Source organism: Amycolatopsis sp. MtRt-6 (assembly GCF_017308975.1).
Lineage (GTDB): Bacteria > Actinomycetota > Actinomycetes > Mycobacteriales > Pseudonocardiaceae > Amycolatopsis.
In genome coordinates, this window is the sequence record NZ_JADWPD010000033.1 from 55657 (window position 1) to 110652 (window position 54996).

At 72.3% G+C, this 54996-nt stretch carries 60 protein-coding genes (2 of these 60 cut by a window edge); 31 read left to right on the forward strand and 29 right to left on the reverse strand.

What is annotated here, in order from left to right:
* Positions 1–91, reverse strand: the 5' end (the start) of a protein-coding gene (locus tag I4Q55_RS39395) for a slipin family protein (RefSeq protein ID WP_206795600.1). The gene continues 776 nt to the left of window position 1, outside the view; only the first 91 of its 867 coding nucleotides appear in the window; it begins with the start codon at positions 89–91; its stop codon lies beyond the left edge, outside the window.
* Between the two features lie 92 nt (positions 92–183).
* On the opposite strand from I4Q55_RS39395, the gene I4Q55_RS39400 reads away from it, so the two are divergent.
* Genes I4Q55_RS39400 through I4Q55_RS39415 form a run of 4 tightly spaced genes read left to right on the forward strand, consistent with a single transcriptional unit; the run spans position 184 to position 4032 of the window.
* Complete coding sequence (locus I4Q55_RS39400) at positions 184–1095, forward strand: aminoglycoside phosphotransferase family protein (RefSeq protein WP_206795601.1); 912 nt, start codon at positions 184–186, stop codon at positions 1093–1095.
* 10 nt (positions 1096–1105) lie between these two features.
* Positions 1106–2383, forward strand: coding sequence for a magnesium transporter MgtE N-terminal domain-containing protein (locus I4Q55_RS39405; RefSeq protein WP_206795602.1), 1278 nt, complete (start codon positions 1106–1108; stop codon positions 2381–2383).
* Positions 2376–2876: a DUF1003 domain-containing protein gene (locus I4Q55_RS39410; RefSeq protein WP_206795603.1), complete on the forward strand. Its 501-nt coding sequence runs from the start codon at positions 2376–2378 to the stop codon at positions 2874–2876. The genes I4Q55_RS39405 and I4Q55_RS39410 overlap by 8 nt, the downstream gene beginning before the upstream one ends.
* 10 nt (positions 2877–2886) lie before the next feature.
* Positions 2887–4032, forward strand: a complete 1146-nt coding sequence (locus I4Q55_RS39415; RefSeq protein ID WP_206795604.1) for an Mrp/NBP35 family ATP-binding protein — start codon at positions 2887–2889, stop codon at positions 4030–4032.
* Positions 4033–4052: 20 nt separating this feature from the next.
* Here I4Q55_RS39415 and tatB read toward each other — a convergent pair whose 3' ends face one another.
* From tatB to sigE, 4 genes are all read right to left on the reverse strand, one after another.
* The gene (tatB, locus tag I4Q55_RS39420; protein ID WP_091304382.1) at positions 4053–4475 is read right to left on the reverse strand and encodes a Sec-independent protein translocase protein TatB; all 423 of its coding nucleotides are present in this window, start codon (positions 4473–4475) and stop codon (positions 4053–4055) included.
* 77 nt (positions 4476–4552) lie between these two features.
* Complete coding sequence (locus tag I4Q55_RS39425; protein WP_206795606.1) at positions 4553–6070, reverse strand: S1C family serine protease; 1518 nt, start codon at positions 6068–6070, stop codon at positions 4553–4555.
* A 651-nt stretch (positions 6071–6721) separates the two neighbouring features.
* Positions 6722–7372: an anti-sigma factor gene (locus I4Q55_RS39430; protein WP_206795607.1), complete on the reverse strand. Its 651-nt coding sequence runs from the start codon at positions 7370–7372 to the stop codon at positions 6722–6724.
* Positions 7369–7980 (reverse strand): RNA polymerase sigma factor SigE, encoded by a 612-nt coding sequence (sigE, locus tag I4Q55_RS39435; RefSeq protein WP_091304385.1) that lies wholly within the window; start codon positions 7978–7980, stop codon positions 7369–7371. Before sigE ends, I4Q55_RS39430 begins: the two co-directional genes overlap by 4 nt.
* 190 nt (positions 7981–8170) lie before the next feature.
* On the opposite strand from sigE, the gene I4Q55_RS39440 reads away from it, so the two are divergent.
* Positions 8171–8815 carry an O-methyltransferase gene (locus I4Q55_RS39440; RefSeq protein WP_091304386.1) on the forward strand — a complete coding sequence of 215 codons (645 nt, stop codon included), beginning with the start codon at positions 8171–8173 and terminating at the stop codon, positions 8813–8815.
* On the opposite strand, the gene I4Q55_RS39445 is transcribed toward I4Q55_RS39440, so the two are convergent.
* Positions 8808–9986 (reverse strand): MFS transporter, encoded by a 1179-nt coding sequence (locus I4Q55_RS39445; protein WP_206795608.1) that lies wholly within the window; start codon positions 9984–9986, stop codon positions 8808–8810. The genes I4Q55_RS39440 and I4Q55_RS39445 overlap by 8 nt on opposite strands.
* Positions 9987–10048: 62 nt before the next feature.
* Between I4Q55_RS39445 and I4Q55_RS39450 the strand changes: the two genes are divergently transcribed.
* Positions 10049–11014 carry a LysR family transcriptional regulator gene (locus I4Q55_RS39450; protein WP_206795609.1) on the forward strand — a complete coding sequence of 322 codons (966 nt, stop codon included), beginning with the start codon at positions 10049–10051 and terminating at the stop codon, positions 11012–11014.
* On the opposite strand, the gene I4Q55_RS39455 is transcribed toward I4Q55_RS39450, so the two are convergent.
* Both I4Q55_RS39455 and I4Q55_RS39460 read right to left on the reverse strand, forming a co-directional pair.
* Positions 10939–12390, reverse strand: coding sequence for a M17 family metallopeptidase (locus I4Q55_RS39455; RefSeq protein WP_206795610.1), 1452 nt, complete (start codon positions 12388–12390; stop codon positions 10939–10941). The genes I4Q55_RS39450 and I4Q55_RS39455 overlap by 76 nt on opposite strands.
* Before the next feature lie 90 nt (positions 12391–12480).
* On the reverse strand, positions 12481–12648 hold the full coding sequence (locus tag I4Q55_RS39460) for a DUF3117 domain-containing protein (RefSeq protein ID WP_013222969.1): 168 nt from the start codon (positions 12646–12648) through the stop codon (positions 12481–12483).
* A 198-nt stretch (positions 12649–12846) separates the two neighbouring features.
* On the opposite strand from I4Q55_RS39460, the gene I4Q55_RS39465 reads away from it, so the two are divergent.
* Positions 12847–13641 (forward strand): enoyl-CoA hydratase-related protein, encoded by a 795-nt coding sequence (locus I4Q55_RS39465; protein WP_206795611.1) that lies wholly within the window; start codon positions 12847–12849, stop codon positions 13639–13641.
* 20 nt (positions 13642–13661) lie between these two features.
* Here the strand turns inward: I4Q55_RS39465 and I4Q55_RS39470 are convergent, their stop codons facing one another.
* The 5 genes from I4Q55_RS39470 to I4Q55_RS39490 are packed head-to-tail and all read right to left on the reverse strand — an operon-like array spanning position 13662 to position 15969.
* The gene (locus I4Q55_RS39470; RefSeq protein ID WP_206795612.1) at positions 13662–14225 is read right to left on the reverse strand and encodes a DNA-3-methyladenine glycosylase I; all 564 of its coding nucleotides are present in this window, start codon (positions 14223–14225) and stop codon (positions 13662–13664) included.
* Complete coding sequence (locus tag I4Q55_RS39475) at positions 14218–14676, reverse strand: SRPBCC family protein (RefSeq protein ID WP_206795613.1); 459 nt, start codon at positions 14674–14676, stop codon at positions 14218–14220. Before I4Q55_RS39475 ends, I4Q55_RS39470 begins: the two co-directional genes overlap by 8 nt.
* Complete coding sequence (locus tag I4Q55_RS39480; protein WP_206795614.1) at positions 14673–14990, reverse strand: DivIVA domain-containing protein; 318 nt, start codon at positions 14988–14990, stop codon at positions 14673–14675. The genes I4Q55_RS39475 and I4Q55_RS39480 overlap by 4 nt, the downstream gene beginning before the upstream one ends.
* Positions 14987–15655: a permease prefix domain 1-containing protein gene (locus I4Q55_RS39485; protein ID WP_206795615.1), complete on the reverse strand. Its 669-nt coding sequence runs from the start codon at positions 15653–15655 to the stop codon at positions 14987–14989. Before I4Q55_RS39485 ends, I4Q55_RS39480 begins: the two co-directional genes overlap by 4 nt.
* On the reverse strand, positions 15652–15969 hold the full coding sequence (locus tag I4Q55_RS39490; protein WP_206795617.1) for a helix-turn-helix transcriptional regulator: 318 nt from the start codon (positions 15967–15969) through the stop codon (positions 15652–15654). The genes I4Q55_RS39485 and I4Q55_RS39490 overlap by 4 nt, the downstream gene beginning before the upstream one ends.
* Positions 15970–16029: 60 nt before the next feature.
* Here I4Q55_RS39490 and I4Q55_RS39495 point away from each other — a divergent pair, with 60 nt between their 5' ends.
* From I4Q55_RS39495 to cydC, 4 genes are read left to right on the forward strand one after another with little or no spacing between them, the layout of a single operon-like run.
* Positions 16030–17196 carry a cytochrome ubiquinol oxidase subunit I gene (locus I4Q55_RS39495; protein ID WP_206795619.1) on the forward strand — a complete coding sequence of 389 codons (1167 nt, stop codon included), beginning with the start codon at positions 16030–16032 and terminating at the stop codon, positions 17194–17196.
* Positions 17197–17199: 3 nt separating this feature from the next.
* The gene (locus I4Q55_RS39500; protein ID WP_206795620.1) at positions 17200–18162 is read left to right on the forward strand and encodes a cytochrome d ubiquinol oxidase subunit II; all 963 of its coding nucleotides are present in this window, start codon (positions 17200–17202) and stop codon (positions 18160–18162) included.
* 9 nt (positions 18163–18171) lie between these two features.
* The gene (cydD, locus tag I4Q55_RS39505; RefSeq protein WP_206795621.1) at positions 18172–19725 is read left to right on the forward strand and encodes a thiol reductant ABC exporter subunit CydD; all 1554 of its coding nucleotides are present in this window, start codon (positions 18172–18174) and stop codon (positions 19723–19725) included.
* Positions 19722–21314 carry a thiol reductant ABC exporter subunit CydC gene (gene cydC / locus I4Q55_RS39510; RefSeq protein WP_206795622.1) on the forward strand — a complete coding sequence of 531 codons (1593 nt, stop codon included), beginning with the start codon at positions 19722–19724 and terminating at the stop codon, positions 21312–21314. The genes cydD and cydC overlap by 4 nt, the downstream gene beginning before the upstream one ends.
* Here the strand turns inward: cydC and I4Q55_RS39515 are convergent.
* A complete protein-coding gene (locus I4Q55_RS39515; protein ID WP_206795623.1) occupies positions 21250–22152 on the reverse strand; it encodes a glucosyl-3-phosphoglycerate synthase in 903 nt (300 codons plus the stop codon). The two genes, cydC and I4Q55_RS39515, sit on opposite strands and share 65 nt — an antisense overlap.
* Positions 22153–22203: 51 nt before the next feature.
* On the opposite strand from I4Q55_RS39515, the gene I4Q55_RS39520 reads away from it, so the two are divergent.
* Positions 22204–22878, forward strand: a complete 675-nt coding sequence (locus I4Q55_RS39520; protein WP_206795624.1) for a 1-acyl-sn-glycerol-3-phosphate acyltransferase — start codon at positions 22204–22206, stop codon at positions 22876–22878.
* Here the strand turns inward: I4Q55_RS39520 and I4Q55_RS39525 are convergent.
* The 5 genes from I4Q55_RS39525 to I4Q55_RS39545 form a co-directional block, all read right to left on the reverse strand.
* Positions 22875–23936, reverse strand: coding sequence for a response regulator (locus tag I4Q55_RS39525; RefSeq protein ID WP_206795625.1), 1062 nt, complete (start codon positions 23934–23936; stop codon positions 22875–22877). The two genes, I4Q55_RS39520 and I4Q55_RS39525, sit on opposite strands and share 4 nt — an antisense overlap.
* A 138-nt stretch (positions 23937–24074) precedes the next feature.
* A complete protein-coding gene (locus I4Q55_RS39530) occupies positions 24075–24299 on the reverse strand; it encodes a hypothetical protein (protein ID WP_206795627.1) in 225 nt (74 codons plus the stop codon).
* 174 nt (positions 24300–24473) lie between these two features.
* The gene (locus I4Q55_RS39535) at positions 24474–25052 is read right to left on the reverse strand and encodes a TIGR00730 family Rossman fold protein (RefSeq protein WP_206795713.1); all 579 of its coding nucleotides are present in this window, start codon (positions 25050–25052) and stop codon (positions 24474–24476) included.
* The gene (locus I4Q55_RS39540) at positions 25052–25837 is read right to left on the reverse strand and encodes a TIGR00730 family Rossman fold protein (RefSeq protein ID WP_091304403.1); all 786 of its coding nucleotides are present in this window, start codon (positions 25835–25837) and stop codon (positions 25052–25054) included. The genes I4Q55_RS39535 and I4Q55_RS39540 overlap by 1 nt, the downstream gene beginning before the upstream one ends.
* A gap of 9 nt (positions 25838–25846) precedes the next feature.
* Positions 25847–27679 (reverse strand): glycoside hydrolase family 9 protein, encoded by a 1833-nt coding sequence (locus I4Q55_RS39545; RefSeq protein WP_206795628.1) that lies wholly within the window; start codon positions 27677–27679, stop codon positions 25847–25849.
* Positions 27680–27799: 120 nt separating this feature from the next.
* On the opposite strand from I4Q55_RS39545, the gene I4Q55_RS39550 reads away from it, so the two are divergent.
* The 6 genes from I4Q55_RS39550 (at position 27800) to I4Q55_RS39575 (ending at position 36684) form a co-directional block, all read left to right on the forward strand.
* Positions 27800–29083 (forward strand): helix-turn-helix transcriptional regulator, encoded by a 1284-nt coding sequence (locus I4Q55_RS39550; protein WP_242547566.1) that lies wholly within the window; start codon positions 27800–27802, stop codon positions 29081–29083.
* A gap of 428 nt (positions 29084–29511) precedes the next feature.
* On the forward strand, positions 29512–30000 hold the full coding sequence (locus I4Q55_RS39555; protein WP_242547567.1) for a hypothetical protein: 489 nt from the start codon (positions 29512–29514) through the stop codon (positions 29998–30000).
* Positions 29969–31234: a helix-turn-helix domain-containing protein gene (locus tag I4Q55_RS39560; protein ID WP_206795630.1), complete on the forward strand. Its 1266-nt coding sequence runs from the start codon at positions 29969–29971 to the stop codon at positions 31232–31234. Before I4Q55_RS39555 ends, I4Q55_RS39560 begins: the two co-directional genes overlap by 32 nt.
* A 311-nt stretch (positions 31235–31545) precedes the next feature.
* A complete protein-coding gene (locus I4Q55_RS39565; RefSeq protein ID WP_206795631.1) occupies positions 31546–33807 on the forward strand; it encodes a M4 family metallopeptidase in 2262 nt (753 codons plus the stop codon).
* Positions 33808–33893: 86 nt separating this feature from the next.
* Entirely contained in the window at positions 33894–35498 is a 1605-nt protein-coding gene (locus I4Q55_RS39570; RefSeq protein ID WP_206795632.1) for a M28 family peptidase, read from the forward strand.
* 142 nt (positions 35499–35640) lie between these two features.
* Positions 35641–36684, forward strand: coding sequence for a chitinase (locus I4Q55_RS39575; protein ID WP_206795633.1), 1044 nt, complete (start codon positions 35641–35643; stop codon positions 36682–36684).
* On the opposite strand, the gene I4Q55_RS39580 is transcribed toward I4Q55_RS39575, so the two are convergent.
* Both I4Q55_RS39580 and dapE read right to left on the reverse strand, forming a co-directional pair.
* A complete protein-coding gene (locus I4Q55_RS39580) occupies positions 36681–37478 on the reverse strand; it encodes a DUF3152 domain-containing protein (RefSeq protein WP_206795634.1) in 798 nt (265 codons plus the stop codon). The genes I4Q55_RS39575 and I4Q55_RS39580 overlap by 4 nt on opposite strands.
* A gap of 215 nt (positions 37479–37693) precedes the next feature.
* Entirely contained in the window at positions 37694–38764 is a 1071-nt protein-coding gene (dapE, locus tag I4Q55_RS39585; RefSeq protein WP_206795635.1) for a succinyl-diaminopimelate desuccinylase, read from the reverse strand.
* A gap of 23 nt (positions 38765–38787) precedes the next feature.
* Between dapE and I4Q55_RS39590 the strand changes: the two genes are divergently transcribed.
* The 3 genes from I4Q55_RS39590 to I4Q55_RS39600 are packed head-to-tail and all read left to right on the forward strand — an operon-like array spanning position 38788 to position 41192.
* Complete coding sequence (locus I4Q55_RS39590; protein ID WP_374194524.1) at positions 38788–39219, forward strand: hypothetical protein; 432 nt, start codon at positions 38788–38790, stop codon at positions 39217–39219.
* A gap of 28 nt (positions 39220–39247) precedes the next feature.
* Positions 39248–40231 (forward strand): 2,3,4,5-tetrahydropyridine-2,6-dicarboxylate N-succinyltransferase, encoded by a 984-nt coding sequence (gene dapD, locus I4Q55_RS39595; protein ID WP_206795637.1) that lies wholly within the window; start codon positions 39248–39250, stop codon positions 40229–40231.
* A 28-nt stretch (positions 40232–40259) separates the two neighbouring features.
* On the forward strand, positions 40260–41192 hold the full coding sequence (locus tag I4Q55_RS39600) for a CHAD domain-containing protein (protein ID WP_206795638.1): 933 nt from the start codon (positions 40260–40262) through the stop codon (positions 41190–41192).
* Between the two features lie 44 nt (positions 41193–41236).
* Here I4Q55_RS39600 and I4Q55_RS39605 read toward each other — a convergent pair whose 3' ends face one another.
* Positions 41237–42643 (reverse strand): FAD-dependent monooxygenase, encoded by a 1407-nt coding sequence (locus I4Q55_RS39605; RefSeq protein ID WP_206795640.1) that lies wholly within the window; start codon positions 42641–42643, stop codon positions 41237–41239.
* An 81-nt stretch (positions 42644–42724) separates the two neighbouring features.
* Between I4Q55_RS39605 and I4Q55_RS39610 the strand changes: the two genes are divergently transcribed.
* Complete coding sequence (locus tag I4Q55_RS39610; protein WP_206795641.1) at positions 42725–43342, forward strand: TetR/AcrR family transcriptional regulator; 618 nt, start codon at positions 42725–42727, stop codon at positions 43340–43342.
* Here the strand turns inward: I4Q55_RS39610 and dapC are convergent.
* The 3 genes from dapC to I4Q55_RS39625 form a co-directional block, all read right to left on the reverse strand.
* On the reverse strand, positions 43336–44427 hold the full coding sequence (dapC, locus tag I4Q55_RS39615) for a succinyldiaminopimelate transaminase (protein ID WP_206795642.1): 1092 nt from the start codon (positions 44425–44427) through the stop codon (positions 43336–43338). The two genes, I4Q55_RS39610 and dapC, sit on opposite strands and share 7 nt — an antisense overlap.
* Entirely contained in the window at positions 44424–44744 is a 321-nt protein-coding gene (fdxA, locus tag I4Q55_RS39620) for a ferredoxin (RefSeq protein WP_003083029.1), read from the reverse strand. Before fdxA ends, dapC begins: the two co-directional genes overlap by 4 nt.
* Positions 44745–44868: 124 nt before the next feature.
* Positions 44869–45051 (reverse strand): hypothetical protein, encoded by a 183-nt coding sequence (locus tag I4Q55_RS39625; RefSeq protein WP_206795643.1) that lies wholly within the window; start codon positions 45049–45051, stop codon positions 44869–44871.
* A gap of 59 nt (positions 45052–45110) precedes the next feature.
* On the opposite strand from I4Q55_RS39625, the gene I4Q55_RS39630 reads away from it, so the two are divergent.
* The 7 genes from I4Q55_RS39630 to I4Q55_RS39660 are packed head-to-tail and all read left to right on the forward strand — an operon-like array spanning position 45111 to position 49883.
* Complete coding sequence (locus tag I4Q55_RS39630) at positions 45111–45863, forward strand: N-acetyltransferase (protein ID WP_206795644.1); 753 nt, start codon at positions 45111–45113, stop codon at positions 45861–45863.
* Complete coding sequence (gene cofD / locus I4Q55_RS39635) at positions 45860–46849, forward strand: 2-phospho-L-lactate transferase (protein WP_206795645.1); 990 nt, start codon at positions 45860–45862, stop codon at positions 46847–46849. The genes I4Q55_RS39630 and cofD overlap by 4 nt, the downstream gene beginning before the upstream one ends.
* Entirely contained in the window at positions 46785–48179 is a 1395-nt protein-coding gene (locus I4Q55_RS39640; protein WP_242547568.1) for a coenzyme F420-0:L-glutamate ligase, read from the forward strand. Before cofD ends, I4Q55_RS39640 begins: the two co-directional genes overlap by 65 nt.
* Positions 48176–48721 carry an NUDIX hydrolase gene (locus I4Q55_RS39645; protein ID WP_206795647.1) on the forward strand — a complete coding sequence of 182 codons (546 nt, stop codon included), beginning with the start codon at positions 48176–48178 and terminating at the stop codon, positions 48719–48721. Before I4Q55_RS39640 ends, I4Q55_RS39645 begins: the two co-directional genes overlap by 4 nt.
* A 27-nt stretch (positions 48722–48748) precedes the next feature.
* Entirely contained in the window at positions 48749–49246 is a 498-nt protein-coding gene (locus I4Q55_RS39650) for a hypothetical protein (RefSeq protein WP_206795648.1), read from the forward strand.
* On the forward strand, positions 49243–49608 hold the full coding sequence (locus I4Q55_RS39655; protein WP_206795650.1) for a GntR family transcriptional regulator: 366 nt from the start codon (positions 49243–49245) through the stop codon (positions 49606–49608). Before I4Q55_RS39650 ends, I4Q55_RS39655 begins: the two co-directional genes overlap by 4 nt.
* Positions 49605–49883, forward strand: coding sequence for a hypothetical protein (locus I4Q55_RS39660; protein WP_206795652.1), 279 nt, complete (start codon positions 49605–49607; stop codon positions 49881–49883). The genes I4Q55_RS39655 and I4Q55_RS39660 overlap by 4 nt, the downstream gene beginning before the upstream one ends.
* A 152-nt stretch (positions 49884–50035) precedes the next feature.
* On the opposite strand, the gene I4Q55_RS39665 is transcribed toward I4Q55_RS39660, so the two are convergent.
* Both I4Q55_RS39665 and I4Q55_RS39670 read right to left on the reverse strand, forming a co-directional pair.
* Entirely contained in the window at positions 50036–50932 is an 897-nt protein-coding gene (locus I4Q55_RS39665) for a DNA-3-methyladenine glycosylase (protein WP_206795653.1), read from the reverse strand.
* Between the two features lie 4 nt (positions 50933–50936).
* A complete protein-coding gene (locus tag I4Q55_RS39670) occupies positions 50937–52025 on the reverse strand; it encodes a sugar phosphate nucleotidyltransferase (RefSeq protein ID WP_206795654.1) in 1089 nt (362 codons plus the stop codon).
* Between the two features lie 141 nt (positions 52026–52166).
* Between I4Q55_RS39670 and I4Q55_RS39675 the strand changes: the two genes are divergently transcribed.
* A complete protein-coding gene (locus I4Q55_RS39675) occupies positions 52167–52628 on the forward strand; it encodes a hypothetical protein (RefSeq protein ID WP_206795655.1) in 462 nt (153 codons plus the stop codon).
* On the opposite strand, the gene I4Q55_RS39680 is transcribed toward I4Q55_RS39675, so the two are convergent.
* Complete coding sequence (locus I4Q55_RS39680; protein ID WP_206795656.1) at positions 52625–53482, reverse strand: glycosyltransferase family 2 protein; 858 nt, start codon at positions 53480–53482, stop codon at positions 52625–52627. The genes I4Q55_RS39675 and I4Q55_RS39680 overlap by 4 nt on opposite strands.
* Before the next feature lie 268 nt (positions 53483–53750).
* On the opposite strand from I4Q55_RS39680, the gene I4Q55_RS39685 reads away from it, so the two are divergent.
* The gene (locus tag I4Q55_RS39685) at positions 53751–54068 is read left to right on the forward strand and encodes a hypothetical protein (protein ID WP_206795657.1); all 318 of its coding nucleotides are present in this window, start codon (positions 53751–53753) and stop codon (positions 54066–54068) included.
* Between the two features lie 113 nt (positions 54069–54181).
* Here the strand turns inward: I4Q55_RS39685 and I4Q55_RS39690 are convergent, their stop codons facing one another.
* Positions 54182–54996 carry the 3' portion of a glycosyltransferase family 1 protein gene (locus tag I4Q55_RS39690; RefSeq protein ID WP_206795715.1) on the reverse strand. Its footprint extends 316 nt past the window's final position, so 815 of the gene's 1131 nt are visible here — the last part of the coding sequence; its start codon lies beyond the right edge, outside the window — the gene reads right to left on this strand; the stop codon is at positions 54182–54184.

Sequence of the window (54996 nt, forward strand, 5' to 3'; positions counted from 1 at the left end):
GCCCGCGTTCGTACTGCTTCACGACGCGCACGCTCGACGCGAGCCAGACCCCGCCCGCGAGGACGACGGCGCTGAGAATCTCCACCACCATGGCTGCTCCCGGGGTTATGGTTTCCCCTGAAACCCCAGCGTACGCCGGTGTCGGCGGCGACGAAACGCACTGGACGCGGCCACCAGACTGGGATGGTGAACGATCTCCGCGTACCTCCGCTGTTCGCCGCCCGCGCGCCCCGGGTGCTCGGCGACGAAGCCGTCCCGTGGCTGGCCGCCCTGCCCGAGCTCGCCGCGGCCTACGCCCGGAAGTGGGGCCTGACGTTCGAGGGCGAGGCGATGCACGGCTACGTCGGCGTGGTGCAGCCCGCGCGCCTGGCCGACGGCACGCCGGTGGTGCTCAAGCTCGGCTGGCGGGACGGGGAGTCCGCCGACGAGCCGCTCGCACTGTCCACATGGGCCGGTCGGGGTGCGGTGCTGCTGCTGGAGTCCGCGCCCGGAGACGGCGTCCTGCTGCTCGAACGGCTCGACGCGAGCCGCACCCTCGACGACCTCCCGCTGCGCTCGGCGATCCCGCTCGTCGGCGGGCTGGCGCGGCGCCTGGCCGTCCCCGCACCGGCGTCGATGAGCCGGCACCTGCGCACCGAAGCGGCGCAGCTGACCGAGGAGCTCCCCCGGCGCTGGGCCGAACTCGGCGAGCCGTTCGAGCGGCGGCTGGTCGACGACGCCGTCGCGATCTGCCGCGAACTCGGCCCCGCGGCGGGTGACCTGCTGGTGAACGAGGACCTGCACTTCGAGAACGTCCTCGCCGGCACGCGCGAGCCGTGGCTGGTCATCGACCCGAAGCCGCTGGCCGGCGACCTCGAGTGGGGTGTCATCCCGCTGTTCTGGAACCGCTTCACCGAGTCCACACTGGACGAACGGTTCGCGCTGATCGTCGCTTCGCACGAGCTGGACGCCGCGAAGGCGCGGGCCTGGACGCTCGTGCGCGCGGTGCAGAACTGGATCTGGATGGTCGAGGAGTACGAAGAATCCGGCGAGGACAGCGACGACCCGGCCTTCGTCACAGTGCCGGAAATCGCTGTCTGGGCAGCCAGCCGATAGTGTCAGCGGCATGGCCGCGGTCAACAGGGTTTTCGCAGCTCAGCTGTCCGGGTTGCCGGTTTTCGGCCCCGACGGCGAGTCGATCGGCCGCGTCCGCGACCTGGTCGCCGGGCTGCGCCTGGACGCGCAGCCGCCGCGGATCCTCGGCCTGGTCGTCGAGCTGTCGACGCGGCGGCGCGTCTTCGTCCCGATGCTGCGGGTGACCTCGATCGAGCCGACCGCCGTGACGCTCGCCACCGGCTCGGTCAACATGCGCCAGTTCAACCAGCGCCCCAACGAGGTCCTGGTGCTCGGCCAGCTCCTCGACGCGCACGCCACGCTGGCCGGCTCCGGCACCCGGATCACCGTCGTCGACGCCGGGATGGAGCCGACCCGCACCCGCGACTGGGTGCTGGCGAAGCTGGCCATCCGCGAGCGGCGGGTCGGGCTGGGCCGCCGCCGGTCGGCGATGCAGGTGCTGGGCTGGTCCGAGGTCGCGGGGCTCAGCCTGACCGACCTCACCGGCCAGCCCCAGGGCGCCGGGCAGCTGCTCATGCTGTTCGACACGATGCGGCCGGCCGACATCGCCGCGACGGTCCGCGACCTGCCGCTCAAGCGGCGGCACGAGGTCGCCGACGCGATGGACGACGAGCGCCTCGCCGACGTCATCGAAGAGCTGCCGGACGACGACCAGAAGGAGCTGCTGGCCTACCTGGCCGAGGAGCGCGCGGCCGACGTCCTGGAGGCGATGAACCCCGACGACGCGGCCGACCTGCTGGCCGAGCTCGCGCCGGCCGACCAGAACCGGCTGCTGGAGCTGATGGAGCCGGAGGAGTCGGCGCCGGTCAAGCGGCTGCTGGAGTACTCGTCGGACACCGCGGGCGGCCTGATGACGCCGGAGCCGGTGGTGCTGACCCCGGACACGACGATCGCCGAGGCGCTGGCGCACATCCGCAACGCCGAGCTGCCGCCGGCGCTGGCGAGCATGGTGTTCGTCTGCCGCCCGCCGACCGCGACGCCGACCGGGCGCTACGTCGGCGTCGTCCACTTCCAGCGGCTGCTGCGGGAGCCGCCGGCGGAGCTGGTCGCCAGCGCCGTCGACACCGGGCTGCCGCCGCTCAAGCCGGGCGCGTCGCTGGCCGAGGTCACGCGGTACTTCGCGGCCTACAACCTGACCTGCGGACCGGTCGTCGACACCGAAGACCACCTGATCGGCGCGGTGACCGTCGACGACGTCCTCGACCACCTGCTGCCGGAGGACTGGCGGGAGACCGGGCTGCACGACACCTTGGAGGAAGACCGTGCCTGAGCTGACTTCGGGACGGCGGCTCGACCAGCCCCGCGGCCAGAACCGGTTCAGGCTGAACATCGACCCGGATTCGTTCGGGCGGTTCACCGAGCGGATCGCGCGGTTCCTGGGCACCGGGAAGTACCTGTTCTGGCAGACGCTGATCGTCGTGGTGTGGATCGTGCTGAACATCACGGCGGTGTCGCTGCAGTGGGACCCGTACCCGTTCATCCTGCTCAACCTGGCCTTTTCGACGCAGGCGGCGTACGCGGCGCCGTTGATCCTGCTGGCGCAGAACCGCCAGGACGACCGCGACCGCGTCTCCCTGGAGGAGGACCGCAACCGGGCCGCGCAGACGAAGGCCGACACGGAATACCTGGCCCGGGAGCTGGCGGCGCTGCGGCTGGCGATCGGCGAGGTGGCCACGCGCGACTACCTCCGCAGCGAGCTGGACCGGCTCCGCGAGGACCTGTCCGTCCAGCCCAGGAAGTCCCGCACCCCTACCGGCTCGTAACATGGGGTGGGTGACCAGCACCCAGCAGCTCCCCAGCGTCGACGACGTCCGCAGCGCGCTGAAGAGCGTGCAAGATCCCGAGATCCGGAAACCCATCACGGACCTGGGGATGGTCAAGGACGTCGCGGTCGCCGACGACGGCGTGGTCACGGTCGGGATCTACCTGACGGTGGCGGGCTGCCCCCTGAAGGCGACGCTGACCAACGACACGAAGGCGGCCGTCTCGAAGCTCCTGGGCGTGGTCGACGTCCGCGTCGAGCTGGACGTGATGAGCGACGAGCAGCGCACGGAGCTGCGGAAGTCCCTGCGCGGCGACGCGGCGGAGCCGGTGATCCCGTTCGCGCAGCCGGGCTCGATGACGCGGGTGTACTGCGTGGCCTCGGGCAAGGGCGGCGTGGGAAAGTCGTCGGTGACGGTGAACCTGGCCGCGGCGATGGCCGCCCGCGGGCTGTCGGTGGGTGTGGTGGACGCGGACATCTACGGCCACTCGATCCCCCGCATGCTGGGCGCCCGCGAGAAGCCGACCAAGGTCGACACGATGATCATGCCGCCGCAGTCCCACGGCGTGAAGGTGATCTCGATCGGCATGTTCACCCCGGGCAACACGCCGGTGGTCTGGCGCGGCCCGATGCTGCACCGCGCGTTGCAGCAGTTCCTCGCGGACGTGTTCTGGGGTGACCTGGACATCCTCCTGCTGGACCTGCCGCCGGGCACGGGCGACATCGCGATTTCGGTGGCCCAGCTGATCCCGAACGCGGAGATCCTGGTGGTGACCACTCCCCAGCAGGCGGCGGCCGAGGTGGCGGAGCGGGCCGGGGCGATCGCGCTGCAGACGCGGCAGCGCGTGGCCGGGGTCATCGAGAACATGTCGTGGCTGGAGACGCCGTCCGGCGAGCGCATGGAGATCTTCGGCGCCGGCGGCGGCCGGACGGTGGCCGATTCGCTGACGAAGTCGATCGGCTCCGAGGTGCCGCTGCTCGGCCAGGTCCCGATGGACCCGCGGGTCGTCGCCCAGGGCGACGCGGGCACGCCGATCGTGCTGTCCGAGCCGGAGGCGGCGGCCTCGGTGGTGCTGAGCGACGTGGCGAAGAAGCTCTCGGTCCGGGCTCGTGGCCTGGCGGGGATGATGCTGAACGTGACGCCGGCGGGTCGCTAGGCCCCGAGCCGGGCGGAGCCTCAGGTCGCGTCGGGGTCGATCGGCGGGCGCTCGCCCGGCTTGAGGGGTTCCGGCGCGGACTGGGTCTGGCCGGCCAGGTAGCCGTTCGAGCCGTTGGTACCGTTCGCCGGGGTGCTGCTGCCGTTCGTGATGCCCTTCAGGCCGAGCGGGTCGGCGTCGCCGTCGAACAGGTGCTGCGTCACGACCCGCTTGGGGTCGAAGTTCCGCAGTCCGCGGAGGTCTTCCAGCGGCTTGCGCAGCTGGTCGAACTCCGGGCCCATCTCCTCGCGGAGCTGCTCCTTCGCGCCGGTCGCGAAGTCGCGGACCTTGCGCACGCTCTTCGCGAGCCAGGACGCCGCCTCGGGCAGCCGTTCCGGGCCGAGGATGAACAGACCGGCGATGATGAGGACGAGGATCTCCCCCCATCCGACACTCTCGAACACCCGTCTACCTCCACTCGGAACCTACCCGCCCAGGGTACCCGTCCCCCGCCGCGCTCCGGCAGGCCGAACGCGGGAACTCAGTCGGAAGCCAGGGTTACGTCGACGACGAAACTGGCGCCGTCGCGGGCCAGCTGCACCGGGACGACTTCGCCGACGTCGTGCGCGCGGACCGCGACCGTCAGTTCCGCGGAGTCGCGGACGAGCCGGGTGCCGATCTTCGTGATCACGTCGCCCTCCTTGATGCCCGCGTTCGCGGCCGGGCCGCCGGGCGCGACGTTCTTAACCTGGGCGCCCATCGTGGACGAGCCGGCGACCGTCGACGACGCGTTGATGCCGATGTCGGCGTGGTGCACCTTGCCGTCCTTGATCAGCGCCTTCGCGATCTTGACGGCGTAGTCGCTGGGGATGGCGAAGCCGATGCCGATGCTGCCGCCGTCCGCGCCGGACGAGCGGATCGACGAGTTGATGCCGACCAGCGCGCCGGTGGAGTCGACGAGCGCGCCGCCGGAGTTGCCGTGGTTGATCGCCGCGTCGGTCTGGATGGCCTCGTAGGTGACCGGCGGGGCGCCGTTGTCGCCGCCCGCGGTGATCGGCCGGTTCAGCGCGCTGACGATGCCGGCGGTCACCGAGTTCTGCAGCGCCAGCGGCGAGCCGATCGCCATCACGGTGTCGCCGACCTGCAGGTCGGCGGACTTGCCGATCTGCAGCACGGTCGGGTTGGTGACGTTGACCTTCACGACGGCGAGGTCGGTCTTCTGGTCGGCGCCGACGAGCTTGGCCTCGGTGCGGGTGCCGTCGATGAAGACGGCGGTGACCTTGACGCCCGGGTCCGCGGCGGCGGAGGCGATGACGTGTTCGTTGGTGAGGATGTAGCCCTGGGGGTCGATCATCACGCCGGAGCCCTGCTCCCCGGATTCGGCGCCGGGCTTGAACACCTCGAGCGAGACGACGGCGGGCGCGACGCGCTTGGCGATTTCGGCGACCGAACCGGCGGGGCGCTCCTTGCCGACCTCGGCTTCGGAGATGGTGGCGGCGCCGGTGAGCTCGGTGCCGGTGTCGCCGACCCACCAGCCGACGAAGCCACCGGCGGCACCGATGAGCAGCGCCACGACGCCGAGCAGGACGAGCGCCTTGGGTTGCACGCGCCGTCCGAAGAGCACCTCGGGCAGGCTGAGCAGCGCACCGGGCGGGCGTTGGGCGGGCTTTTCCTCGTCTTCGGCGGGCATGGCGGGCCCGGCGAGCACGGCGGCGGCCCCGGGATCCCGCCACGGATCACGGGTCCCGGTCCACAGCGGCGGTTCGGCGGCCGGCGAGTCACCGGTGGCTTCCCGCGGCCGTTCGAGAAGAACACCTTCGGCCCCGGGTGGCCGCCGGAAGGCCTCGGCGAGCGATTCGGGCGCGGGCGGGGCGAGGTTGACGCCGTTGGCCTGCTGCGGGGAGTAGAGCTTGTCGAACGCCCCGTCGACACCCTGCGGCCTGCCGAAGACGGCGGCCTGCGCCGGATCGACGGCCGGCCGCGCGAGCGGCCGCGGGCCCAGCCGGTCGGCATCACGCGCGCCGGGCTGCTCGGGATTCACGTTCGGCTCGGTCATCATTCCCCGGTGCAGAAGATCAGGTGGCTGGGCGTGACGATACCCAAGCCCAGTGGTCCGAGTCTGCCGGTCCGCGGGTGAAGTGGCTGTTTCTTGAGTCCCTTGTCCACAGGGTGCCGGAGATGGGGACAAAACGGCCGCGCGCGGTCGTGAACGGGGATTTTCGTCCGAGTGGCCCGATACGCTGGACCCGGGGGGCGCCCCCGGGCGGGTGCGGGGTTTCGGCAAGGCCGCCCGCGCTGCCGGCTCGGCCGGGGCAGCAGCGGGTTCGTACGTCGCGAATGACTCATTCGGGACGTCAGAGGTCCCCAATGAGTCATTCGCGGCACCGGCGACAGCTCCTCGACCACTCGGCGAAGGGGCCCAGCGCGACTGCTCGAGCGACTTTGCGGCTCAGCCGGAGGCAGCAGCGGGCCAGAACGTCATTCGCGACACCGGCGAAACTCGACCACCCGGCGAGGATTCCGGCAGAGTCGCCCGGCCGGTCCCGCTGCCAGTACCAGCCGGGTGTGCAGCGGGTTCGACCGGCGACAACGCCGGCAGTTCCGCCGAGGCGGGTCATCCAGGCAGCGGGGATCACCAGCTCAACGCGTCGCGTGGTCCGGACACACCGAAGGCCGCTGCGAACGGATCGCAGCGGCCCTCGAAGTCAGCTCAGCGGATGCCCGCCGGCACCGCCGCCGGGGTCGTGCTCGCCGGTGTCGAAAGCGGGGCCGGTTGCTGGGGGACCGCCATCTGGGCCGGCAGCAGGTTCGCCGGCTGCGGGACTCCGCCGCCCGTCTCCGGGGTTCCGTCGCCGTCCGCCGAGGTTCCCACCAGGGCCAGCGCGCTCAGCACCAGGCCCGACACCACCACGCCCGCGCCCTGCGCCGCGCGGCGCTTGAAGCGGCCGCCGCCGAGAACGTTCGGTGACTGCCCCAGGGGGGCCGATGATCCCAACGGCGCGACACCACCCAAGACGCCCGAATCGCGCAGGCCCGCGACGCGGTCGGGGCGCTGGACCGCGACCAGCTGGCCGTCCGCCGTGATCGCCAGGTTGTCCGGGGTGCTCGGCAGCTCCGTGTGCTGCGGGATCGACTGCAGGCTCGCGAGGAACCCGGCCGACATCGACGGCGCGCCCGCGCGGCGGATCGCCTCGACCGCCTGGCGCTGCGCGCGCACCTCGGCCGCGCAGGCCGCGCAGCGGGTGATGTGTGACGCCGCGCGGTCGCGCGCGCTGTGGGACAGCTCGCCGTCGACGAACGCCACCACGACGTCCGGCAGCAGGTGCGACTCGGGAAGTGCCCAGCCTCGCGGTGCGGTCATACCGTCACCTTCGCAGACTGCGGTGCGTAAGCGCGCCGGCGCTCGAGCGACGCGCGCAGCGCCTGACGCCCGCGGTGGATGCGGCTGCGGACAGTACCCAGCTTGACACCCAGCGTCGCGCCGATCTCCTCGTACGACAGCCCTTCGACGTCGCACAGCACCACGGCGGCGCGGAACTCCGGGGGCAGCTCGTCGAGCGCCGCCTGCAGGTCGGGGTCCAGGTGGGTGTCCGAATAGACCTGCTCGGGGCTCGGGTCGTCGCCCACGATGCGGTCGGTGTCCTCGGGCAGGCCCTCCATCCGCACGCGCGAGCGGCGGCGGGCCATGTCCAGGAAGAGGTTGGTGGTGATCCGGTGCAGCCAGCCTTCGAACGTGCCGGGCTTGTAGGACGCCAGCGAGCGGAAGACCCGGATGAAGGTCTCCTGCGTGAGGTCCTCGGCGTCGTGGGTGTTGCCGGTCAGGCGGTAGGCGAGCCGGTAGACGCGGTCACCGTGTTCGCGCACGACCTCGTCCCAGGACGGTGGCGTCCAGGCCGCCTCGTCCAGGGTCACCGGCTGGGCCCCGGCGTCGGCAACGGCGTTCTGCATAGCGGGAGCAGGCACCTCCATCTGCGTATCTCCTGTCTGCTCCACCCAACGCGGGCTGTGGCCACGGTGTTCCCGTGCGTTCGGATTTCAGTCTCTCCGGGCTCCTTATGGTTCTAGTGAGACTGGACTGAGAGCAGGCTGAGAACTTCTTCCCGGGTGCTTACCAGGGAGCCTGCGCGGATTTATCGACAACCAACGCTAACCTCCGTGCGTGAACACGCCCACCCCTGCGGCCGCACCGGCCGATTCCGGGTTCGTCGACGGGTACCTGCCCGACGACGAGGTGCTGTCTTCGGCGCGGGCACGGGCCGAGGACCTGGGCTGCACCCCGCTCAGCGCGGGTGCGGGCGCGACGCTGCGCTTCCTGGCCGCGACGCTGTGCGCCAAGGCCGTCGTCGAGGTCGGCACGGGCGCGGGGGTGAGCGGGCTGAGCCTGCTGCGCGGCATGGCCCCCGACGGCGTGCTGACGTCGATCGACGTCGAGCCGGAGTACCAGCGGGCGGCGCGCACGACGTTCCGCGAGGCCGGCTTCGCGCCGGGCCGCACCCGGTTGATCATCGGGCGCGCGCTGGACGTGCTGCAGCGCCTCACGCCGGGTGGCTACGACCTGGTGTTCGTCGATTCCGCGCACATCGAGTACCCGGGCTGCTACGAGCTGGGCGTGTCGCTGCTGCGGCGCGGCGGGATCATCGCGTTCCACAACGTGCTGGCCGGCGGCCGGGTGATCGACCCGGCCCACCGCGATCCGGAGACGCTGGCCCTGCGCGAGGTGGCGCGGGCGTTCCGGGAGGACGAGCGGCTGGTCCCGGCGCTGCTGCCGGTGGGCGGCGGGCTGCTGGTCGGCGCGGCTACCTGACCTCCACCAGCGCCAGCCGCTCCGCCCGGACCCGCGTCCCGGCCGCCACCGCGGCCACCGCCAGCAGCAGCCACACCGCCACCACCGCGATCAGCCACGACCACCCGGCGTGCCCGTACACCCACGCCCCGGCCGCGCCGCCCACGCTGCTGCCCAGGTAGTACGCCGCCGTGTACGTGCCGCCCACCTGGCCGCGGGCGGTCTCCGGCGCGTCGGCCGCCGCCCAGCCGTTCGCCACCGCGTGCGCCGCGAAGAACGCGCACGTCAGCACCAGGAACCCGGTGATCACCAGCGGCAACGAGTCCGGCAGCGTCAGCGCCGCGCCGAGAGCCGTCAGCAGGAGCGCCCCCACCAACGCGCGGCGACGCCCCACCCGGGCCACCAGCCGCCCGGCCGCCGCCGAGGACACCGAGCCCGTCGCGTACGCCAGGAAGACCAGCGACGCGACCGCCGGCGACAGCTCCAACGGCGCACCGGTCAGCCGGAAGCCGGCCGCGTTGTAGAGCGCCACGAACGAGCCCATCGCCAGCAGCGCCACCGCGTACTGGGCCAGCAGCACCGGCTTGCGCAACGCCGTGAGCAGCCCCCGCCCGACGCCGTGGGCGCGCCCCGGGCGGGTGCCCGGTGGCAGCGTCACGACCGTCACCGCCGAACACACCGCCCCCACGCCCGCCACCACCAGCAGCGCGCCGCGCCAGCCGAGCGGGCCCGCGGTGAACCCGCTGGCCAGCCTGCCGAGCATGCCGCCGACCGTGTTGCCCGCGATCATCGCGCCGACCGCCGCCGCGACGCCCGCCCGGCCCAGCCGTTCGGCCAGGTAGGCCGCCGCCACCCCGGGGAAGCCCGCGATCGCGACGCCCTGCAGCGCGCGCAGGACCAGCACGGCCGGGTACGTCGGCATCAGCGGCACCAGCAGGCCGAGCACGACCGACGCCACGACCGACGTCAGGATCACCGGCCGCCGGCCGACCACTTCGGACAGCGCCGCGATGGGCAGGACCGCGATGGCGAGCGCGCCGGTCGCGACGCTGACCGCGAGCGCCGCGCCGCCCGGGTCGAGGTGGTACTGCGCGGCGAGCTGCGGCAGCACCGGCTGCGGCGCGTAGAGCAGGGCGAACGAGGAGATCCCGGCCGCGGCGACAGCGGTCTTCACTCGGCGGGTGGAAGTCACGTCCTGAAAGTAAGCAGACCTAATCAATACGTCCAATGCGCAAAGCTGGCACAATCGATGCGGTGCCGTATGATTCGCTATCCGCGCAGGTCGCGCCGCACCTGCCGCTGCTCGCGGCCCTCCGCGAGACGAGGAACGTCACACGCGCGGCCGAACTGCTGGGCGTCCCCCAGCCCACGGTGAGCCGGCGGCTCGCGGCGCTGGCGGACGCGCTGGGCGCGCCGCTGACCGTCCCGGACGGCCGCGGCATCCGGCTGACGCGCGCGGCGGAACTCCTCGCCGAGGCGGCCGAGCGCGGGCTGGCGGCGCTCGACACCGGCGTCCGGCTGGCCCGCGAGGAGGTGTCGCCCGAGTCGGGGCACGTCGTGCTCGGGTTCCTGCACCTGCTCGGGCGGTCGCTGGTGCCGTCGCTGCTGCGCGGCCACCGGGCGCGGCACCCGGGCGTGCGGTTCACGCTGGTCCAGGGCTCGCGCCAGGACATGGTCGACCGGTTGACGGGCGGCGAGCTGGACCTGGCCCTGCTGGCGCCACTGCCGGACATGCCGTCGCTGGCCTGCGCGGGCCTGGTGGACGAGGAGATCCTGCTGTCGGTCCCGGCGGGCCACCGGCTGGCGGGCCGCCGCGAAGTGCGCGTGGCGGAGCTGGCTTCGGAAGAGTTCGTGCTGCTGGAGCAGGGGTACGGGGTCCGGACGCTGACGGACGAGCTCTGCGCGGCGGCGGGCTTCACGCCGCGGATCGCGTTCGAGGGCCAGGAGTCGGACACCGTGCGCGGCCTGGTGGCGGCGGGCCTGGGGGTGGCGCTGCTGCCGCGGTTCGGGCCGGGTACGCCCGCGGGGGTGGCGGAGGTGCCGCTGGCACCGCCGCCACACCGGACGATCGGGCTGGTGTGGCGGGCCGGGGAGCCGATGACACCGGCGGTGACGGGCTTTCGGGACCACGTCCTCGCGAGCCGTCAGGCCAGCGAAGCCGCCAGCTCCACCAGCGTCCGCGCCGCGAAGCCCGTCGCGCCCGGGACCACCTCGTCGTAGTTCTTCTCCGACCGCGCCGGGCCCGCGATGTCCAGGTGGGCCCACGGCAGTCCCGACGTGAACTCGCGCAGGAACAGCGCCGCCGCGATGCCGCCCGGGCCGCCCGGCATCTGGCGGACGTCGCCGAACTCGCCGCGGACGCTCTCCGCGTAGTCCTCCACCAGTGGCATCCGCCACCACGCCTCGCCCACCCGGGCGCCCGCGCCGGACACCAGGGAGGCCAGCGTGTCGTCCGAGGCGAACAGGCCGCCGGTGCGCAGGCCCAGTGAGACCTTCATCGCACCCGTCAACGTCGCCGCGTCGACCACGTAGTCCGGGGTGAACCGCTTGATCCCGTAGACCAGCGCGTCCGCCAGGACCATGCGGCCCTCCGCGTCCGTGTTGTCCACCTCGGTCGTCTTGCCGCCGTAGTGCCGGACGATGTCGCCCGGGCGGTACGACGAGCCCGAGACGTGGTTCTCCGCGCACGGCACCAGCGCCGTCACGCGGACGCCGAGCCCGAGGGCCGCGATGCCGCGGATCGCCGCGATCACCGCCGCGCCGCCCGCCATGTCCGTGCGCATCAGGTGCATCCCGTCGGCCGGCTTGATCGACAGGCCGCCCGTGTCGAACGTGATGCCCTTGCCGACCAGCAGCAGGTGCCGGGACGCCCCCGACGGCTTGTACGCCATCTCGAGCAGCCGCGGCGGCCGCGCCGACCCGCCGCCGACCGCCAGGACGCCGCCGAAGCCCTCCGCTTCCAGCCACTTCTCGTCCCGCACCGTCACCTCGACGCGCGGGCCGGCCACGCGGGCCGCCGTGTCCGCCAGCCAGGCCGGCGTCTTCACATTGGACGGCGTGTTCGCGAGGTCGCGCGTCAGCGCCGTCGCGGCCGCCAGCACCGAGGCGCGGTTGACCAGCGAAGGCAACTCGGGGTCTTCGCCCACGAGCCGGATCGTCCGCACGGACGGCTTCGGGTCCTCGCCGGTCACCTTGTACCGGTAGCCGCCGAGCAGGAGCCCCAGCGTGAGCTCGGTGACGTGCTCGCCGGACGCCTCCTCCGGCAGCTCCAGCTGCACCGCGCGGAACGCCTTGCCGCCGTGGTCGACGTCGTCCGCGAGCGCCGCGTTGATCGCGCGGACCAGCGCCGCGCCGGTCTTGCGGTACTCCTTCGGCTCGCCGCCGCCCAGTCCCGCGATCCACCGCGGCCCGGTGCCGGGCACCGTCTGCACGTCGCCCGCCTTGCCGGTGATCCGGACGCCCTCGATCTCCAGGGGCTCGACGTCATCGTTGTCGGGCGCGGCCACCAGCCGGGCCGTCGGGACGCCGCGGCGGAGTTCGCCCGCGACCTCGATGTCGAGCAGCGTAGCCGGAACGGGCGGTAGTGGATTACGCACAGTGAGCAACCTTCGGGCGCAGAGGAACCGCGACCCCGGCCTCCGAGGGGAGACCGGGGTGCGACGGAAGGACGGTGGGAGGGGGCTGGGTCAGCCGGTGACCTCCGCCAAAGCGGCGCCGAGGTCCTTCGCTTCTTCCGCGGAGAGCTCGACGACGAGTCGCCCACCACCCTCGAGCGGTACGCGCATCACGAGGCCCCGCCCCTCCTTAGTCACTTCGAGGGGACCATCTCCGGTCCGGGGCTTCATGGCCGCCATAGCGTGCTCCCTCCGTCTCAACCGGCGCGCCCGGGTCGCGCTCGCGTGAAAGCCAGCCGGGTCTGCTGTCCATTGTCCCTCATCAGCGGCCGGGCGCATCAGCGGACCGATCTTTTGCCGCCGTATCGGTGCTGGTATGCGGCCCGCGCGAGGTGAAAGACTCTCGGCCAACCGAAGTTTTCCGCGCAAGGAGAAGACGTGACCACATCCGACGTCCTGTTGACCGCCGACGCCGACGGGGTGCGCACCCTCACCCTGAACCGGCCGCAGGCGTACAACTCGCTGACCGTCGAGCTGAAGGAAGCACTGCTCGCGGCGCTGCGCGAGGCGGCGGACGACGAGGGAGTCCGCGCGGTCGTGCTGACCGGTTCGGGCAAGGCGTTCTGCGCCGGCCAGGATCTGAAGGAGCACGTGGGACTGCTGCAAGCGGGTGACCCCGCCCCGCTACACACCGTCAAGGAGCACTACAACCCGATCGTCAAGACGATCGTGGCCATGCCGAAGCCGGTGATCGCGGCCGTCAACGGCACCGCGGCCGGTGCCGGCGCCGCCTTCGCCTACGCCAGCGACCTGCGGATCGCCGCCGAGTCGTCGTCGTTCCTGATGGCCTTCGCCAACGTCGGGCTGGGCCCGGACTCGGGCGCGTCCTGGACGCTGCAGCGGCTGGTCGGCTACGGCCGCGCCGCCGAGCTGATGCTGCTGGCCCGGACCGTCGACGCGGCCGAGGCGCTGCGGCTCGGCCTGGTCGGCGAGGTCGTGCCGGACACCGAGCTCGCCGCCCGCGCGCAGCAGGTGGCGGCGAAGCTCGCGGCCGGCCCGACCGTCGCCTACGCGAAGATCAAGGGCGTGCTGAACCTGGCCGCGCAGTCGACGTTCGAGGAGGCGCTCGACGCCGAGGACGCCGTCCAGACGGCGCTCGGCGCTACGGCCGACCACACCGAGGCCGTCGAGGCCTTCGTCGGCAAGCGCAAGCCCGCCTTCCAGGGCAAGTGACGCCGCGGCTGCTTCCGGGCTCAGGCCGCCCGGAAGCAGCCCGCGACGTGGTCGTCGACCATGCCGGTGGCCTGCATCAGCGCGTAGCACGTCGTCGGGCCGAGGAAGACGAAGCCGCGCTTCTTCAGCTCCTTCGCCATCGCCTTGGACTCGTCGGTGATCGCCGGGACGTCGGCCATCGTCGCGGGCCGCTCGTGCGACGAAGGCGCGAACGACCACAGCAGGTCGTCCAAGGGCGTGTCCAGCGCGGCGATCGCCCGCGCGTTCTTGATCGCGGCCAGGATCTTCGCCCGGTTCCGCACGATCGACGCGTCCTGCATCAGCCGTTCGACGTCGGCGTCGCCGAACTTCGCCACCTTCGCCGGCTTGAACTGCTTGAACGCCTTCCGGAAGCCCTCGCGCTTGCGCAGGATCGTGATCCACGACAGGCCCGACTGGAACGACTCGAGACACAGCCGCTCGTACAGCTCGTCCTGCCCGTGGAGCGGCACGCCCCACTCCTCGTCGTGGTAGGCCGCGTAGTCCGGCGTCGAATTGCCCCAGCTGCACCGCGCGACGCCGTCGGCGCCGACCAGCTCACTCATGCCCACCCACCGAATAGTTCTCCGCGAACCGCGCGAACCGCCGCAGCGACTGGCGCACCCCCAGCGCGAACGCCGGCCGCACCACCGGCCAGCCGAGCCGGCCCAGCGGGCCGAACGGCAGCCGCAGGTGCTCGGCCCAGACGAACGTCGAGCGCGTCGCGCCCTTCGGCACCACCTGGAACACGCCGGTGCCCTGCACGATGCTGCCGAGGTGCCGGACGCCACACCGCACCGGCGGCTCCCAGCTGGTGATCTCCATGGTGTCGGTGAAGCCGACGCCGGCCACGCCGGTGAACGCCGACAGCCGCGACCCGACGCTGCGGCCGTTGCCCTCGACCACCTCGACCTCGGTGCCGAGCATCCACTCGCCCTGGCGCGCCCAGTCCGTGAGCGCGAGCCAGGTCGTCCCCGCGGGGGCGCGGACGTCGACCGAGAGGATCAGGTCCGTCACGGGGACGCCTCGGGCGAACGCTCGCGTTCGCGCGCCTCCAGCTCGGCGATCCGGGCCCGCAGCTCGTCGAGCTCGACGCCGAGCCGGCGCATCACCCAGTCCACTTCGGACATCTTGTAACCACGCAGCACCATCTGGAAGCGGACCTCGGCCAGGTCCTCGCCGGTGATGTCCTCGGCGGGCAGCCGCGTGGGCGAGCTGCCCGGCGGCAGCGGGGCGAGCTCCTCACCCCGGCCGAACACGACGGCGGCGAGCAGGAACACCACGGCCGCCACCAGCAGCATGACTACGAGGTAGATCAGCGCGGTCGTCACGCGACGATCGTGGCATACCCACCCCAGGATCGTCTCGCGAGCACGACGAGCCGGACGGAAAGCGCCAGCCAGGCGACCATCAGCAGGGCGCACGGGACGCTGAGGAACAGCCTCGACGCGTCGACGACGCCGGTCGCCGCGATCAGCAGGCCCATCGAGGCGAGGTTGACGCCGACCGCGAGCGCGATCAGGACGCCGCAGAACCGGGCGAGCCCGGCGCCGTCGAGGCGGCGGCTCAGCCAGCGGATACCGAGCAGGGCGAGCGCCCCGATCACCGGTACGACGAACACCGCGCCGTGCGAGGCGTGCGCGACGACCTTGTACCAGTCGGGGGTCGGCGTCGACAGCTTCGTCCACTCGCCGAAGGTGAGGATCCGCGCGTAGTCCCACGCGATCTGCATCGCCGGGACGCCGATGATGAGCTTCCACAGCGTGCGGACGCCGCTGAGCATGCCGAGCTCGGCCTGGTAGTCGCGGGCGACCACCTCCGCCGGCCCGAAGTCGGCGACCGCCCGGCGCTGCGCGTCCTCGTCGCTCCAGCCGCCCGCGCGGTAGGCCTCGGCGGCGTCGTCGAGGCCGTCGCGGGCCTCTTTCAGGAGATCGGCCTTGAAGCGGCCGCAGCCGTGCAGCCTGCGGTCCAGTTCTCCGAGGTATGCGTCGATCATGTCCCCAGTACTCCCCCGATGACCGTGGTGAACTCCCGCCACTCGGCGCGTTCCGCCGCCAGGGCCTGCTCGCCGGAGCGGGTGAGGCGGTAGGTGCGCCGCTTGCGGCCGGACACGACGTCCCATTCGCTGGCCAGCCAGCCGGCCCGCTCGAGCCGGCGCAGCGCCGGGTACACGGTGCCGGTCGGCAGGTCGAGCGCGCCGCCGCTGCGCAGCTGGAGCGCCTCGATGATCGCGTAGCCGTGCAGTTTCCGGCCGTCGAGCACGGCCAGCAGCAACGCGTCGAGGTGGCCGCGCAGGGTGTCCGCCTTCATGGGTAAGCAGTCTACACGTCGGCTCGCTACATGTAGACAGGCTATGTGTAGCCTGTCTACATGAACGCTCTTCCGATCGCGAGACTCCAGTTCGCGACGACGACTTCGTTCCACTTCCTGTTCGTGCTGCTCACGCTGGGGTTGGTCACGCTGGTGGCCGTGATGCAGACGCGCTGGACGCTCGGCGGCAAGCCCGAGCTCCTGCGGATGACCCGCTTCTGGGGTCGCCTGTACGTGATCAACTACGCGCTCGGGATCGCCACCGGGATCGTGATGGAGTTCCAGTTCGGGCTGACCTGGACCGGGCTCTCCGCCTTCGCCGGCGACGTCTTCGGGGCGCCGCTGGCCATCGAGACGCTGGTCGCGTTCTTCCTCGAGTCGACCTTCCTCGGCCTGTGGATCTTCGGCTTCGGGCGGATGCACAAGTGGCTGCACCTGACGCTGCTCTGGCTGGTCACGCTGACCGCGTACGCGTCGGCGCTGTTCATCATGCTGGCCAACTCGTTCCTGCAGAACCCGGTCGGCAGCCGCCTCGAAAACGGCACGCTGCGCCTCGACGACTTCGGCGCGCTGTTCACCAACCCGGCGCTGACCGCGTCGCTGCCGCACGTCGCCGGCGCGGCGATCGTGACCGGCGGCTTCTTCGTCGTCGGCGTCAGCGCCTGGCACTTCCTCAGGCGCACCAGCGAGGTCGAGTTCTTCCGCCGGTCGATGCGGCTCGGCGTGGTGGCGGCGCTGCTCGGGTCGATCCTGGTCGTGAACCAGGGGTTCGCGCAGTTCGGCGAGCTCGCGAAGTACCAGCCGGACAAGCTGGAGGACGCCGGCGTCGGTGTCGGCCTGCCGCTCGGCCTGATGATCCTGATCGGGTTCGCGATGCTGTTGTGCGCGTTGCTCGGCGCCCTGCTGCTGATCCGGAACTGGCTCACCAAGGCGCGGTTCCTGCACTACCTGATGGTCGCGGCCATCCCGCTGCCGTTCGTCGCGGCGATCCTGGGCTGGCTGGTGCGCGAAATCGGCCGCCAGCCGTGGCTGGTCTGGGGGAAGCTGCGGACCGCCGACGCGATCGCCGACGTCCCGGCCGGCCAGATCCTGTTCTCCTTCATCGCTTTCTCACTGCTGTTCGCCGCGCTCGCGGTGGCCGACTGGGTGCTCATGGCGCGCGTCGCCAAACGCGGCCCGGACCCGGTCGAAGCGCCCACCGGACAGCCCGTCCTGAGCGGAGTCTGACCGATGGCGACCTTCTGGTGGTGCGTGCTGGGCCTGCTGACCTGCGGTTACTTCGCGCTGGCCGGCTACGACTACGGCGTCGGGATGCTCCTGCCCGCGTTCGAGGCCGGCGAACGGAAGCGGCGGCAGACGCTCGGCGCGCTCGGGCCGTTCTTCCTGGCCAACGAGGTGTGGCTGGTGGCCGCCGTCGGCCTGCTGTTCGGGGCGTTCCCGCACCTGGAGGGCAAGGTGTTCGCCGGGGCGTACGTCCTGGTCGTGACGCTGCTGCTCGGCCTGGTGACGTTCACGGCGTCGATGCAGCTGCGCAGCCGCCGCCCGGACGCCCGGCGCGGCGCCTGGACGGCGGGCATCGTCGGCGGCGCGCTGGTGACGGCGCTGTCGTGGGGCCTGTTCCTCGGCAACCTGGTCATCGGGCTGCCGCCCGTCACCGACGTGCTCGGCCTGTTCACCCCGTATGCGGTGCTGTGGGGCCTCGGGTTCGTCGCGCTGTTCTGCCTGCAGGGCGCGGCGTTCCTGGCCGTGCGGGCGCCGGTCGAGCTGACCGCCCGCGCGGTGCGGCTGGCCCGGGCGTTCTCGGCGCCGGTGCTGGCCTTCCTGGCGATCGCCTCGGTGTGGGGATACTTCGCGCTCGACGGCGTTTCCGCGCTCGGCGTGGGGGCGGTCGTCCTGGCCTTCGCGGCTTTCGCCGTCATGCGCGTCGGGCTGTCGGTACGGCGGTACCGGCTCGCACTCGTCGGGTCGATGACGCTTTCGGCTTGTCCGGCACTGCTCGCCGGGACGCTGCGGTTCCCCACCGTGCTGGCTTCCCCGGCGCTGACGCTCGACGAAGCGGCGACGGCGCCGGAGACGTTCGCGGTACTGGCCTGGTTCGCGCCGCCCGCGGTGCTGGTTTTGCTGGTGGTGCAGTGGCTGACCTGGCGCGCGCACCGCCGTCCCGTCGACGAGCGCTCGCTGCTGCACTTCTAGGGGGACGCCGTGCCCGCACTGCCCGGACTCCGGCGGTACCTGCTCTTCTTGTGCCTGCTCGGCCTGCTCACCGCCGTTGCGGTGCTGCTCCAGGCCGAAGGGCTCGCCACGCTCCTCACCGGCGGCGGGATTTCGCGGTTCCTCGTCGTGGCCATCGGCGCGCGCGTGGCGCTGTCGTGGGGTCATTCCGTCCTCAGTGGACGCTTCGCGGCGTCGGTGCGCGGCGCGCTGCGGCTTCGCCTGCTCGGGTCCGCGTCGGATCGGGCGGGTGTCGTCGCGACGCAGATCACGCGCGGCGTGGACGCCACGGACAGCTACCTGACCGGGTACCTGCCGTCGCTCGTGGTTTCGGTCGTGGTCCCGGTCGCGGTGATCGTGCGGCTGTGCACGACGGACCTGACGTCGGCGGTCGTCGTGGTGGTCACGCTGCCGCTGATCCCCGTTTTCGCGATCCTGGTCGGGAAGCAGGCCAAGGCGTCGGCCCAGTGGGAGTTACTGACGAAGCTGGGCGGGCACTTCCTGGACGTCGTCCGCGGGCTGGGGACGCTGAAGGTGTTCGGCCGGGCGTCGGCGCAGGCGGCGACGGTGCGTTCGATGGCCGCCGCGCACGCCGACGCGACCATGAAGACACTGCGGGTGGCGTTCCTGTCGGCGCTGGTGCTGGAGCTGGTCGCGACGCTGTCGGTCGCGCTGGTCGCGGTGCCGATCGGGTTCCGGCTGCTGTCGGGCGGGCTGGACGCGCGGACGGGGCTGCTGATCCTGTTGCTGACGCCCGAGGCGTACCTGCCGCTGCGGGCGGCGGGCGCGAAGTTCCACGCGGCGGCGGAGGGGCTGACGGCGTTGCGGGAGGCACTGGCGGTGCCGGTGCCCGTTCCCCGGTCGGGCGCCTTCACCCGTCGCCGGGGCGCGCCTTCTCTGGTCTTTTCGCGCGTTTCGGTTTCCTATGACGGAGTTCCGGCGTTGTCCGATGTGGACTTCTCGGTGCCCGCCGGTGCGCGGGTGACCCTGGTGGGGCCGAGCGGGTCGGGGAAGAGCACGGTGCTGGCGGTGCTGCTGGGGTTCGTGACGCCGTCGTCGGGACGGGTCCTGGTGGACGGTGTGGACCTGCGTTCGCTGTCGTCGCCGGACTGGCTGGCCGAGGTGGCGTGGGTCCCGCAGCGGCCGACGCTGTTCCAGGGGTCGCTGGCCGCGAACATCGCCTTGGGGTCCCCGGCCGACGTGCCCGCGGCGGCCCGGGCGGCGGCGTTGGATTCGGTGGCGGCGGGACTGCCTTCGGGCTACGCGACGCAGGTGGGCGAGCTGGGCTCGGGCTTGTCGGCGGGACAGCGGCAGCGGGTGGGCCTGGCCCGGGCGCTGGCGCGGACGTCGGCGGGGCTGGTGTTGCTGGACGAGCCGACGGCCCGGCTGGATTCCCGGACGGAGGAGGCGGTGTTGTCGGCGACCCGACGGCTGCTGCCCGGGCGGACGGCGGTCATGGTGGCCCACCGCCCGGCCATGGTCGCGCTGGCCGACCGGGTCATCGAGCTCCGCGACGGCCGGGTCCGGACGGAGGTGGCGGTGTGACCATCTGGGCCGTGTCCACAAAGGACCTTCGCCGCCTCCTCCGCGCCGCCCTCCTCGGAGCGGCCGCCGAACTCGCCGCCCTGGCGCTCATGGCCACCGCCGCCTGGCTCCTGCTCCGCGCCGCCGAGCGGCCGCCGCTGGCCGCGCTCACCGTCGCCATCGTCGCCGTCCGGACGCTCGCCCTGCTCCGCGGCGGCCTCCGGTACGCCGAACGGCTCGCCGGGCACGACGTCGTCCTCCGGTGGCTCGGCTCGCTGCGGACCCGCGTCTACCAGGCCCTCATCCCCGGGACCCGGTACTCCGGCGGCGACCTCGTCACCCGCCTGGTGTCCGATGTGGACGCTCTGCAGGACGCCGTCCTGCGGTGGCTCCTGCCCGCCTGCGTTGCCGGCCTCGTGGGCACCGCCGCCGTCGGCGTCACCGCCACCGCGTCGCTACCGGCTGCCGGGGCCCTCGCCGCCGGGCTGCTCGTCGCCGGGATGCTTCTTCCGTGGCTGGTCATCCGGGTCACCACCGCGACCTCGCGAAAAAGCGCCCCGATGCGGGCCGAACTCGCCGACCGGGCCGTCGAACTCGTCACCGGGCGCCGGGAGCTCGTCGCCGCCGGGGCGCTCGGCGAGCACCGGCGGCGAGCCGCGGACGTCGTCCACGACATCGCCGCCGGCGAGCAGGCGGCGGCGCGGAAACAAGCCCTGCTCGGCGCCGCCGGGGTGCTCGCCCAGCTGGTCACCGCCGTCGCCGTCGGGCTGCTCGCCCACGCCTCCGTGCCCTGGACCGCCGCCCTCACCCTCGCCGCCGTGACCGCCTTCGAGGTCGTCCTCCCGCTCATCGGCGCCGCCCGGCGCGTTCCGGAGATCCGGGCCTCCGCCGCCCGGGTGCGCGCCGTGCTGGATGAACCCGCCGCCCCACAAGGGCACCGCACCGCCGCGACCGGGCATTTCCGGCTCGAGAACGCCGGCGTCCGCCACCCCGGCCGGGCCCCGGCGCTGCGGGGCGTCGACCTCGACCTGCCGCCCGGCAAACGCGTCGGGATCCTCGGCCCCAGCGGTGCCGGGAAGACGACCCTCCTCCGGCTCCTGCTCGGCAGCCAGGCCCCGACCGAAGGCCGGGTCACCCTCGACGGTCACCCGCTCGCCGAGTACGCCGACCTGCCGGCCGTCATCTCGGGCGCCGAAGCCGACGCCCACGTCTTCCACACGACCGTCCGGGACAACCTGCTGCTCGCCAAGCCGGACGCGACCGACGACGAACTGAGAGACGCCTGCGAAACCGCCGGCTTCGACCTGGACCTCGACCGCGAAACCGGCCCCGACGGCGACGCGCTCTCCGGCGGTCAGCGGCAGCGGCTGGTGCTCGCCAGGGCCGTCCTGGCCGCCCCGAAGGTCCTCGTGCTCGACGAGCCCGTCGAGGGCCTCGACCCCGCCCACGGCGACGCCGTCCTGAAGAACGTCCTCGCGCGGGCGAGGGGCAGCGTGGTCCTCGTCACCCACCGCCCCGAGCACCTCGAGGGCTTCGACGAGGTGCTCACCCTCGAAGCCGGGCGAGCACTTCCCGCATCGGCGGCCTGCCGTCCACCCGGACGTTCGTGACGTCCGGCACCCACTCCTCGTCCACCTGCACGAACTGCGTGAACGGCGCGTCCGCGGCCGGGACACCGCAGCGGTCCAGCGCCGTGCCGAGGATCTGGCGGGACATCACGCCGAGCTGGCTCAGCGACCGGTTGCGGTGCTTGCGGACCCCCAGGTTGACCTGCGCCAGCCCGTCGAGACCGTACCGCGCCTCGGCGTCGAGCAGCAGCCCGATCTCGACGCCGTACCCCGCGGCGAACGGCACCGACTCGAGGAACTCGCGCGTGCCCGCGTACTCGCCACCGAGGGGCTGGATCAGGCCGCCGAGCGCCGGCCGCAGGGCCGAGAGCACCGGCCGCGCCAGCAGCTCGGTGACGCGCCCGCCACCACTGCTCTCCAGCCGCAGCGGACGGCGGTAGAAGCCCTTGACCAGGTGGACGCCGCTTTCCGCGACCAGCGGCCCGAGCAGCGAGGGCACGAACGCCGGGTCCGGGTCGACCAGGTCGGAGTCGAGGAAGACGACGAAGTCGCCGCTGGTCGCGGCCAGCGAGCGCCACAGCACCTCACCCTTGCCGGGCACCGGCGGCAGGTCCGGCAGGACGTCTTCGCGGCGGACCACCCGCGCGCCCGCGGCCTCGGCCGTTTCGGCGGTCGCGTCCGTGGAACCCGAATCCACGACGACCAGCTCGTCGACGACGGAGCCGACCAGTGGCCGCACCGACGCGACGACGTCGCCCACGGTCCGCTCTTCGTCGAGGGCAGGTAGCACGACCGAAACCGTCCGGTCACCCTTCGCGGCCACGATGTCCGCGGGGGTCCAACCGGGCTCCTGCCACGTACGCCGCTCGAACCAACTCACGAGTAACGATCGTGCCATGCTGATGGCACCGCTACCGAGGAGGAGGACCACTTGATCGCGCAGCTTGTCCGGTTCGTGCTGGGACCGCTGGTCAGGGCGGTGTACCGGCCCGAAGTGCACGGCGTGGAGAACGTGCCCACCACCGGCCCGGTGCTGCTGGCGGCCAACCACCGCGCCGCCCTCGACACCGGCGTGATCACCTTCGCGACCCCGCGGCAGGTCAAGTTCCTCGGCAAGGCGGAGTACTTCGCGGGCAAGGGCCTCAAGGGCAGGGCGCTGGCCGGGTTCCTCGGCGGCCTCGGCTACGTCCCGGTCGAGCGCGGCAACGCCCAGGCGGGGCTCGCCGCGCTGGAGGCGGCCCGCAAGGTGCTCGACGCGGGCGGCGTCTTCGCGATCTACCCGGAGGGCACCCGCTCCCTGGACGGCCGCCTGCACCGCGGCCACACCGGCGTCGCGGCGCTGGCACTGGCGACCGGCGCGAAGGTGGTCCCGGTCGCGCTGACCGGCACCGAGAAGCTGCAGCCCGGCGGTGCGAAGATTCCCCGCCTGGCGAAGATCGGCATCACGTTCGGCAAGCCCCTGGACTTTTCGCGCTACGAGGGCCAGGACTACGCGCCCGCGATCCGGCGGTCGGTGACCGACGAGGTGATGTACGCCATCCTGGAGATTTCGGGCCAGGAGTACGTCGACACGTACCACAAGCGGCCGAGCGAAGGCGTGGCCTAGTTCACGAGGTTCGCCGCGTGGCTGTAGCCGATCGTCCGGCCCTGCGGCCGGTAGTAGTAACCGATCCCGTTCGCGGCGACGATCACGTCGCGGCCGAGCCCTTCGGCACCGAGCTTCTGACGCACGCGGTTGACGAGGACCGCCAGGTACCGCTTCGACTCGGCCCCGCCACCCACGTACGCGCTGATCGCCTCGGCGGGACGAGCCGTGCCCGGCTTCCTGACCAGGAACTCCAGCAACCGGTACTCGCGCGGCGACAGCACCAGGTCGCTCCCGGCGGCCCGGACCTGCTTCAGCGCGAAGTCCACCCGGAGCACTCCGTCGTCGTAGACGTCGTCCGACCGGGGTGCGCGGTGCCGCAGGACCGTGCGCATGCGGGCGAGGAGCTCTTCGATCTGGAACGGCTTGACGAGGTAGTCGTCGGCGCCGCTGTCCAGACCGCGGATCTTGTCGTCGTCTTCGCCGCGCGCGGTCGTGATGATCACCGGGACGTCGCTCGCCTCGCGCAGCTTGCCCAGCACAGCGAGCCCGTCCATGTCGGGCAGGCCGAGATCGAGCAGGACCAGGTCGGGCGGCTGCACGATCGCCTCGCGCAAGCCGGTCCCACCGCGGGAGGCCACCCTGACTTCGTAACCCTCGCGGCGCAGCACGGCGCTCAGTACCGGGGCCACCCGGTCGTCGTCCTCGATGAGCAGCACGGTCCCGCACTCGGTGGGCCGCGGCGGGGGCGCGTTGTCCGGGCCGGCGATGCGCCGGGTTTCGATCGCGGTCGCGGACGCGCCCTGGCCGACGAGGAACCTCAGCGCCAGCTCGCGGCAGCCCGGGCAGACCTTCAGCTCGCGCCCGTCCACCGCCAGCACGAACACCGCGCCCCGCGCGCACCGGCTCCCGGCCACCTCGATCTCGCACCGGCGGGCCAGCCGGGCCCGATCGCGCTCAGCTTCGCGTTCGCGGTCGCGGTGGGCCTTCGACCGGCACTTGTCGGAACAGAACTTGCGGGGGCGGCCCGTTTCGGTCGCCTCGGGCAGCGGGTCGCCGCACACCGTGCAGGTGGTCATCGGGCCGTCCCCTCCCCGATCCGCCGCAACGAAACCACTTTCGTGTCGCTCCCAGGATATCGGCGCTTGGCTCACGTCCACCGGTGTTGTTGCATCGTGGGGGAAGGCCCGGCCGCCTCGCGGACGGCCGGACCGACGTCACGATCGCCCGTGCTTGCCGGCGTCGGCGATCGTGTCACCCACCACGATGAGCGCCCTCGCCGTGACGGCGAGGGCCTCGTCCTTTCTCAGGGGTGCCACGACGGCCTCCAGGAGCACGAGGACCACGCGCACCGCCCGCCAGGCCGGGCGAGCCCGGCGATGGCACCACTTCGCGACCCGGCGAAGCTTCGACCGGGCCGTCCGGCTCGGGGGAACGACCACTTCGCGACCTCCTCTCGACAGCGGCGCGACCATCGCGGGCTGTCGCGACGAGCCCCGCGGCAACGGAAGCTGCGGGAGGAGGTCTTCTGTTGTTCCTTCGGGACCGGGTGGTGGAGCCACCGTGCCGCGCCCGGGCGGGCGCGCACAAGATCAGCGAAACAAGATAACGAGCGCCTACGGTCCCGGCGGCGCCCACTTCGGCGGTGCCGGCGGCTCGTACGTCTCGAACCTGTCCAGTAGCGCGGCCGGATCGGGATCGGTCAGCAGGAGCTGCCGGTAGCCGTCCTTGAGGAAGCCCTCGGTCACCATGTGGTCGGCGAAGGTCATCAGCGGGGCGTAGTACCCGTCGACGTCGACCAGGCCGATCGGCTTTCCGTGCAGCCCCAGCTGGGCCCACGTCCAGACCTCGAACAGCTCTTCCAGGGTGCCCGCCCCGCCCGGCAGGGCGAGGAAGCCGTCGGACAGGGCCGCCATCTTGGCCTTGCGCTCGTGCATGTCCGCCACGACGTGCAGCTCGGTCAGCCCGGCGTGCGCGATCTCGACCGACGACAGCGCCTCCGGGATCACGCCGATCACCTCGCCGCCCGCCGCGAGGGCGGCGTCGGCGACCACGCCCATCGTGCCGACGCTCGCGCCGCCGTAGACCAGGCCGATGCCGCGCTGGGCCAGCAGCTTGCCGAGGGCCGCCGCCTGCTCGGCGTAGCGCGGCGAAAAGCCCATCGACGAGCCGCAGAAGACGCAGATCCGCCGCATCAGTGCGTGTCCTCCCACGCCTGGTAGGACTCCTGCACCACGCGGACGGCGTCGTCGATGTCGTCGGTGACGTGCAGCAGGTCGAGGTCGTGCGGGCTGATCTTGCCCTCGGCCATGACCGAGTTCTTGATCCAGTCGTAGAGCCCGCCCCAGTAGTCGCTGCCGAACAGCACCACCGGGAACTTCGTGACCTTCTTCGTCTGCACCAGCGTCAGCGCCTCGAACAGCTCGTCGAGCGTGCCGAAGCCGCCGGGCAGGCAGATGAAGGCCTGCGAATACTTGATGAACATCGTCTTGCGGGCGAAGAAGTAGCGGAAGTTGACGCCGAGGTCGACCCACGGGTTCAGGCCCTGCTCGAACGGCAGCTCGATGCCGAGCCCCACGGAGAAGCCGCCGGCCTCGGCCGCGCCGCGGTTGACGGCCTCCATCGCGCCTGGTCCGCCGCCCGTCATCACCGCGAAGCCGGCGTTGGCCAGCGCCCCGCCGATCTTGCGGCCCAGCTCGTACTCCGGGTTGTCGCGCTTGGTGCGGGCCGAGCCGAACACGGTGACCGCGCGCGGAACCTCGGCGAGCGCGCCGAAGCCCTCGACGAACTCGGCCTGGATGCGCAGCACGCGCCACGGGTCGGTGTGCACCCAGTCGCTCGGGCCACGCGAGTCCAGGAGCCGCTGGTCGGTCGTGCTGCCCTGGTCGCGGCGGTCGCGACGCAGCACGACCGGGCCCTTGTGCCGCTCCACCGGGCGTTCGGGGTACTGGCCGTCCGGCCATTCAGACTGTTCGCTCACTACGCCATGCTACGGCCTCGCCGCCAGCGAGAACGCGAGAAGCGCGGTGGAGGTGAAGTCGATGGCGGGCTCGTTACTGGGCCATGAACTCAGGTCGTCGGCGTAGCGGCTTCCCTGCCCGTCGAAGGATTCATACGGACGGGTGCATTCCTTGGCGCCCGCCGGGAACGGCAGATCGGCGAAGTTGCCGGCGCCGTTGGGGCCGTTGACGACCGCGCCGTAGAGCACTTTCGAAGGTCCGGCGAGGTTCGCGGCCTGGTGGTGCGGGCACTGCGGGGACGTCGTGCCGACGCCGACGACGAGCGAGACGCCCCAGGCGTTGGCCCCGAGGGTGAAGTTCCGTTGCTGCGCGCCGAACGCGGCGTACCGGGTGTCACCGGTGACGCGCTGGTAAAGCCGGGCCGTCGCGGCGAAACCGAAGCTCTTGCTGGCGGCGTCGAAGTCGGTGACCGCCACGGCCGTCCGGAATGGACTCGTCTTCGCCGACGCGACACCTTCGTCCAGTTGACGCCGCAGGTCCGCGGCCAAGTCGCGGACGCCGAGCGCCGCACCGGGGACGCCGGTGCGCAGCAGGACGGCCAGGTCGGCGTGGGCGAGCGCGCTGGTGTCGTAGAGGTTCAACGTGCTCGTGTCGCCGCTGCCGATGTAGGCCTTCGCCCACTTCGCCGCGTCGCGGGCCCAGCCGTCGGCGCGCGGGTCCTTCAGCGCCCGCGCGGCCAGGGCGAGCTGGGTCGCGCCCAGCTCCAGGTCGTCCGCCCACGACGACTCCGGGTAGTACGCGTGCGGGAACGCGGTGACGAGCTCGCCGACGTCCGCCGTCTTGGCCTGCGCGAACACGGCCGCCGCCTCGGCGAGGTAGTGCCGGGCGAGCCGGGGGTCGCGGTGGGCGTACAGCTGGGCGCCCAGCGCGAAGGCGGCGGCGACCCGGCCGGCGAGGTTCGGCGACAGCGGCGCGCCCGCCGGGGCCGCGGGGAACACCGGCCGGTGCTTGACGAAGTAGGCGGGGTCGCCGGGCTTGACGTCGAGTGCGTCGTCGTCCTGCGGGTTGCGCCAGACGTCGTGGTCGCCGAGGAAACCGAACTCCTCGCTGCCCGTGCCGATGCCGACCTGGGCGTAGAGCGTTTTGGTCCGGCCGTCCCAGACCTTGTCGAGCCAGCCGAGGCCGAACCGGACCTCCGTCGCCAGCACCGGATCGGGGTCTTCGCGCAGCACGTAACCCAGCTCGGCCAGCGAGTACGCGGTGTTGGAGGTGAACTTGACGAAGTCGCCGGCGTCGACCCAGCCGCCTTCGACGTCGACCGGGCCGCCCTGCGGCTTCAGGGGTTCGACGATCTCGTCGCCGCCTTCGCCGGCGAACTTCGGCTGCGCGTAGACGGTCGCCGTCCGGTCGGCCAGGTGCGACGGCTCGCGGTCGAGGCGGCCGGGGATGACGTCGTGGCCGTCGCGCTGGGCCTGGAAGAACTCGGTGGTCGCGCGCACGAGCGGGCGGAACAGGCGGCGCGCGGTGTCGATCCGGAACGGCGGCGACGTCGCGCCCGCCGCCCTGATCCGGTAGGTGCCCGGTCTCTCCAAAGTGGACAAATCGAGGTCGAACACCGCCGGGTAGCGCGCGTTCCAGGCGCCGAGGCTCGCGCTCGTGCGGCCTTCGCGGACCGTGCGGCCGCGCTCGTCGACGACGGTGAACTTCCCGGGCGCGCCGCCGAGCAGGTACGCGTGCTTCGCCTCGCCCAGCGCGTACCCGACTTGGTCGACGCGCACCTCGGCCGGGGTCGCGGCCTCGGCCGGGGACGCGGCGAGCGGGACGGCGAGCGCGGCCGCCGTCACGACGGGAAGCAGGCGCATGATCGGCCTCCACTTTGTTAGGAAAGTTTCCTATTTAGCGGAGAACGCTAGCCCGGCGCGGCCGGAGGCGTCAATATGTCCGTTTCCGCGAGGGCCGCGCGGATGACCTACCGTGGGGAGATGACCAGCGCCCCCGCCGAACCGCTCGGCGCGCGGATCCGGCGGCTGCGCACCGGCCGCGGCTGGACCCAGCGCGAGCTGGCCGAGCCAGGCTACGACCGGGGCTTCCTGGCGAAGGTCGAAACCGGCAGCCGCCCGCCGTCAGAGGAGATGCTGGCCTACCTGGCGCAGCGGCTCGGGCTGACCGTCGACGAGCTGCGGTTCGGCAGGCCACCCGGCGTCGCCGACGAGCTGCGCGCGGCGCTGGACGAGGGCTACCGCGACCTGGAGCAGGGCCGGATCGCCGCGGCGGAGGAGCGGTTCGCCGCCGTGGCCGAGCGGGCCGCGGGCTACCACCTCGACGACGTCGAGTGCTACGCGCGGTTCTGCCGGGCCGAGGTGAAGTGGCAGCTCTTCGACGTCTCGGGGGCGCAGGCGGCACTGGAGCACGCGGAGGAGCTGGCCGGCGCGGCGCCGCCGTGGCTGCGGGCGATGATCGTGCACCGGTGGTCGGGTTGCCGGTTCCAGCGCGGCGACGCGGGCACGGCGATCGCCCGGGTCGAAGCCGAGCTGGCGGCGCGGCCGTCCGACCCGGACGCCGAGTTGTGCCTGCTCACAGCGTTGATCCACCCCCTGGTCGAGATGGGCGGCCTGCACCGCGCCCGCCGCGCGGCCGAGGACGGACGCCGGCTGGCCCGGGCGGCGACGCGGCCGGACTTCGTCGCGCGGTTCCACCGGCAGGCGGCGCAGGCGTGGCAGGCGACCGGCCGCGCGGACCGGGCGGACGAGGACCTGACGGAGGCGTGCCGGCTGTTCGCGTCGGCGGGCTTCGACCGCGACGCGGCCCGCTGCCGCTGGGCCCGCGGCTACCTGCTGCGCCGGCTGGGCCGCCTCGACGAGGCCCGCGCCGAGCTGACGGCGGCCCGCGACCAGCTGCGGGCGATCGGCGCGGAGGAAGGCGTCGCCGGGGCGACGCTCGAACTGGCCGAGGTCCGGCTCCGGCAGGGCGCGGCTCCGGAGGCGGCGGCGCTGGTCGCGGAGGTCCGGGAGCTGCTGTCCCGCGACGTCGAGTCGCTCGGCGAGGCAACGAGCCTGCTGGGCCAGGTCGCCCGGTCCCTCGGCGATCCGGACACGGCGACCCGGCTGCTGCGCGAGGCCTTCGAGATCCAGACGGCCGCGTCCCTGCACGGCGCGGCGGTGTCAACGGCCCTCCGCCTCGGCGACACCCTCCGGCAGCGTGGTCACCTCGACGAAGCCGTCGAGGCCTACCGCCGCGGCCTGGACTCCGCGGCCACCGACACCTGACCGTGATGCCCCTCCAGTCACGCGAGATACCCCTCCAGTCACGCGAGATGCCCTTCCAATCACCCGAGTCCCGCTTCCAATCACCCGAGTTCCGGGTGACGGGAGGGGTATCACGCGTGATCAGAGGGGCATCTCGCGTGATTGGGGAGGCATCTCGCGTGATTGAGGGGGCGACACGGCGGACCAGCGGGGTCGGTGGTCCGGGTCGAAGCAACTTTCCTACGAAAGTCTGTGAATTGGTTCAGACCAGTACGCCACCTCGCCGCCACCTGGGGTTTTGTCCCGCAACGGGCGATCATCGCGCTGCCGCGCTGCTCCGTTCGGCCCATTGACCCGTCCGCGGACGGAACCTTTACTCGGATGCGTCCGGCGCAATAACAGCTGTTATTCAACTGGTCACGCAGCTCCCGGTCCCGGAAAGGTTCCCCATGAGATCCCCACGTGGGCCGGCGGCGATCCCGGCCGCCGCCGCTTCCGCACCTCCCGCCGCCACCCCGCCCGAGGCGCTCGCCGCCCGCGCTGCCGACCAGGCCGCCCTCAGCGGCGCCGACCGGCTCGCGAAGGGCGCCGGGGAGGCCTTCGTCCGCACCGGAGTCACCCCGGGTGGCGGCGGGCTCCACTTCGCGTCCTACGAGCGCACCTACCACGGCCTGCCGGTGATCGCCGTCGGCACGCAGGCCGCGCTGGACGCCGGGCAGGCCGCAAAGAACACGACGAGCGAAGTCTCCACAGTGGACACCGTGGCAGCACCGAAGCTGGTCTTGCCGGCCGGGGACGCCGACCACACCGCGCAGTTCTCGCTCACCGCCGGCACCGGTACCCCGCCAACCGGCTGCGGCGCGTGCGGAGGCCTACCCTGGACGTCCACGGCGGAAAGGCACCCGGGTGAGCGAGAGCGTCGGCGAACGTCTGCGTGAGCTGCGCACCGAACGCGGGCTCACGCAGCGCGAACTCGCCGGACCGCAGTACTCCGCGGCGTACGTGTCGTCGGTCGAGACAGGCGCGCGTACGCCGTCGGGGGACGCGCTGCGGTTCTTCGCCCAGCAGCTGGGCATCGATCCCGACGAGCTGCTCGGCGGCCGGTCCCCGCGGGAACTGATCGAGCTCGACCTCGAGCTGATCGAGACGGCGGAACGGTTCCTGGCCGGCGACGCCCGCCGCGCGACCCCGCGGATGCAGCGGATCCGGCGCCGGGCCGAGCGCCTGGAGCGGCCGCGGCAGGCCGGGATCGCGCTGCTGTGGCTGGCCGGGTACTCGACCGGCGACGTCCGCACGAAGTACGTCTCGGACGCCGAAACGGCTCTTTCGGGCGAACCGCCGCCGGTGCGGGCGATGGTCGTGCCGCTGCGGGCGGCGGTGCTGACCGGCTGGGGCGAGGTGCGGTATTCGGTGCACCTGCTGGAAACCTGCCACGCCGAGCTGCTGCGCGACGGCTACCCGCAGCCGTCGATGCTGCTGACGCTGCGGGCCTGCCTGGCCGAGCGGCACCTGCGCCAGGGCGACCTCGAGCGGGCGGCCGAGTACGCCGAATCGGCGCTGCGGCTCGCCCGGGGCAGCCCGGCGGTGCTCGCGGAGCTCACCCGCAGCCACGTCGAGGTCTGCCGCAGCCACCTGGCGGCCGACCGGTTCGCCGACGCCGCCGCGTCGGTCGCCGCGGCCTACGACCTGATGCAGGAGCGGGCCCTGCACCCGGCGATGGCGTACTGCCTGCTGGCCAGGGCCCGGGTCCGCGGCCGAGCCGGTGACGCCGAGGGCGCGCTGGCCGACCTCGCCGCCGCGCGCGAGACGGCGTGGCCGGACGACGTCCCGGCGATCACCGTCGAGCTCGCCGGGGAGTACCTCGCGGCGGGCCGGCTGGAGACGGCGGCGGCGCTGCTCGACCAGATCCGCCCGGCGATCGTGGCGGGCACGCCGCTGGCCGCGGAGCTGCGGCTGCAGCTGGGATCGCTGGCCAGGGCCCGCGGCGACGCCCGCCGCGCGGCCGAAGACCTGCGGGCCGCCGTCGAGCTCGCCACCGGCCTGGGCGCGCGCGGGGTGCTCGTCCGCGCGCTGCGGCCGTTGAGCGAGCTGCTCGGCGAGACCGGAAAGCAGGCGGAGGCCGCGGACGTGCTGCGGAACGGGCTTCTCGCGCTGGGCGCGGAAGACAGCTGAAGCGATTCTGAGCAGTACTAACGAATCTCGATGATCGAGACCGTCCGGCGTTCGGATGGTGTCGCCGACAATCCCTACGAAAGTCGTTCCGACGCGGAACGCGCCGAGAATCCCCTGCTGTAGCGGGGTTTGTACGAATTGATCCGAGAATCCCGAACGCGCTGTTGGTCCGTTCGGCGCATTGACGCCCAGATCGGCTGATCCTTTACTCGGATGCGTCCGGACGCATACCTCCTGTTAGCACCCCGGACACGTCTCCCCTCTTCCCCTGTACCGGACCTCGATTCTGCCTTCATGGAAGGAAGACCTCGATGACCCATCGTGGGTTAAGCACGGGCTTGGCGGCCGCCGCCGGGCTCGCCATGACGCTCGCGTTGCCGGTGACCCCGGCGAGCGCGGCGCCTCAAGCACAGCCCGCCGCTCCCGAAGCGGCCGCCGCCCGCGCCGCCGACCAGGCGGCCGCCAGCGGTCTCGACGCCCTGCGCCGCGGCCCGGCCGAGTCGTTCCAGCGCATCGGCCTCACCCCTGGTGGCGCCGGCCTCTTCTACGGCGCCTACCAGCGCACCTACCAGGGCCTGCGGGTCGTGGGCGGGGACGCGGTCGTCGTCGCCGACGGCGCCGGGCGCGTCCGCGGCACCAGCGCCGCGGAGACCGCGCCGATCACCGTCGGCACCCAGGCACTGGTCGACGCGGCCAAGGCCGCCGCCACCGCGCGCGCTCAACTGCCCACTGTGGACAGTGTGAGCACGCCGGAGAAGGTCGTGCTGGCCGGGGCGAACCCGAAGCTGGCCTACGAGGTCGTCGTCGCCGGCCGCACCGCCACCGCGCCGAGCAACCTGCACGTGTTCGTCGACGCGGCCACCGGGGCGATCCTCGACAAGCGGGACGACGTCCGCACGTTCGACTCGGGCGTGAAGCGGCAGGCCCAGCCCGCCACCGTGAACGCGGAAGGGGCCGGCAACAGCTACTACGCCGGCAACGTCACCATCGACACGACGCAGTCCGGCAGCACGTACACCATGCGCGACCCGGCCCGCACGAACCTCAGCTGCGGCCGCGAAGGCGGTTCCGTCTACAGCGGCCCGGACAACAACTGGGGCAACGGCTCCGGCACCGACCTGGAAACCGCCTGCGTCGACACGCTGTTCGGTGCCCAGACCGAGTGGAAGATGCTCGCCGAGTGGCTGGGCCGCAACGGCATGAACGGCAACGGCGGCGGCTTCCCGGCTTCGGTCGGCCTCAACGACGTCAACGCCTACTGGAACGGTTCGTCGACGCACTTCGGCCACTCGCAGGACAACCAGCGCCAGGCCACGCCGATGGACGTCGTCGCCCACGAGTACGGGCACGCCATCTTCCAGACCACCCCGGGTGGCGCGGGCTCGGGCAACGAGAGCGGCGGCCTCAACGAGTCGACCGGTGACATCTTCGGCGCGCTGACCGAGGCGTACGCCAACAACCCCAAGGACGTCCCGGACTACGAGGTCGGCGAAGGCGTCAACCTGGTCGGCCAGGGCCCGATCCGCTACATGTACCAGCCCTCGAAGGCCGGCGACCCGAACTGCTACTCGTCGTCGATCCCGAGCACCGAGGTGCACGCCGCGGCCGGCCCGCAGAACCACTGGTTCTACCTGCTCGCCGAGGGCTCGAACCCGGGTGGCGGCAAGCCGGCCAGCCCGACCTGCAACAGCTCGAGCGTGACCGGCATCGGCATCCAGAAGGCCGGTAAGATCTTCTACAACGGCCTGCTGAAGAAGACCTCGTCGTGGAACCACAAGGCCGCCCGCAAGGCGACCCTCGAAGCCGCGATCGCGCTCTTCCCGGGCAGCTGCACCGAGTACAACACCACCAAGGCCGCGTGGGACGCCGTCTCCGTCACCGCGGCCACCGGTGAGCCGGCCTCCTGCAGCGGCGGCGGGCCGGACTTCTCGGTGGCGCTGAACCCGGCTTCGGGTTCGGTGCAGCCGGGCGCCTCGGCGACCACCACGATCAGCACCGCGATCACCTCGGGCTCGGCGCAGTCGATCACGCTGTCCGCCTCGGGCCTGCCCGCCGGCGCGACCGCGACGTTCAACCCGGCGACCATCCAGTCGGGTGGCTCCTCGACGCTGACGATCGCGACGTCCGCGTCGACCCCGACCGGGAGCTTCCCGATCACCATCACCGCCGACGGGGCCAGCACCGACCACACGGCGACGTTCTCGCTCGGCGTCGGCACTTCCTCGTGTGCCCCGGTGACCAACTCGACCCGCCTGAACATCCCCGACTACCCGGCCAGCGCGGTCAGCAGCACGGTGAACGTGGCGGGCTGCGCCCGCAACGCCTCCGGCACCACCAAGGTCGAGGTGCACATCACCCACACCTACCGCGGTGACCTCGTCCTCGACCTCATCGCCCCCGACGGCACCGCCTACCGCATGAAGAACTCCAACAGCGACTCCGCCGACAACATCGACACCACCTACACCGTCAACGCCTCCACCGAAGCCGCCAACGGCAACTGGCAGCTCCGCATCCGCGACGTCGGCCCCGCCGACACCGGTTACCTGTCCTCCTGGACGTTGACCGTGTAGCACCCCTCACCCCGTGAAGGCCGCACCTGCCCCGGTGCGGCCTTCACGGCCGTTCTCCCCAACCCCCACCTAAGGAATTCACCGCCATGAAGTGGAAGACACGACTCGGCGCCGGGGTCACCGCCCTGGCCGCCGCGCTGGGCATCGTATCCGCGCCAGCGGCCACCGCCGCGCCCGCCACGGTGCTCGCCGCGCCGGACATCTCGCTCGCCAACGTCAAGGCCCACCTCAACCAGCTGCAGGCCATCGCCGACAACAACGGCGGCACGCGCTCGCCGCGCGGCGGCGGGTACGCGGCCTCGGTGTCCTATGTGGAAAACCTGCTGAAGAACGCCGGCTACACGACGACCCGGCAGACCTGCACCGGGTGCATCGGCCAGACGCAGAACCTGATCGCCGAGTGGCCGCAGGGCGACGCGAGCCAGGTCATCATGCTCGGCGCGCACCTCGACAGCGTGAGCGCCGGCCCCGGCATCAACGACAACGGCTCGGGCAGCGCGTCGATCCTCGAGGTCGCGCTGACGCTCGCCCGGACCAACCCGGCGATGGCCAAGCGGGTCCGGTTCGGCTGGTGGGCCGACGAGGAGTCCGGCCTGGTCGGGTCGAAGTACTACGTCAACAACCTGCCGAGCACCGAACGCACGAAGATCAAGACCTACCTCAACTTCGACATGATCGGCTCGAAGAACTGGGGCTACTTCGTCTACGACGACGTCGCTTCGATCAAGGCCGTCTTCGACGAGTACTTCACCTCCATCGGCATCCCGACCGAGGGCGACACCGAAGGCGACGGCCGCTCCGACCACGCGTCCTTCAAGAGCGCGGGCATCCCGGTCGGCGGCCTGGCCACCGGCGCCGGCTACATCAAGAGCTCGGCGCAGGCGCAGAAGTGGGGCGGCACCGCGGGTTCGGCGTTCGACAACTGCTACCACCGCGCGTGCGACACGATCGCCAACATCCCGGACGTGCCGCTGGAGAAGAACAGCGACGCCATCGCCTACGCGCTTTGGAAGCTGGCCGTCGGCACGCCGCAGGGCAACGACTTCTCCGTGACGCTGAACCCGGCGTCCGGGACCGTCCAACCGGGACAGTCGCTCCAGGTCGCGGTCAGCACCGCGACGACGTCCGGCTCGGCGCAGTCGATCGCGCTGTCCGCGTCGGGCCTGCCCGCGGGCGCGACGGCTTCGTTCAGCCCGGCCACCGTGCAGTCGGGTGGCAGCTCGACGCTGACCATCACGACGTCCGCGTCCACCCCGACCGGGAGCTTCCCGATCACCGTGACCGCGGACGGTGCGAACGCCGACCACACGGCGACGTTCTCCCTCGGCGTCGGCAGCTCCTCGTGCGCGCCGGTGACCAACTCGACCCGCCTGAACATCCCCGACTACCCCGCGAGCGCGGTCAGCAGCACGGTGAACGTGGCGGGCTGCGCGCGCAACGCGTCCGGCACCACCAAGGTCGAGGTCCACATCACCCACACCTACCGCGGTGACCTCGTCCTCGACCTGGTCGCTCCGGACGGCACGGCGTACCGGATGAAGAACTCCAACAGCGACTCCGCCGACAACATCGACACCACCTACACCGTCAACGCCTCCACCGAGGCAGCCAACGGCAACTGGCAGCTGCGGCTGCGGGACGTCGGCCCGGCCGACACCGGTTACCTGTCCTCCTGGACGCTGACCGTCTGACCGAACGCTGTGGGGCGCCCGTCTCCGGGGCGCCCCACTGTTGTCTAGACCACCACCCGTTCGTAGGTAGTCACCGGTTCCCCGTGGCGCTTATGTTGGGCGGACACGCCGCGTCCGCCCTTCAACGACGATGGGAGCCGGTATGTCCGGTCGCTTGTTCGGAACTCTGCTGGCCACGGTGCTGGCCGTCCCGCTGTTCGTCTCGGCGCCCGCGCAGGGGGCGGCGCAGGCCGACACGTGCGCGGTGAAGTCGCGGCCCGCGGGCAAGGTCCTGCAGGGCTACTGGGAAAACTGGGACGGCGCCGCGAACGGCGTCCACCCCGGCATGGGCTGGATCCCGATCACCGACAGCCGGATGGCCCAGCACGGCTACAACGTCGTCAACGCCGCCTTCCCGGTGATCCGGTCCGACGGGACCGTGTTGTGGGAGAACGGGATGGACGCCGGGGTCAAGGTGTCCACACCCGCCGAGATGTGCGCGGCGAAGGCCGCGGGCGCGACGATCCTGCTGTCCATCGGCGGCGCGGCCGCCGGGATCGACCTCTCGTCGTCCGCGGTGGCCGACCGGTTCGTCGCCACGGTCGTCCCGATCCTCAAGCAGTACAACTTCGACGGGATCGACATCGACATCGAGACCGGGCTGACGAACAGCGGCAACATCAAGACGCTTTCGGCGTCACAGGCCAACCTGATCCGGATCATCGACGGCGTGCTCGCGCGGATGCCGTCGAACTTCGGGCTCACGATGGCACCGGAGACCGCGTACGTGACCGGCGGCAGCGTCGCCTACGGCTCGATCTGGGGCGCGTACCTGCCGATCATCAAGAAGTACGCGGACAACGGCCGGCTGTGGTGGCTGAACATGCAGTACTACAACGGCTCGATGTACGGCTGCTCCGGCGATTCGTACCAGGCCGGGACCGTGCAGGGCTTCACCGTGCAGACGCAGTGCCTGAACAACGGCCTGGTCGTGCAGGGCACCACGATCCGGGTGCCGTACGACAAGCAGGTCCCCGGCCTGCCCGCCCAGCCGGGCGCGGGTGGCGGGTACATGTCGCCGAGCCTGGTTTCCCAGGCGTGGCGGTCGGTTCCGGGCCTCAAGGGCCTGATGGACTGGTCGATCAACTGGGACGGCTCGAAGGGCTGGACCTTCGGCGACAACGTCAAGTCGCTGCAGGGCCGTTAGGAGGCGCCGGCCGGGATCGGGTCGTCGTACTCGCCCGGTGGGCCGGTGTATTCGCGCTTGCCGTCCGGGAACGGCCACGGGTTCGGGACGCAGCCGTGCAGCCCGAGCGTCTGCTGCTCCATCACCGGCGCCGGCTTGCCCGGCCCCGGGCACAGCTCGTGGCCCTGGCCCAGCCGGTGCCCGGTTTCGTGGGTCACCATGTACTGCCGGTAGACCTCGAGCGGCGCCCCGTAGTTCGGCACGGCGTTGGCCCAGCGGGCGACGTTGAGCACGACGTTGCTGCCGTTGCGGCAGGAGGTGTAGCCGTCGGGCGTGCCGCCGCACAGCTTGTCGCGGCTGGACGGCGTCGCGAGGTAGAGGGTGAAGTCGGCGCCGTCGGCCGGGCCGACGTGCTGCAGCCGCCACTGCCCGCCGGCGGTCCAGCCACGCGCGTCGCCGAGGATGGCGCGGATGTCCTCGGCGAACTCGGCGGGCCCGACGCCGTCGATGTCGGTCTCGATGGCGATCCGGTAGCGCATCAGCCGGCCCGACTTCCCGGCGACCTCGGCGCTGCCCGGGGTGAACATCCACTGACCGGACCCGGTCCGCGGGAAGGTGATGGCGGCTTCGACGGGCGCGCTCTGCGTCACCGGCTCACGCTCGGCGGGCGGCGGCGGGATCGAGGTGGCCTCCCCGATCGCGGTGATGACCGGCCCGGCCGCCGGCGCGGCCACGGGCTGTCTTTCCCCACCACATCCGCTCACCGCCAGGGCGAGCACGGCCACGGCCGCGGCCCGTCTCGCGGTTTTCGGCATGGGTCCTCCCGGGTGCGCGGCTTCAGAAGGACATACGGGCCGCGACCGGGAAAAGTTGCGGTGACCTGTGGTGGCGGAGCGTCACCGCAGGTCGGGACCGTGGAGTGTGACGACGGCCACAGCGCCCCAATGTGGCCTTGGTGGCGTTCAACGCACCCATTGTGGCCTTCGGTGCGTCCAACGCACCGAAGGCCACATTGGGGCGCTTGGGGCGCTCAGGCCAGGAACTTGCGCAGCACCTCGGTGACCTGGCGGATCTCCGCCGTCCGGACGTTCTCCTGCTTCGTGTGCGCCAAGGTCGGGTTGCCCGGGCCGAAGTTCACCGCCGGCATGCCCCGGGCCGCGAACCGCGCCACGTCCGTCCAGCCCAGCTTCGCCGCCGCGCGGCCGCCCGCCGCCGCCACCAGCTCCGCCGCCGCCGGGGCCGACAAGCCCGGCAGCGCGCCGGGAGACCGGTCCACAACGGACAGGTCGAAACCGTCGAAAACCTCCCGCAGGTGCTGCTCGGCCGCCGCCGGGTCACGGTCCGGCGCGAAGCGGTGGTTGACCGTCAGCACCGCTTCGTCCGGGACGACGTTGCCCGCGACGCCGCCGCCGATCGAAATCGCCTGGAGGCCTTCGCGGTAGGTCAGCCCGTCGATGTCGACGATCCGCGGCGTGTACTCGACCAGCCGCCGCAGCGGCTCGGCCAGCGCGTGGATCGCGTTCTCGCCCATCCACGCCCGCGCGGTGTGCGCGCGCTTGCCGGTGAGCCGCAGCTCGACGCGCATGGTGCCCTGGCAGCCGGCCTCGATCACGCCGTTCGACGGCTCGCCGACGATCGCCAGGTCGCCGGCCAGCCACTCCGGCAGCTCGCGCTCGATCCGGCCGAGGCCGTTCTTGACCGCTTCGACCTCTTCGTTGTCGTAGAAGACGAACGTGACGTCGTGCTTGGGCGACGGCAGCGTGGCCGCCAGGTGCAGGAAGACCGCGTCGCCGCCCTTCATGTCGACCGTGCCGAGACCGTGGAGGACCTCTTCGTCACCGGTGCCTTCGCGCCGCGAAGGGAAGTTGCCGTTCTCCGGCACGGTGTCCAGGTGCCCGGCGAGCACCACCCGCGACGCGCGGCCGAGGTTCGTCCGCGCGAGGACGGCGTCGCCGTTGCGGACGACCTCCAGGTGCGGAGCCTGCTTGCCCAGCGCCTCCTGCACCGCGGTGGCGATCTCCGCCTCGGCGCCGGACACGCTGAAGATGTCCACCAGCGCTGCGGTCAGGTCCACGGGATCGGCGTGCAGGTCGAGGCTCATGACCCGCACGCTACCGTGGCGGTGTGCGTAGGTTCGGAGTCGCCGTGGGCGGCGCGTTGCTGGTCCTGGTCCTGTCGGGCTGCGGGAACGAGGCCGGGCCCACACCGCCGCGCACCGGCCGCGAGCCCAGCCCGGACGCGCTGCCGACGAAGCTGGCCGCGCTGACCGTCGACCAGTGCTACGCCAGCCCGCGCACCCAGTTGCCGAAGGGCTGCGAGAAGTACGTCACGGAGGTCGCCAACGTGCCGGGCGCGGCCCGCAAGCGCGCCGACGACCGCGACCCGCAGCTGGTCGCCGAGGCCGGCAAGCTCGACCAGGCCGTCGGGTCCTTCCGGAGCGCGGGCTGCACGACCGTCCCGGCCGCGGGCGGCCCCTGCTCGCAGGCGCTCGTCGACATCGCCGCGGCGCTTTCCGGCCTGAAGAAGCAGGTAGACGCGCGGCCCACGAGTGGTTGATCCGCGTCACTCGACTACGGTGAGGGCCGTGAGCGAGCAGAGCCCGAATCCCGAAACGACCGGCGCCAGCGGCGTCGGGCTGGCCACCGTCACGACTGACGGGACGGTCCTCGACACCTGGTACCCGCACCCCAAGCTCGTCGAGGGTGGCACCCCCGGCACCGAGCGCCTGAGCGCGGACGAGGCGAAGGAGCTGCTCGGCGAGGCCGCCGCGGCGCTGCTCGGCCCGGACACCGACCGCGGGGTCGAGGTCGTCGCCGTGCGCACCACGATCGGCAAGCTGGCCGACGCGCCTGCGGACACCCACGACATCTACCTCCGCCTGCACCTGCTCTCGCACCGCCTGGTCCGCCCGCACGGCCAGAACCTCGACGGCCTCTTCGGCCTGCTGGCCAACGTCGTGTGGACCAACCACGGCCCGTGCCCGGTCGAGGGCTTCGAGACGACCCGGCTGCGGCTGCGGGCGCGCGGCCCGGTGACCGTCTACAGCGTCGACAAGTTCCCGCGGATGGTCGACTACGTCATGCCGTCCGGCGTCCGGATCGGCGACGCCGACCGCGTCCGGCTCGGCGCGCACCTGGCGTCCGGCACGACCGTGATGCACGAGGGCTTCGTCAACTTCAACGCCGGCACGCTCGGCGCGTCGATGGTCGAGGGCCGGATCTCGGCCGGCGTGGTCGTCGGCGACGGCTCGGACGTCGGCGGCGGCGCGTCGATCATGGGCACGCTTTCCGGCGGCGGCAAGGAAACGATCTCCCTGGGCGAGCGCTGCCTGATCGGCGCGAACGGCGGCGTCGGCATCTCGCTGGGCGACGACACGGTCGTCGAGGCGGGTCTGTACGTGACGGCGGGCACGAAGGTCGTCGTCGAGGGCAAGGTCGTCAAGGCCCGCGAGCTCAACGGCATTTCGGGCGCGGTGTTCCGCCGCAACTCGGCGACGGGTGCGGTCGAAGTCGTGCCGCGCACGGGCTCCGGCGTCGAACTGAACGCGGCACTGCACGCCAACGACTGAGCGCGGTTGTTCACCTACTATTCATGAGGTGACCACCGAATCGTTGCGTCGCACGCCGGCCGAGCTGGGGCTGCCGGACGCGCCCGTGGAAGCGCGTCCGGCCGACCCGGCGGTCCACCACGTGCGGGCCAAGCTCGACCGCGAGATCCGCGCGCTGCTGGCGTACGAACCCGGCACGCGCTCGGGCGCCGATCCGGAGGACCTGCACCAGATGCGCGTCGCGCTCCGGCGCATGCGCAGTGTGCTGAAGCTGTCCGGGAAGCTGGTCGGCGACGGCGCCGAGCCGGTGCGCGCGGAGCTGGGCTGGCTCGGCCAGTCCCTCGGCGAGGTCCGCGACTACGACGTCCTGATCGGGCACCTGCGCGAGGTCATCGCCGACTTCGAGGTCCGCGACCAGGCCGCCGGCCGCCGCCTGGTGTCGAAGTTCGTCAGCGAGCGAGCCACCGCGAAGCGGCGCCTGACGCGGGCGCTGTCGAGTGCCCGGTACTCGACGTTGCTGCGTGAGGTGAGCCTGCTGACGCGGGCGGAGTTCGTCCCGCCGGCCGACCGGCCGCACGACCTGATCGCGAGCCTGGCGAAACCGCACCGGAAGCTGGCGAAGGCGGTGCACGCGCTGCCCGCGGACCCACCGGACGACGACCTGCACGACCTGCGCATTCACGGCAAGAAGCTGCGGTACGCGGCCGAGCTGGCCCAGACGTCGGCGAAGAAGAAGCAGGCGGCGAGGATCAAGACGCTGCTGAAGGCGACGAAGGACTTCCAGACGGTGCTGGGCGACCACCAGGACGCGGTGAACGCCGCCGAGCGGATGCGTTCGGTGCTGGAGTCCGCGGACGGCCCGATGGGGTTCGTGGCGGGCCGCGTCGCCGAGCGCGAGCTGGCCCGCCGGGCGGAGGCCCGCGCGGTCTGGCGGGATTCCTGGGCCGCCGTCGACGCCGCCGCCAAGGCCCTCCACGCCTGACCCGCTCCGCCCGCCCCCCAAGGTCGCGACCGGGCCCCCTCCCCTCAGGACATCGACCACACGTACCCGTCCGGGCGGATCAGCACCCGCCGCCCGCCGTCCGCCTCGTAGGCCGCGTACGCGTGGCCGCCCTCGTCCACCAGGTCCGCTCCCGTCGCCACGCTCCCTGCCGGGAGGATCCGGTATCCCGACGTCGCGCCCTCCCCGAACACCAGCTCCGTCGCGTGCGGACCGCGGAACAGCTCGAACAGGCGCACCCGCTTGCCGTTCGCGTCCACCAGCGGCGCGTCCGGCGCCCGGTCGCCCGGCCGCAGCTCGCCCGTCCCCGCCGGCGCCAGCGGCCCACCGCGGTACGTGATGTCCAGCTGCTGGGTGTCCTCGCCGCGCCGGTGGGCGTCCTCGTCGCCGTCGACGTACTTCCGCAGCAAGCCCGTCGAGACGCCGAGCACCCGCGCCGCGACCGCGCGCCGCTCGATCTCGTAGCTGTCGAGCAGCTCCGGTGCCCCGTCCGCGAGCTTCCAGCCCAGGTTGTAGCCGTCCTGGACGCCGGTGTTGAGCCCCTGCCCGCCCGTCGGCGGGTGGACGTGCGCGGCGTCGCCGGCCAGGAACACGCGGCCCTCGCGGAACTTCGCCGCCAGCCGGACGTTCGGCCGCCACACCGTCGACCAGGCCAGGTCGGACAGCTCGACCGTGCCGCCGCTGAGCACGTCGAGCCGGGCCTGGACCGCGGGCAACGCCGTCTCGACGTCGGTCTCGCCGTCGCCGAGTGCCGCGCCGAACTGGAAGTGCGGTGTCCCCGGCAGCGGGCTGAACATCATGCCGCTCATCGGCTCGTCCGGCGTCGCGAACCAGTGGCCGTAGTTCCGGTCGAGCCCTGCGGCCACCACGTCGCCGAGCAGCATCCGGATCGACTCGTCGGTCGTGCCCTCGAACGCGATCCCCAGCGTCTTGCGCACGAAGCTCTTGCCGCCGTCGGCGCCGATCAGGTACTCCGCGCGGACCGTCTCGCCCGTGCCCAGGGTCGCCGTGACGCCGTCGGCGTCCTGCTCGAAGCCGGTCAGCGCGGTGTTCAGCTCGACGCGCACGCCGAACTCGGCCAGCCGGTCGCGCAGGATGCCCTCGGTCTGGGACTGGCCGAGGAACCAGCCGGTCGGGTACGGCTTCGACGGCGTCGGCTCGACCGGGTCGAACATCATCCGCTCGCCGACCACCTCGCCGCCGAGGTGGATCTTCATCGGCACCGGGGCCATGCCCGCGGCGAGCACCGCGTCCAGCACGCCCAGGTCCTCGAACACCTCCAGCGTGCGCGGCTGCATCCCGTCGCCGCGCGAGCCCACGAAGTACTCCGAAGCCTTGTCGATGATCCGCACGGCGACGTCGCGCCGCGCCAGCTCGATGGCCAGCGTCAGTCCCGTCGGTCCCGCTCCCGCGATCAGCACCCGTGTGTCCATGTCGCCCTCCCAGTGAATTGAGATTCAGTGAATCTGGATTCAGAATGGCGCTGCTAGCGTCCCCTGTCAAGGGAGGTGGCGATGACGGCGACGAGCCGCAAGGAGAAGGCCGCGGAGACCGAGGCCGCGCTCAAGGCCGCAGCCAAGCGCGTGTTCGCCCGGAAGGGCTACCTCAACACGAAGATCACCGACATCACCGCCGAGGCGGGCCGGGCCGCGGGGTCGTTCTACAACCACTTCGCGGGCAAGGAAGAGCTGCTAGAAGCGCTCATGGCCGACATCGCGGCGTCCGGCGACGAGAGCGCCGGCAGCGAGGACCACTTGGCCGACTTCAGCGATCCGGCGGCCGTGCGCTGGCACGTCAAGCAGTACTGGGACTTCTACCGCGACAACGCCGCCACCATGCTGGCCCTGCGCCAGGCGGCGATGGTCAGCGAGTCGTTCGCGCGGACGGTGGCGCGCTTCGGCGCGTCCCAGGCGGCCGACCTCGACGGCCACCTCGCGTACATCACGCGCGCCGGGATGCGGCTGCCGGCGGCCCCGGACCGCTGCGGCATGCTGATCTACCACCTGGTCGACGCCTTCGCGGCGACGTGGCTGCACGGCTCGGCCCCCGACGGCACCCCGCCGACCGACGAAGAAGCGATCGAAATGCTCACGCGGTTCGTCTACCGGGGCCTCACCGGCCGCGATTACTGAGTCAGCCGCTCCACAGCGGCGTCGACGCGCTCGTCCGTCGCGGTCAGCGCGACGCGGACGTGCTGGCCGCCCTTCGGGCCGTAGAACGTGCCGGGCGCGACCAGGATGCCGCGCTCGGCCAGCCACCGGACCGTCACCGCGGCGTCCTCGTCCCTGGTGGCCCAGAGGTAGAGCCCCGCTTCGGAGTGGTCGATACGGAAACCGTTGTCCAGCAACGCCTTCCGCAGGACGAGCCGGCGGCGGGCGTAGCGCTCGCGTTGCGCGCGCAGGGCTTCGTCGTCGGTCAGGGCGGCGACCATGGCCTCCTGGACCGGGCGCGGCACGATCATGCCCGCGTGCTTGCGGATCTCCAGCAGCTGCCGGATCAGGCGCGGGTCACCGGTCAGGAACCCGGCGCGGTAGCTGGCCAGGTTCGCCGACTTCGACAGCGAGTGCACCGCGATCAGGCCGTCGGTCCGGCCGTCGCAGACGTCCGGGTGCAGGATCGACAACGGGTCGGACTCCCAGCCGAGCGCCAGGTAGCACTCGTCGGAGACCACGACGACGTCACGCTCGCGCGCCCACTCGACGACCTTGCGCAGGTGCTCGACCGGCAGCACCTGGCCGGTCGGGTTGGACGGCGAGTTGATCCAGATCATCGCCGGCTTCTGCGGGCCGAGCGCGGTCAGGCCGTCGGACCGCAGGATCGACGCGCCGGCCAGCAGCACGCCGACCTCGTACGTCGGGTACGCCAGCTCCGGGATGACGACGACGTCGCCGGGGCCGAAGCCGAGCAGCCGCGGCAGCCAGGCCACGGCCTCCTTGGACCCGATCGTCGGCAGCACGGCGTCCGGCTCGACGCCGTCGACGCCGTGACGCCGCGAAAGCGCGCCGCGCGCGGCTTCCCGCAGGGCCGGGATGCCGTGGGTGGTCGGGTACCCGGGGATCTCCGAGACCGACGCGAGCGCGTCGCGGATGCCGGCCGGGACCGGGTCGACCGGGGTGCCGATGGAGAGGTCCACGACCCCGCCGGGATGCGCCTGCGCCGTGGCCTTGACCTCGGCCAGCGAATCCCAGGGGAAGTCGGGCAGCGCGATCCGGTTCATTCGCCCTGCGGGGGCAGCGCCTTGATGAAGGCCGGGTCGTGGGCCGTCTTGCCGACCTTGGACGCACCGCCGGGCGAGCCGAGCTCGTCGAAGAAGTCGACGTTCGCCTTCGTGTAGTCCGACCAGTTGTCCGGGACGTCGTCCTCGTAGTAGATCGCCTCGACCGGGCAGACCGGCTCGCAGGCGCCGCAGTCGACGCACTCGTCCGGGTGGATGTACAGCATCCGCTCGCCCTCGTAGATGCAGTCCACGGGGCACTCGTCGATACACGCCTTGTCGAGCACGTCGACGCAGGGCTCGGCGATCACGTAGGTCACTGCGCACTCCTGCTTATCTCTGCAAAGACAGTCTTTGCAAACAGCCAGTCGGTGCCGACATTACGCGGCGTCGGCACCCGTTCGGTTGGTGAGGCAAGCCTTAGCCATACCCCGGGTATGGCGCTCACCTCTCCCGGCGGCGCGGGGGCGGGGTGGCCCGGGCGTCACCGGTGATGACGAAGCGCGGCTTCGGCGCTTCGCCTGTGTCACTTTCGGGCTTCTTCTCCCCCACGGCTCGGTTGAACCCTTCGGCGATCTCGTCGACGAGCTTCTCGTTGTGCCGCTCGTCCTTGCGCTGGATACCCACGGTCACCTCCTGCGGAAATCCGCTCCCGCGACTTTCACCGTCTCCGTCACAATCTAGCGGTGAACGCCCGCGAGACGCTCGAAATCACGTGCAGCAAAGCATGGCAACCCCTGGTCGAGGATCCCCTGGGTGAGTGGCGCTTGCGCTGGGCCGACGGGTTCACCGGGCGCGCCAACAGCGCGCTCGCCGTCGGCGACGCCGGCCGCCCCCTCCCCCGGGCTCTGCGCGCGGTGTGTGATTTCGCCCACGATCGAGGGATCACCCCGATGGTGCAGGTCGTCCGCGACAGCCCGAACGAGCACGCCATCCGGGAATCCGGGTGGCTCCCGGCCGCCGGGCACGGCGCCGGACACGAGGTCGTGGTGCTGACCGCGCCGCTGCGCCCCGCGCCCGCCGTCCCGGGCGTCACGGTGGGCGACGAGCCCGCGCCCGGCTGGTGGGAGCTGGCGCTGCGCCCGGGCGAGGACTCGCCCGCCGCCCGGCAGGTGCTGGGCGGCGGGAAGATCGGCTACGGCGTCGCGACGGTCGGCGGCGGCCTCGCCGGGGTGGTCCGCGGTGCCCTGGTCGACGACTGGCTGCACATCGGCCGCCTCGAGGTCGCCCCGGCCTTCCGCCGCCGCGGGCTGGCGTCGGCGCTGACGAACGCGGTGCAGACGTGGGGGCTGGAACACGGGGCGGACCACGCGGTGTTGCAGGTCGCGGAGGGGAATTCGGGCGCGCTCGCGCTCTACGCGGGGCTCGGCTACGCCCCGCACCACAGATACCGGTACTGGGTGCCCGCACCCGGCTCGTGCGAGGATTCGACGTCGTGAAGATCGTGGTAGTGGTCGGCGGAGTGGGCGGGGCCCGCTTCCTGCTGGGTGTCAAGGCGGCTCTGGGCATGGCACCGGAAGGTGCGTCCGAGTCCGAGCACGAGGTGACGGCGCTGGTCAACACCGGCGACGACGTCTGGATGCACGGGCTGCGGATCTGTCCCGACCTGGACACCTGCATGTACACCCTGGGCGGCGGGATCGACTCCGAACGCGGCTGGGGGCACTCGGGCGAGACCTGGGTCGTCAAGGAGGAGCTGGCCGCCTACGGCGCCGAGCCGACCTGGTTCGGTCTCGGCGACAAGGACATCGCCACCCACCTGATCCGGTCGCGGATGCTGCGCGCGGGCTACCCGCTCTCGGCGGTCACCGAGGCCCTGTGCGACCGCTGGCAGCCCGGCGTCCGGCTGCTGCCGATGTCCGACGACCGCGTCGAGACGCACGTCGTGATCGACGACCCGGAGCAGGACGGGCAGCAGAAGGCCGTGCACTTCCAGGAGTGGTGGGTGCGCTACCGCGCCGAGCCGAAGGCGCACTCGATCGTCGCGGTCGGCAACGACGAGGCCAAGCCCGCGCCGGGCGTCCTGGAGGCGCTGAAGGAGGCCGACGCGGTGCTGTTCGCGCCGTCGAACCCGGTCGTGTCGGTGGGCACCGTGCTGGGCGTGCCGGGGGTGCGGGACGCGCTGCGCAAGACGCCGGCCGGCGTGGTCGGGGTGTCGCCGATCATCGGCGGCAAGGCGCTGCGCGGGATGGCCGACGCGTGCCTGACCGCGATCGGCGTCGAGACGTCGGCCGAGGCCGTCGGCCGGCACTACGGCTCGCGCCAGGACGGCGGTGTCATCGACGGCTGGCTGATCGCCGAGGGCGAGACGGCCGACGTGCCGGGCGTGACCGTGCGCGACGTCCCGCTGCTGATGTCCGATGTGGACGCGACCGCGGCGATGGCCCGCGCCGCCCTCGAACTGGCTGGAGCCCCTGTTGAGTGACCACGCTTCCCCCAAGCTGGAGATCCTGCCCGTCACCGGGCTGCCGGAGTTCCGGCCGGGCGACGACCTGACCGGCGCGATCGCCGCCGCCGCGCCGTGGCTGCGCTCCGGCGACGTCCTGGTCGTGACCAGCAAGATCGTCTCGAAGGCCGAAGGCATGCTCGTGCGCGTGCCGTCGGACCCGGAAGCCCGGGACGCCGAACGCCGGAAGCTCGTCGAGCAGGAGGCCGTGCGGATCGTCGCGCGGATCGCGCGCACGGTGATCACCCAGAACCGGCTGGGGATCGTGCAGGCGGCGTCCGGGATCGACGCGTCCAATGTGGCCGGTGACGAGGTCGCGCTGCTGCCTTCCGACCCGGACGCCTCGGCGCTGGCGCTGCGCAACGGGCTGCGGGAGCGGCTCGGCGTCGAGGTCGCCGTCGTCGTCACCGACACCATGGGCCGCGCCTGGCGGGTCGGGCAGACCGACGCCGCGATCGGCGCGTCCGGGCTGCGCGTGCTGCACGCCTACCGCGGGCAGGTCGACGGGCAGGGCAACGAGCTGGCCGTCACCGAGGTCGCCGTCGCCGACGAGCTCGCCGCGGCCGCCGACCTGGTCAAGGGCAAGCTGGGCGGGACGCCGGTCGCGGTCGTGCGCGGGCTCGACATCTTCGACGACGGCTCGACCGCGCGCGATCTGATCCGCCCGCTGGAGGAGGACCTCTTCCGGCTGGGCGCCAACGAAGCCGTCGCGCAGGGCCGGCGCGAGGCCGTCCCGGCCCGCCGGTCGGTGCGGCAGTTCGCGGACGAGCCGGTCTCCCCCACGTCGATCCGGCGGGCGGTGGGTTCGGCGCTGACCGCGCCCGCGCCGCACCACACGCACCCGGTCCGGTTCGTCTGGCTGCGCGACTCCGGCGTCCGGAAGAAGCTGCTGGACGCCATGCGCGAGTCGTGGCAGGCCGACCTCGAGTCCGACGGTTTTACGCCGGAGCAGATCGCGAAGCGGCTCAGCCGGGGCGACATCCTGTACCGGGCCCCGGAAGTCGTCATCCCGTTCCTGGTGCCGGACGGCGCGCACACCTACCGCGACGACCGCCGCAACGACTGCGAGAAGACGATGTTCACCGTGGCCGGCGGCGCCGCGGTGCAGGGCCTGCTGGTCGCGCTGGCGGCCGAGGGCCTGGGGTCGTGCTGGATCGGGTCGACGATCTTCGCCGCGGACGTCGTCCGCGACGTCCTCGGCCTCGACGAGCGCTGGCAGCCGCTCGGCTCGGTCGCCATCGGCGTCCCGCTCACCGAGCCGGCCCCGCGGGCGCCGGCCCTGGCCGGGGAAGGACTGCTGGAGCTGTGAGCCTGCACGCGGACGCCGTCGCGACGCTGTCGGCGTGGCAGCCCGCTCATGCCGCCCAGGAATCACTGCGGCAGGCGTTCCTCGGCTTCCTGGCCGCGCGCGACGATTCGTGTCAGCGCTCCTGCGAAGCCGGGCACCTGACGGCGTCGGCGGTGGTCCTGGACCACACGGGCACGCGGGTCCTGCTGACACTGCACCCGCGGGTCGGCCGCTGGCTGCAGCTCGGCGGCCACTGCGAGCCGTCGGACACGTCACTGGCCGGGGCGGCGCTGCGGGAGGCGACGGAGGAGTCGGGGATGTCCGGCCTGCGGCTGTCCCCGGAGCCGGTGCACCTGGACGTCCACCCGATCACGTGCTCGCTCGGGGTGCCGACCCGCCACTTCGACGTCCGGTTCGCGGTGCACGCCCCGCCGGGTGCTTCGCCGGTGCGCAGCGAAGAGTCCGACGACCTGCGGTGGTGGCCGGCGGACGCGCTGCCGGCGGGGTCGGAAGATCTCGCCGATCTGGTGAAAGCGGCCGTTCCTGTCGGTGCCGGGCGATAACCTGGTCCGCGGACAGGGAGGGACCACATGGCTACACAGTTCCCGGAGCGGGTGCACTACCACTCCGGCGGCGGTGGCGACACCGGCGTGTTCGGGTACATCGTGCTCGGGCTGATTGTCTTGGGCATCATCGTGTTCGTCATCGCGGTGATCGTCCGGGTGTCGAAGATGCGCCGCGAAGAGGCGATGAAGCAGAGCGGGCAGTTCCCGCCGAACCCGGGTTTCCCGCCGCAGCAAGGTTTTGCGGCGCCTTCGCAGGGGTTCGCGCCGGTCGGTGCTCCGCCTTCGCAGGGGTTCGCGCCGGTCGGTGCTCCGCCGTCGTCGCAGGGCTTTGCGCAGCCGGGGTTCGCGCCCGCGGGTCCGCCGTCGCAGGGCTATGCGCAGCCGGGATACCCGCCGGCGCCGCAGCCAGGGTTCCCGCAGCAACCGGGGTACCCGCCGGCGCCACAGCAGTACGCGCCGCAGGGGCCGTCGTTCCCGCAGCAGCCGTTGCCGGGGCCGGGAGCGGGTCCGCAGAGCTGGTGATCGTCCCCTTCGACAGCGGTTCGCCGGTCCCGCCGTACGAGCAGGTCCGGAGCGGGCTCGCAACGCGGATCAACGACCGGAGCCTGGCCGTGGGCACGAAGCTGCCCACGGTCCGCCGGCTGGCGGCCGACCTCGGCATCGCCCCGAACACGGTGGCGAGGGCGTACCGCGAGCTGGAGGAAGCGGGCCTGATCGAGACACGCGGCCGCGCGGGCAGCTTCGTCGCGGCCGCCGGCGACCAGAACCGCCGCCGAGCCCAGCAGGCCGCGGCGGAGTACGCGAAGACGACCCGTAAGCTCGGCCTCGAAGACGCGGAAGCGCTGTCGATCGTCCGCGCCGCACTCGACGAGGGGACTGGGTGATGATCGGGGTCTCGGTCCTGATGCTGTTGATCCTGGTGGTGGCCGTGTCGGTGATCGCCCTGGTCGTGGTGCTGGTCATCAAGGCGGGCAAGCCGAAGCAGCCGCCGCAGTATCCGGGCTACCAGCAGCCGGGATACCCGCCACAGCAAGGCTTTCCGGGCCAGCAGCCGCCGGGATACCCGGGGCAGCAGGGTTATGGCGGGCCGCAGCAGGGCTATCCGGGGCAGCAGCCGCCGTACCCGCCCCCGCCGGGCGGTTACCCTCCGCAGCAGTAGCTCGCCGCCGGCCGCCGGTGCTCACGATGCCCGCAGCCGCCTAGCCAGCCCGCAACCCGCCCAGCCGGGCCCTCCCGCAACCGCCCAAGCCAGCCCGCGGCCGCCCAGCCGGCCCCGCCCGCAACCACCCAGCCGGCCCGCAACCGCCGCCGCTACATCGCGCGGTAGTCGCGCAGCTCGATGCGCGGCCCGAACCGCGGCCTCGTGTGCCCCGCGGCCTCCAGGTACCGCACCGCCCGCTGCCGCTGCGGTGCGTACGGTGCCAGCACCTCGGCCATCCCCGCGTCGTCGAGTTTCGTCCCCAGCACCGCGTTCCCCACCATCGACGGGATGTTGTAGTCCCCGAAACTCACCGCGTCCGGGTCGCCCCAGGCGCGCTGGGCGATCTCCGCCGCCGTCCAGACCCCGATGCCCGGGACCTGGCGCAGCCAGTGCCGTCCCTCGAGCCCGCGCAGCTCCACCGCCCGCTCCAGGTGCCCCGCCACGCGCGCCGCGTTCAGCAGGGCCGTCCGGCGCTTGATGTCCACTCCCGCGCGGTGCCAGTGCCAGTCCGGCAGCGCCAGCAGCGCCGCCGGCGACGGTGGGACGCGCAGCCGCTCCGGGCCCGGCCCCGGCGCGCGCGTGCCGAACCGGCGGCACAGCTCCGCCCACGACCGGATCGCCTCCTTGCCCGCCACCTTCTGCTCCAGCACGGCGAGCACCAGCCAGTCCCACACCACCCCGGTCGCCCCGAGCCGCAGCCCCGGGTTCGCCCGCCGGGCCCGCGCGACGACGTCGTGGTGCGCGACGAACCCGGAATCGTCGTCGTCCGCCCCCAGCAACGCGGGCACTCCGCTCAGGAGCCGGTCCTTCGCGGCACCCCAGGCCGCGGCCTCGATCCGGCCGTCGGACAACCGGCGCAGCGCCAGCGTGCCGGGGCCGTCGGGCGTGTTCGACGCCAGCCAGGTGATGCCGCGCTCGTCGGTGAGGATGTTGAGCGACCCGCGGCCGCGCTTCAGCGGACCCAGGACCCGGCCCAGGTCGACTTCGAACGCGGGACGCCAGAACACCGGGCTACGCGTCGCTCGAGAAGCGGACGGAACCGTCGGGCAGGACGACGTCCGGCCAGACGCGGGCGCCGTCCAGGAGCTCGCAGCCGGCCCCGACGGACACGCCGTCGCCCAGCACCACGCCGCGCAGCACCGCGCCGGCCCCCACCCGGGCGCCGTGGCCGAGCACCGAGCGCTCGACGATCGCGCCCTCGGAGACGGCCGCGCCGTCGAACAGGACCGAGCCGTCGATCTTCGCGCGCGAGCCCACCACCGCGGCGACGCCGATGGTCGAACCGCCGCTGAGCTGGGCGTCCTCGGCGACCGACGCGCCGTCGAGCACCAGGAAGTCGCCGGGACGGCCGGGCAGCGCCGACGTCGGTGCCAAGCCGCGCACCAGGTCGGCCGAGCCGCGCACGAACGCCTCCGGCGTGCCGACGTCCAGCCAGTAGGAGCTGTCGACGAACCCCTGGATGTGCGCGCCCTGCTCCAGCAGCTGCGGGAACGTCTCGCGCTCGACCGACACCCGCCGTCCCGCCGGGATGGCCTCGATCACCGAACGGCGGAAGACGTAGCAGCCGGCGTTGATCTGGTCGGTCGGCGGGTTCGGCGACTTTTCGAGGAACGCCTGGACGCGGCCGGTTTCGTCGGTCGGCACCGACCCGAACCGGCTCGGGTCCGGGACGCGCTGCAGGTGCAGTGTGACGTCGGCCTCGGACTCGCGGTGCACCCGCAGCTGCTCGCCGAGATCCGAGCCGGAGATGATGTCGCCGTTGAAGACGATCACCTGCTCGGCGCGCAGTTTGTCGTAGACGTTCCGGATGGCGCCCGCGGTGTCGAGCGGCTCTTCCTCGACGACGTACTCCAGCTCCAGGCCGATGGACTTGCCGTCGCCGAAGTACTCCTCGAACACCTCCGCCCGGTAGCTCGTGCCCAGCACGACGTGCCGGATGCCGGCCTCGCGGATGCGGGAGAACAGGTGACTCAGGTACGGCGTCCCGGCTGTCGGGAGCATCGGCTTCGGCGCCGACAGCGTCAATGGCCGGAGGCGCGTGCCCTTGCCCCCGACCAGCACGACGGCGTCGACAGCGTCGATCTGGACCTCGGACGTCACGGAAATCTCCTCTTGTATCACGCACCGCTGAGCGACAAGCCGCGGGAAACCCTGACGGAGGTCGCCCGGAGGGCCTACCCTAGACAGGAAACAGGCGGGCCTTTCCCCAGAGGGCCCCGGGTCAGTCGGGAGGCCGAGGGGATGGACCCCCGCGATCGGGCGGACGCCCTGCTCGCACGAGCCCAGGCGCGCGGTGTGTTCGTCGTGACACCCGACAGCGCGACGTCACCGATGGACTCGGCGAACACCCAGCAGATCCCGCGCGCGCAGATCGACGGGCTCGACCGCAGCCGCGACCCCGACACGACGACGCAGCTGCCGGCGTCGCTGATCGAGGAGAACGACCACCCGCTGGCCGGCTCGGCGCCGACCCGGCGGATGGAGGTCCAGGGCGGCGGCCGCCGTCCGCAGCAGACCACGCCGCTGAGCACGCCGTCGCCGGCTCCGACCACGCCGATGCCCACGCCGCTGTCGCGCCGGCCCCAGGCCGAGCAGATCACGAGCCCCCTGAAGGAGCCGGACCCGGAGGACACCGGCCTGGTGCCGACGGTGACGCAGAACATCGGCAAGTCCGACCTTTCGCGCCGGCTCGACGGGATCTAGCGGGTTTCCAGCTTCAGCCGCAGCGCGAGGCCGAGCTTCACGGCGGCCAGCACCGGCTTCCAGACGAGCCCCTGGTGGCGGTCGGCGAGGTAGCGGTAGGCGCTGGCGTGGTGGGCGGCGAGCATCTTCTTCGACGCCTGCGACGTCGAGTGCCCGCCGAGGTGCATGACGCCGGCGGAGGGCACGTAGACGTTCAGCCAGCCGGCCTTGCCGAGCCGGTCGCCGAGGTCGACGTCCTCGAAGTACATGAAGTACCGCGAGTCGAAGCCCCCGATCGATTCGAAGGCTTCCCGGCGCAGCAGCAGGCACGAGCCGGACAGCCACTCGGCGACGCGCTCGACGGGCGTGCCGGTCTCCTGCCGGTACTGCCGGGTCCACGGGTTGCCGGGCCAGACCTTCCCGAGGGCGGCGTGGCCGATCCCGCGGCCGAAGGAGGGCAGCAGCCGGGCGGAGGGGTAGACGGTCCCGTCGAGCTCGTGGATCAGCGGCCCGAAGGCACCCCCACGCGGCCACCGCTTCGCGGCGGCCAGCAGCGCGTCGAGCGAGCCGGGCTCCCATTCGAGGTCGGGGTTGGCGATGACGATCCAGCCGTAGCGGTCGTCGAGCTCGGCGACACCGCGGTTGCAGCCGGTCCCGTAACCGACGTTCTCGCCGATGTCGAGCAGGTGCACGTTGGCGCGCTTCGCGGCCTTCTCGGGCGCACCGTCGGTGGAGACGGTGTCGGCCACGACCACCTGGACCTCGCGCTCGGTGGCCTTCTCGAGGGTGTCGAGAAAGCGCTCGAGGGTGTCGCCGGAGAAGTAGGTCACGGTCACGACGCCGAGTTCGTCGCCGTAGCGGGAGTCCTCAGTCACCCGGCCATTGTCCACTCGTCACCCAGCGCAACCCCGCCACCCCGCGGCCGGTGACGGAAGGGCCGACACGCGTGATCAGGAAGCCGACACGCGTGATCAGAAGGTCGACACGCCGAGCAAGCCCGGCCGTGGCCGTGTCGACCCGCCAATCACGCGTGTCGACTCTTCAATCACGCGTGTCGACCCTCGGATCACGGCCCTCAGCGGGTACGGAGGTGGCGGGACCAGGCCTTGGCGTAGGCCTCCCGGTGCCGTTCCGCGGCCCAAGATGAACCGGCTCTGCACGCCCAAGGCTGAGGAAGCCGCCCGCCAACGCTGTCTGACGTTGCTTGTGGAGCACCTGCTCGGGCTTCGGGCTCACCGCCTGGTCCTCGATTCACGCGATCACCGCGATGTGCACGATCGCCAGACCCTGCAGCGAGCGCTGGGCTCCCGGCCGTCGAAAACCGAACTCACCTACGAGCACGTCGACTCGACCGCCGAACCTCTGCTGTGGATATCGGACGCGGTGGCCTGGTATTCCGGCGCGGGCGGCGACTGGCGACGGCGTGCCGACCCGGTGATCGCGGAGTGCTTCGAGGTCTGAAGACAGCGAAAAGCCCGCGAGACGACCGTCCGGACGCGTCACGGGCTTTCATACTCGGCCCCACCGGGGCCTCGCACCATCAGTTTACCACCGCCGCTCACGGCCCGTACCGGTCAGCGGGTGCGGAGGTGGCGGGACCAGGCCTTGGCGTAGGCCTCCCGGTGCCGTTCCGCGGTCGTGGCCCACGAGAACTCCTTCGCGCGCTGCTGTGCCGCCGTCGCCAGCTCGGCCCGGCGACCCGGGTCCGCCAGCAGCTCCGAAATCGCCGCCGCGACGTCTCCCGCGCCCACGCCGCAGTACGCCACCGCGTCGCCGCCCACCTCCGGCAGCGACAACCGGCGCGTGGTCAGCACGCACGCCCCGCACGCCATCGCCTCCAGCACCGGCAGGCCGAACCCCTCCCCCAACGACGGGTACGCGACCAGCGAAGCACCACCGAGGAACCCCGCCAGCGTGCCGAACGGCAGGTACCCCGCCCGGATCACGCGCAGCCGGTGCGGGACCGCGTCCAGCGCGCGCTCCACCTGCGTGTCCCAGCCCGGCTGGCCTGCCAGCACCAGCGCCGGCGCGTCCGGACGGCCGGCGACCGCCCGCGCGAACCCGCGGATCAGCGCCGGCACGTTCTTGCGCGGCTCCAGCGCCCCCAAAAAGGCCACGTACGGGGTCCGGCCCAGGCCGATGGCCGCACGGGCCGCCTCGACCTCCGCCGGGGACGGGGGGTGGAAGCGCTCGCTGTCGACGCCGTGGTGAATCACTTCCAGCATCGCGTGCCGGACCGGGCCGACGCGGGCCAGCTCCGTGGCCGTCGCCGCCGAGGGCACCACGCAGAGCGTCGCCCGGCGCAACGCCGTCGCCGTCCACGCGCGGAAGAACCGGGCTTTCACCGACGAGTGCAGCACCGCGTCGGTGAAGAACGTCGCGTCGTGCA

What these genes read in the sequence shown, in the direction of transcription:
- I4Q55_RS39400 (WP_206795601.1), top strand. Translation starts at nt 184, where the DNA reads ATGGTGAACGATCTCCGCGTACCTCCGCTGTTCGCCGCCCGCGCGCCC.
- I4Q55_RS39405 (WP_206795602.1), top strand. Translation starts at nt 1,106, where the DNA reads ATGGCCGCGGTCAACAGGGTTTTCGCAGCTCAGCTGTCCGGGTTGCCG.
- I4Q55_RS39425 (WP_206795606.1), bottom strand. Translation starts at nt 6,070, where the DNA reads ATGATGACCGAGCCGAACGTGAATCCCGAGCAGCCCGGCGCGCGTGAT.
- I4Q55_RS39430 (WP_206795607.1), bottom strand. Translation starts at nt 7,372, where the DNA reads ATGACCGCACCGCGAGGCTGGGCACTTCCCGAGTCGCACCTGCTGCCG.
- sigE (WP_091304385.1), bottom strand. Translation starts at nt 7,980, where the DNA reads ATGGAGGTGCCTGCTCCCGCTATGCAGAACGCCGTTGCCGACGCCGGG.
- I4Q55_RS39460 (WP_013222969.1), bottom strand. Translation starts at nt 12,648, where the DNA reads ATGGCGGCCATGAAGCCCCGGACCGGAGATGGTCCCCTCGAAGTGACT.
- I4Q55_RS39470 (WP_206795612.1), bottom strand. Translation starts at nt 14,225, where the DNA reads ATGAGTGAGCTGGTCGGCGCCGACGGCGTCGCGCGGTGCAGCTGGGGC.
- I4Q55_RS39485 (WP_206795615.1), bottom strand. Translation starts at nt 15,655, where the DNA reads ATGATCGACGCATACCTCGGAGAACTGGACCGCAGGCTGCACGGCTGC.
- I4Q55_RS39490 (WP_206795617.1), bottom strand. Translation starts at nt 15,969, where the DNA reads ATGAAGGCGGACACCCTGCGCGGCCACCTCGACGCGTTGCTGCTGGCC.
- I4Q55_RS39495 (WP_206795619.1), top strand. Translation starts at nt 16,030, where the DNA reads ATGAACGCTCTTCCGATCGCGAGACTCCAGTTCGCGACGACGACTTCG.
- I4Q55_RS39500 (WP_206795620.1), top strand. Translation starts at nt 17,200, where the DNA reads ATGGCGACCTTCTGGTGGTGCGTGCTGGGCCTGCTGACCTGCGGTTAC.
- I4Q55_RS39525 (WP_206795625.1), bottom strand. Translation starts at nt 23,936, where the DNA reads ATGACCACCTGCACGGTGTGCGGCGACCCGCTGCCCGAGGCGACCGAA.
- I4Q55_RS39535 (WP_206795713.1), bottom strand. Translation starts at nt 25,052, where the DNA reads ATGCGGCGGATCTGCGTCTTCTGCGGCTCGTCGATGGGCTTTTCGCCG.
- I4Q55_RS39545 (WP_206795628.1), bottom strand. Translation starts at nt 27,679, where the DNA reads ATGCGCCTGCTTCCCGTCGTGACGGCGGCCGCGCTCGCCGTCCCGCTC.
- I4Q55_RS39550 (WP_242547566.1), top strand. Translation starts at nt 27,800, where the DNA reads ATGACCAGCGCCCCCGCCGAACCGCTCGGCGCGCGGATCCGGCGGCTG.
- I4Q55_RS39555 (WP_242547567.1), top strand. Translation starts at nt 29,512, where the DNA reads ATGAGATCCCCACGTGGGCCGGCGGCGATCCCGGCCGCCGCCGCTTCC.
- I4Q55_RS39565 (WP_206795631.1), top strand. Translation starts at nt 31,546, where the DNA reads ATGACCCATCGTGGGTTAAGCACGGGCTTGGCGGCCGCCGCCGGGCTC.
- I4Q55_RS39570 (WP_206795632.1), top strand. Translation starts at nt 33,894, where the DNA reads ATGAAGTGGAAGACACGACTCGGCGCCGGGGTCACCGCCCTGGCCGCC.
- I4Q55_RS39575 (WP_206795633.1), top strand. Translation starts at nt 35,641, where the DNA reads ATGTCCGGTCGCTTGTTCGGAACTCTGCTGGCCACGGTGCTGGCCGTC.
- I4Q55_RS39580 (WP_206795634.1), bottom strand. Translation starts at nt 37,478, where the DNA reads ATGCCGAAAACCGCGAGACGGGCCGCGGCCGTGGCCGTGCTCGCCCTG.
- dapE (WP_206795635.1), bottom strand. Translation starts at nt 38,764, where the DNA reads ATGAGCCTCGACCTGCACGCCGATCCCGTGGACCTGACCGCAGCGCTG.
- I4Q55_RS39605 (WP_206795640.1), bottom strand. Translation starts at nt 42,643, where the DNA reads ATGGACACACGGGTGCTGATCGCGGGAGCGGGACCGACGGGACTGACG.
- I4Q55_RS39610 (WP_206795641.1), top strand. Translation starts at nt 42,725, where the DNA reads ATGACGGCGACGAGCCGCAAGGAGAAGGCCGCGGAGACCGAGGCCGCG.
- dapC (WP_206795642.1), bottom strand. Translation starts at nt 44,427, where the DNA reads ATGAACCGGATCGCGCTGCCCGACTTCCCCTGGGATTCGCTGGCCGAG.
- I4Q55_RS39640 (WP_242547568.1), top strand. Translation starts at nt 46,785, where the DNA reads ATGTGGACGCGACCGCGGCGATGGCCCGCGCCGCCCTCGAACTGGCTG.
- I4Q55_RS39650 (WP_206795648.1), top strand. Translation starts at nt 48,749, where the DNA reads ATGGCTACACAGTTCCCGGAGCGGGTGCACTACCACTCCGGCGGCGGT.
- I4Q55_RS39675 (WP_206795655.1), top strand. Translation starts at nt 52,167, where the DNA reads ATGGACCCCCGCGATCGGGCGGACGCCCTGCTCGCACGAGCCCAGGCG.
- I4Q55_RS39685 (WP_206795657.1), top strand. Translation starts at nt 53,751, where the DNA reads ATGAACCGGCTCTGCACGCCCAAGGCTGAGGAAGCCGCCCGCCAACGC.